Source organism: Kurthia senegalensis (assembly GCF_000285595.1).
GTDB classification, from domain to species: domain Bacteria; phylum Bacillota; class Bacilli; order Bacillales_A; family Planococcaceae; genus Kurthia; species Kurthia senegalensis.
In genome coordinates this window covers 28,167-84,198 of the sequence record NZ_HE611066.1, presented here as the reverse complement: position 1 = coordinate 84,198, position 56,032 = coordinate 28,167, and the positions used below count along the sequence as shown (strand labels likewise).

Below are 56,032 nucleotides of genomic sequence, written 5' to 3'. Positions count from 1 at the left end.
GCGATTGTGAAATGGCTACTGGAAAGTGGAATGGATATCGATGAAGAATCCTTCCCTTATAAAGATACAGCCATCGTATCAGCTGCAGAAAAAGGACATTATGAGATGGTGCGCTATTTATTACAACAGGGGGCAACGATAAATTTTGAGTCCCCTCATCCCTATAAGGATGTCCTATTCAGTGCCATTCTTTCTGGAAATAAAGAGGTCGTTCAACTATTAATCGACCATGGTGTGGACACAACAATTCGTTATTTTGAACGAAAAGATGCTGAGCTGATGGCGAAAGAACAAAATCAAACGGAAATTTTAGCGCTCATTCAGGCCCATAATGCGACTTTACCAGACGATCATGTGCCGCGTACAACGCCTAAGGAAGTCTACGATGAAGAGGAAGACTATGAAGATGAGGAAGACTATGAAGATGAATACGAAGAACCATCTAGTCATGCGGTCATTCGTGCGGCTTTCGAAGAGATGTACGGTCCGATTCAAACGACCTATTATCAAAACTTCCCGTCTGAGGTACCCATTCAGACTCATATTATTGCCCCATCAACCAAACATCCGTATTATGTTTTATTTACAACAGGGATGAGTGACCGCGCGGTTGGCTATAACCTGTTATATGTGGAAAATATGATGAAAGTGCCGGCAGATTGGCTCGACGGGGATGTAGACTGGACAGACCGAGAAAAAATATGGCCGATTAATTGGTTAGTTAAATTAGCGTGTATTCCGCATGATGAAAGCGTTCAGCCGAATCGAGGGGTCATCGTCCCCAATAAAGGGGATTTAGCAGACCCGTACGGCATTGAAACCCATTTAAGTTGTATGTTAATTTCAGCGCCTACCGATTCAGATATTCAACACTTGCAAGTAGAAGGCGAAGACATCCGCATCGATGAACTGATACCGGTATATAAAGCCGAATGGCAGTATGCGGAAGCAAATGGTTATGCAGCCTTACAGGAAAAATTAGCAGCTTCAAAAGTACAGGAAGTCATTGATTTTCAACGACCTGCCGTTGTGGAGAAGCCGGTAGACGATGGGCAGCCTAATTCAAAAGTGGTGGCAAAGATAAAGAAAGCAGTAATAAATGCGGATAAAGTACGGGAGAATTTCGAAAAAGAGTATGGGCCGATTGCCATTCAAATGTCAAATTTATTAGAAGTAGAAAATCCGACGCTTACGATTACAGGAAACATTATTTATCCAACGAAAAAACATCCATATTATGTTGTTTTCACATTAGGTGTTAGTAATCATCTCCCGCCAAATGTGACGCACAATAGATCGTATGAAATGATGATGAAATTGCCTTTAGACTGGGTCGCTTCTGAAGAAGAATGGACACTTCCTGAAAAAAACTGGCCTCTACGCATGATGGCGGAATTTGGATATAGCGTACGTGAAAACATGCAGGATATTTATCGTTATACAACGTTTCCTATTGAAGGGAACGCATTAAAGATTTTATCGAATCACACAAAAATGACCCATTTATTAGCAAGAGAACCAAATGAACTTTCTATTTCTGGTACAGTTGTAGAAAAAGTTTTAATTGTAGCACATCAACTTATCCCCATTTATGAATCTGAAATGGATTATGCGGAAGGGGTTTATGCAGCTGATGTACTACGGTTGTTAGAAAAACAACAGGCAGATCATGTATTAGTGGTGAATCGACCACCGTCTATTTAAAAAAGAGGCGAAGAAAATTACGTTTCTTTTTGTATTAGTAGAGCAATTACATAGAGAAGATAAAAGGGGATTTAGAACGATGATATTCAATCAATTTGACTGGTCCGAAGTAAAAGAACCCGCAACACCGCAAGAAATTAAACAAGCAGAAGAAGAATTACAAGTGAAACTGCCAGCAGATTTCCTTGATGAAGCAATCCCTTATTTTGGCGCCTATTTGGAGCAAAATGTTACGTGGGATGGACTTTCTTTTTCACAGTTATTAACGATTCCTTCAAAGGATGCACCTTATATAGCAACATTTAAAGTAGCGAAAGATAATTATGTAGAACAAGGAAGAATGCCAACAGAATTAGTCCCTTTTGCTGCAACACCTGGTGGTGACTATTTCTGTTTTGATTACGTAGACGGTCCTGAAAATCCAACCGTGGCCTATTGGACGCATGACGGTTCCGATTCGATTGAAAATTTAATGGAGGATGACGGCCTGACGGAAGAGGAGGCTGTTGCTCATTTACGTGAGCACTCAACAAGCTATTTAGCGGCAAACTTTACAGAGTTTGCGAAAGATTTAATTACTTATGAGGAATATGAAGCACTCGAAAAGGCCGAATCAGAGGCAAGAAGAAAAGCTGAAGAAGAGAGAAAGGCGGCTTATGCGGCGTTACTTCGTACGAGTGAGCCAGGTTTTGAAAAGCTTCTTCCAGAACCGGTAGAGTATGAAGATGGGCATCCTGTTTTTGAGGGGAATAATTTATACTTTACCGCAACACTGCCCGAAGAACTCTATTTAGGCGAAAGCGATGTGCAGCTCGAAGAATGTTTCCGTCAACTCAAGGAAGCACTCGAAACAGGAGCGATACCTGCCTCCCGCTTTACACCGATGCAGCTACAGGATTTAGCGGCGGGTGCGCCGAAGCTAAAAGGTTTAGTTTGGCATCATCACAAAGAACCGGGGAAAATGCAGTTAGTCAATGCCTATGCGCATCTAGTAGTACACACTGGAGGTCGTTCGACGTGGGCACATGATCCTGACCCAACCAAATATAGGGTGGATCGCTCAGACATTGAGCAAACAGGCATTTATCGAACGGAGGAAAAAGATGCCTTAGAAGGCCTACGTGAGGTTGAACGTCAGTTAGAGGTCCGCTTTCCTAAGGATTTTATTCAATTCTTCCGTACAATCAACGGGGGCCGTTTTGAGCACCAACATTTTTTAAGTGTCGGCATCGAACTCTTTGTGGGCGATTTACTATCCTTTAATCCAGCAAGCGCGGATTATGTATTGGACTATGTGAAACGGATGGGCGACCATATGCCGGCGCCATTTGTGCCGTTTGCCTGTGATCCTTTTGGGAACCTATTTGGTCTTATTTATGCAAGGGAAAGTAAAAATGCTTTACCGGTAGGTGTGGCTTATTGGTTGCATGAAGGGGCATCGCCATTTAAACCATTAGCTGTACGATTAGGGAAAAGCTATGATGAGACAGCAAAAATTGTCTTTGAAAAACACACACGGTTGTGTTCTATCACCTTTACCTCGTTTGTAGAAAAACTTTATTAACAAAAAGACACGGAGAAATAAGTGTTTTTTTTGTGTATAATGTGGATAAATAACAAATAAATACCATTTCTTTCGTGAGAAAAACAAATTGGGGGCCTACATATGCAAGAAAATAAAACAGAAGAAAATTTAACCGTAAAAGTAAATAAAGCCATTAGAAATGGAGACCTAGCAACATTACAACAACTATACAATCAAAATGAAGAGATCTTTCATGCCTATACACCGGTTGGAACGGTTTTACATTTAGCAGCTGAGTATAATCAATCAGCTATTGTGAAATGGCTCATAGAAATGGGCATGGACATTGATATAGAAGATAAAAATTATGGCCATACACCGATAAGAAATGCAATATCAGAAGGGCATGTAGATTTGTTTAAAGAAATGTTCCAATTAGGTGCCAAGATTTATTTTGAAAATCCAAAACATCCTCACCAAGACCCATTATTCGGGGCTATTCTGGCAGGAAGTAAAGAGATGGCGCAATTATTAATCGACCATGGCGCAGATACGACGATTCTATATTTTGAACGAAAAGATGCCGAGTTGATGGCGAAAGAACAAAATCAAACGGAAATTTTAGCGCTCATTCAGGCCCATAATGCGACTTTACCAGACGATCATGTACCTCGTACAACGCCTAAAGAAGTCTACGATGAAGAGGAAGACTATGAAGATGAGGAAGAGGATTATGAAGAGGAAGAAGAATACGAAGAACCATCTAGTCATGCGGTCATTCGTGCGGCGTTCGAAGAGATGTACGGTCCGATTCAAACGACCTATTATCAAAACTTCCCGTCTGAGGTACCGATTCAGGCGCATATTATTGCCCCATCAACCAAACATCCGTATTATGTTTTATTTACAACAGGGATGAGTGATCGTGCCGTTGGGTATAACCTGTTATATGTGGAAAATATGATGAAAGTGCCGGCAGGTTGGCTCGACGGGGATGTAGACTGGACAGACCGAGAAAAAATATGGCCGATTAATTGGTTAGTTAAATTAGCGTGTATTCCGCATGATGAAAGCGTTCAGCCGAATCGAGGGGTCATCGTTCCGAATAAAGGGGAGTTAGTTCACCCGTATGGCATTGAAACCCATTTAAGTTGTATGTTGATTTCGACCCCTACTGATTCAGACATCCAACGCCTGTCTATAGAAGGCGAAGACATTCGCATCGATGAACTGGTACCGATATATAAAGCGGAGTGGCAGTATGCGGAAGCAAATGGCTATGCTGCTTTACAAGAAAAATTAACAGCGGCACAAGTACAGGAAGTGATTGATTTTCAACGTCCTTCCGTTGTGGATATGTCCGCAAGCGAAGTACCATCTAAACCAATTAAAAAACTTAAGAAACTGTCTAATTCGGAAACAATACGTCAGACATTTGAAAAAGAATATGGACCAATTGCGTTACAATTTACCGGTTTATTAGAAGAAAGCGACCCGGCTATTCAAATTAGTGGAAATATCATTTATCCAACGAAAAAACATCCGTATTATGTTGTTTGCACACTTGGTGTTAGTAATGATTTATCTATAAAAGAGCCCCATACACATGTTATCAGGGTAAACGAAATGATGATGAAACTACCACTTAATTGGGTCGCTTCTGAAGAGGAATGGACACTTCCTGAGAAAAATTGGCCGCTGCGTCTAATGGCGGAATATGGGTATCATGTTCGAAAAAATGAATTGAAAGTTAAGTCCTATACAACATTCCCAGTAGAAGGACAAGTAGCAGCAATTCTTTCCGAATATACAGAAATGGACCATCTTTTAGCTAGGAAGCCGAGGGAAAAGGATGTTTCTGGTGAAGTGAATGAAATGTTTTTTATCTCAATTAATCAACTCATTCCGATTTATGAATCAGAAATGAATTATGCGGAAGGGATTTATGGTGTGGATTTGATTCACTGCTTAGAAAAACAACAGGCAGATAATGTATTAGTTGTGAATCGACCACCATCTATTTAAAGAAGACACGGAGAAACCCGTGTTTTTTTGTGTATAATGGAGATAAATGACAAATATCTATTGAAAATAAAGAGGGACACAATGAAAAATAATCATAATAACGATTCAGAATTAGTTATTACAAAACAAATTTATGCCGCCATAATAGAAGGTAATGTAGAGGAAGTTAAAACACTAATTAAAGGAAATCCAGCGCACCTTTATGAAGACGTGGTTACAGGTAGCTGGTTACATTTGGCAGTGAGAGAAAATCAATTAGAAATAGTAAAATGGTTAATAGATTTTGGATTAGATGTTAATGTGGCAAATAAAAATCGTGGAGGCACAGCATTATCGATTGCTGCTCAAGAAGGACATTATGAGATGGTCAAGTATCTTCTTAAACGTGGGGCTAATGTGAATTTTGAACCGCCTCATCCCTATAAGGATGTCCTATTCAGTGCCATTCTTTCTGGAAATAAAGAGGTTGTCCAACTATTAATCGATCATGGTGTGGATACGACAATTCGCTATTTTGAACGAAAAGATGCCGAGTTGATGGCGAAAGAACAAAATCAAACGGAAATTTTAGCGCTCATTCAGGCCCATAATGCGACCTTACCAGAGGATCATGTGCCGCGTACAACGCCTAAAGAAGAAGACGAGGGTGATGGCTATGAAGAGGAGGACCAATATGAAGAGGAAAAACCGGCAAGTCATGCGGTCATTCGTGCAGCGTTTGAAGAGGTGTATGGTCCTGTTCAAATGACCTATCGTGAAAGATTTCCTTCGGAAGTGCCAATTGAAGCGCATATTATTGCCCCGTCAACAGCCTATCCCTACTATGTATTATTTACAACGGGTATGAGTGATAAAGCACTAGGTTACAATTTGTTATATGTGGAAAATATGATGAAAGTGCCGGCAAATTGGCTTGACGGCGGGGCAGATTGGTCAGATAAAGAAAAAATATGGCCACTTAATTGGTTGGTCGAATTAGCGAACATCCCTCATAATGAAAACGTTCACCCCGAACGTGGGGTCATCGTCCCTAATAAAGGTGAGTTAGTTCACCCATATGGCATTGAAACCCATTTAAGTTGTATGTTGATTTCGACCCCTACTGTTTTGGACATCCAACGTCTGCCTATAGAAGGGAAAGAAATTCGTATCGATGAACTGATACCGGTATATAAAGCCGAATGGCAGTATGCGGAAGCAAATGGCTATGCCGCCTTACAGGAAAAGTTAACAGCGGCACAAGTACAGGAAGTGATTGATTTTCAACGTCCTTCCGTTGTGGATATGTCCGCAAGTGAGGTACCATCTAAACCAATTAAAAAACTTAAGAAACTGTCTAATTCGGAAACAATACGTCAAACATTTGAAAAAGAATATGGACCAATTGCGTTACAATTTACCGATTTATTAGAAGAAAGCGACCCGGCTATTCAAATTAGTGGGAATATCATTTATCCAACGAAAAAACATCCGTATTATGTTTTAGTGACATTAGGTGTGAGTAACGGTATCTCCCTTCTTATAACGAACAATGATGCATATGAAATGTTAATGAAATTACCACTTGATTGGGTCGCTTCTGAGGAGGAATGGACACTTCCTGAGAAAAATTGGCCGTTACGTTTAATGATGGAGTTTGGATATCATGTTCGGAAAAATATCATTGAAATTGATAGCTATTCAACGTTCCCAGTAGAAGGGAAAACAGCAACAATTCTTTCCGAATATACAGAAATGGACCATCTTTTAGCTAGAGGTTTGAAGGAATCTAGTATTTCTGCCACTTGGACTGGAGATTGTTTAGTAGGAATAAGACATCTTATTCCGATTTATAAATCAGAAATGGATTATGCAGAAGGTATTTATGGAGCTGATTTACTACGATTGTTAGAAAAACAACAGGCAGATAATGTATTAGTTGTGAATCGACCACCATCTATTTAAAGAAGACACGGAGAAATCCGTGTTTTTTTGTGTATAATGGAGATAAATGACAAATATCTATTGAAAATAAAGAGGGACACAATGAAAAATAATAATAACGATTCAGAATTAGTTATTACAAAACAAATTTATGCCGCCATAATAGAAGGTAATGCAGAGGAAGTTAAAACACTAATTAAAGAAAATCCAGCGCATCTTTATGAAGATGTGGTTACAGGTAGCTGGTTACATTTGGCAGTGAGAGAAAATCAATTAGAAATAGTAAAATGGTTAATAGATTTTGGATTAGATGTTAATGTGGCAAATAAAAATCGTGGAGGCACAGCATTATCGATTGCTGCTCAAGAAGGACATTATGAGATGGTCAAGTATCTTCTTAAACGTGGGGCTAATGTGAATTTTGAACCGCCTCATCCCTATAAGGATGTCCTATTCAGTGCCATTCTTTCTGGAAGTAAAGAGGTTGTCCAACTATTAATCGACCATGGTGTGGACACAACAATTCGCTATTTTGAACGAAAAGATGCCGAGTTGATGGCGAAAGAACAAAATCAAACGGAGATTCTGGCGCTCATTCAGGCCCATAATGCGACTTTGCCAGACGATCATGTGCCGCGTACAACGCCTAAAGAGGAAGACGAGGATGATGGCTATGAAGAGGAGGACCAATATGTAGAGGAACCCGAGGAGCCGGCAAGTCATGACGTAATTCGAGCGGCTTTTGAAGAAGTGTATGGACCCATTCAAACGACCTATCGTCACAAATACCCTTCTCAATTGTTTGTACAAGTGCACATCATTGCGCCATCAACTGCCTATCCTTATTATGTTTTATTTACAACGGGCATGAGTGACTATGCCATTGGGTACAACCTGTTATATGTGGAAAATATGATGAAAGTGCCGGCAGATTGGCTTGACGGCGAGGCAGACTGGTCAGATAAAGATAAAAAATGGCCTATTAATTGGTTGATTAAATTAGCAAATATCCCACATGCTGAAAAAAACCAACCTGAGCGAGGGGACATCGTCTCTAATAACGACGGCTTAGCTACCGTCTATGACATCGAAACCCATTTAAGCGGTATGTTGATTTCGGCTCCTACTGATTCGGACATCCAACGTCTGCCTATAGAAGGGAAAGAGATTCGCATCGATGAACTGGTGCCGGTATACAAAGCCGAATGGCAGTATGCAGAAGTAAATGGAAATGAAGCATTACAGGAAAAACTAGCTGCGGCACAAGTACAGGAAGTGATTGATTTTCAACGTCCTGCGGTTGTGGATATGTCCGCAAGTGAGGGACCATCTAAATCAATTAAAAAACCTAAAAAAACTGTCTAATTCGGAAACAATACGCCAACGATTTGAAACAGAGTATGGACCGATTGCATTTCAAATTACGGACTTAACCGTAGAAAGTAATCCTTCCATTCCAATTAGTGGAAATATCATTTATCCAACAAAGAAACATCCGTATTATGTTGTTTTCACGCTCGGTGTCAGCGATAATGTGTCTACAAAAGAGTCCACTACTTATTCGACTAAAGTAGTGGAAATGATGATGAAACTACCACTTAATTGGGTCGCTTCTGAAGAGGAATGGACACTTCCTGAAAAAAATTGGCCACTCCGTCTAATGGCAGAACTAGGGTATCACGTTCGGAAAAATTCATTGAAACTAGATGTGTATACAACATTTCCGGTAGAAGGGGAAATAGCGGCAATTCTTTCTGAGTATACAAACATGACGCATCTTTTAGCCAGACCTCCAATAGAAAATGATGTTTCTGCTGCATCGAATGAAAGATTCTTTATTGTCACTAATCAGCTTATACCAATTTATGAATCAGAGATGGATTATGCGGAAGGGATTTATGGTGTGGATCTTATTGATTACTTAGAAAAACAACAGGCAGATAATGTATTAGTTGTGAATCGACCACCATCTGTCTAAAAAAGACACGGAAAAATACATATTTTTTGTATATAATGGAGATAAATGACAAATACATACAAAAAAAGAAGATGGAAAGGATTTTTAGATAATGATATTCAATCAATTTGACTGGTCAGAAATAAAAGAACCTGCAACACCGCAAGAAATTAAACAAGCAGAAGAGGAACTACAAGTGAAACTGCCAGCAGATTTCCTTGATGAAGCAATCCCTTATTTTGGCGCCTATTTGGAGCAAAATGTTACGTGGGATGGACTTTCTTTTTCACAGTTATTAACGATTCCTTCAAAGGATGCACCTTATATAGCAACATTTAAAGTAGCGAAAGATAATTATGTAGAACAAGGACGTATGCCAGAGGAATTAGTGCCTTTCGCCGCAACACCTGGTGGCGATTATTTCTGTTTTGATTACGTGGAAGGACCTGAAAATCCAACCGTGGCCTATTGGACGCATGACGGTTCCGATTCGATTGAAAATTTAATGGAGGGTGACGGCCTGACGGAAGAGGAGGCTATTGCCCATTTACGTGAGCACTCAACAAGCTATTTAGCAGAAACCTTCACAGAGTTTGCGAAAGATTTAATTACCTACGAGGAATATGAAGCGCTCGAAAAGGCCGAATCAGAGGCAAGAAGAAAAGCTGAAGAAGAGAGAAAAGCGGCTTATGCGGCGTTACTTCGTACGAGTGAGCCAGGTTTTGAAAAACTTCTGCCCGAAGAACCGGTAGAGTATGAGAATCAGCACCCTGCCTTTAAGGGGAATAATTTATACTTTACCGCAACACTACCCGAAGAACTCTATTTAGGCGAAAGCGATGTACAGCTCGAAGAATGTTTTCGTCAACTCAAGGAAGCACTCGAAACAGGAGCGATACCTGCTTCCCGCTTTACACCGATGCAGCTACAGGATTTAGCGGCGGGTGCACCGAAGCTAAAAGGTTTAGTTTGGCATCATCATAAAGAACCTGGGAAAATGCAGTTAGTCAATGCCTATGCGCATTTAATAAGACACACAGGAGGCCGTTCGACGTGGGCGCATGATCCTAACCCGACCACATATACGATTGATCACTCAGGTATTGAGCAAACAGGCATTTATCGAACGGAAGAAAAAGATGCCTTAGAAGGTCTGCGCGAGGTTGAACGCCAATTAGAAGTCCGCTTCCCGAAAGATTTTATCCAATTCTTCCGTACAATCAACGGAGGCCGTTTTGATCACCAACACTTTTTAAGTGTCGGCATTGAACTCTTTGTAGGGGATTTACTATCCTTTAATCCAGCAAGTGCGGATTATGTGTTGGACTATGTGAAACGGATGGGCGATCGTATGCCGGCGCCATTTGTGCCGTTTGCTTGTGATCCCTTTGGCAATTTATTTGGTTTCATTTATCCAACTGGAAGTAAAAATAGCTTGCCAGTAGGTGTTACTTATTGGTTGCACGAAGGGGCATCGCCATTTAAACCATTAGCCGTGCGATTAGGGAAGAGCTATGAAGAAACAGCAAAAATTGTCTTTGAAAAACAAACACGTTTCTGTGCTTTTACCTTTACTGCATTTGTGGAACAACTTTATTAACAAATTCCGTCTATCAATTACATTTTAACTTTTGCTGTTTTATTTCCATTGTTAAAAAAATCGCGCTACTTTAGAAATTAAAGTAGCGCGATTTTAAGTTATTATTCAATTGAGTAAATAGTTTTTATGGAGTTCGTGTTGTTTTCGTAGAAATTGTCTCCAACTCTGCAATATGGCTTCTTAGTTGATGGATTGTACTAGAAGACTTAAGCAGCTCCAAATAGTTTTAAAATATTAATAATATCGACGATACCAAAGTTTGAACTGCGAAACGGCATTTTTTTGTCTCCCTATTTTACATTACGCATATGCATAATGATGGTACATATATCGGCGTTTGAAACAATCTTTGAGAGTCTAGGAATTTCATTTCTATTCTTCGTGAGAAATTGTATACTAGTTATAATAAAATATTATGGAACTGCAGTTAGGAGGGACCAAAATGGAGTACACGCTATCATTGCCACCATTTCAAATGAAAGATTTTCTCGATATGAACGAAGAAGAAGCGAAACAATTTTTTGATTGGTATGTTTCAGAAATACCGAATCGCATGCACATGCTTTACGAAGTAGCGAATCACCAAGTGTCGCTAGATTATACGAGAGGCTCTTTAATGCCACTTTTCCAATGGTATTTGGACCAGATTGAATTACATGAACTGTCAGAGTCGGACATTGCACTTATATTAGACAGTATTCGAGATGTTTCTGAAACAATATTTGATGAAGAAAAAGAATTACTGCTTGAAAATCCATATGAGGTTTCTGCTGATAATATTGATTTAGCTATGGACATTGCTATTTATTATGCGCAAACAATCATTCATCATTTTCCCGAAGTAAGATGGACGTATTTTACGTCGCCTCGCAATCATAGCGATTTGAATGAGCCTGTCTTATATTATAAATTTGGAGAAATTGAATATTTACGAAATCCGCGTCAATTGTTGCTCGTTCTACTTGAGGATATTAAAGATCAAAGTATCGAAGAGACGACATTGATGGAAATATTTGATATCGATTCCAAAGTAATTGAAAATATTTAATTAGCATAAAAAAGGCTGGAGTAGTAATAAGTTTCAGTCTTTTTTTCACGCATACATACAAAAAGAGTAGCATCTCGTTTCAGATGCTACTCTTTTTTATTGGCTATATTTTAAAGTAAAACGACACTTTTCATAACGAATAAGTAAACGCTGATCACGATGACGAACCCAATTAGTGTTGTGGCATAGACAGGTATTTTGCGAATTAAGAATGACATTAAGAATACACAAATGGCAACTGTTGCAAGAGATAAAAATCCGACAGCAGCACCAGAAAAGGCAAAGCTTAATATCGTGTCTCCTCCAACAGAAATACCTCCGTGAAGCCATTCAAAAACAGGCGAAATCATAGAATCTGTTAATTCATGGATAGGCGGTTGTTGCTGTGTGAAAATAGCTGTCACAATTAAAATACAAATTAAGAAAATACTTTCAGCACGTACCCAAGGGAATGGGTTGAATATATAATCTCTCTTAAGTAAAAATCGACCGATCACACTGTTGGCGAACGCTAAAAAGACAATTGGAATTAAGAAGAGATGTTTAATAAATAACCCTTGACCGTATGAAGTAATCCAAGAAGCGACATAACCGGGGATCAGAACGCCCATTAGTAATAAACCACTAATCATAATGACGAATAAACAAACGGCTGCTAAAATCGTAAACCATTTTAAGAAAGCGAGCCAATTTTTATCATTTTTTGAGAAGAAACTAACGACAAACAAAGTGCCGACCCAAGCAGACATAGCGAGTGTATGAATGAAGTCGTTAATAATTCCCGTTGTAAATTGGATAGAAGCTGTGTGCCTTGACCATGCCAGTGTTGCGATAATCAATGTCAAAATGAGTATGCTATAACGAGGGAAATTCCCTTTCGCTATGACTAAAATGAGCATGACTGAAAAGGCAACTGTCGCAATCCATGAAAGTCCAACTGTCGTCGATGTGATTGTTAGCATCGATGCTTGCCAAAAACCGAGGCGATTTTCTAAATGAATGATGACATCGAAGACTGGTATGAAAGCAGCGATGGGCAATAAGATTGCTGCAATGAGTAACGCTTTTTTCGGAACAGCTATGTCAGGACGAGCAGATGTGGGAACGCTTTTTAAAATAAAAGTTCCCATTAAAAACATTAAACAGACGTATAAAATAGCTTGTGAAAAGGCGAGCATTATTTTTTCCTAAATAGGAAGAACATGCCGGCAGCAATCAAAATAATAATCCCACCGAATACGCTAATCAACATGCCCGTTGAAGGACTTGTTACGTCTTCACTAGTGTCTTTCTTTGGCGTTTCTTTTACTTGTTCTTGTTTTTCAGTTTGTTTCTCTGCTGTTTTTTCTTCTGTCGTCGTTTTCACTTCTTCTGGTGCATTAACGGTGAAGCTATAATTACCTTCTAATGGATGTCCGTCTCCACTAATAACGTCCCAATCGACGGTATATTCATTATTTTCTAGCGGTTCTTCAAAAGTCGCCGTTAATTTTTCTTTGTTAATATCGATTTTTTCGATGGCTACTTTCTTTCCATCTTTTTCAGTAACTTCTATTGAACTACCTTTTTCAATTTTCCCTGCAAAAGATAAAGAAATCTCATCGAGTTGTGTCGTCACCGTTTCGCCGTCTTTCGGTGATGAGCTACTCATTTCAGAGTGTGCAAAAGCAGGTGTTCCCATTGTAGTTAACAAAGCTGCGAGTGCAGCAGCAGAAATAAAACGTTTCATAATAACTAATCGACTCCTTTAATGACTATATAATCCACTATCTATTGTACAAGAAAAGTATGATTAAGTTGTGAAGAATATTTCACATATTGCGTTCAAAATAAAAAAATAAATTATCTTTCAAAAAAAGGTTTATTTATATAAATACGGGGAACGATATAAGTAATAATGATGCAATCGCGTTTGTGCAAGACAAAGATTTTCAATTTTTGTTCGTAAGAAATACTAGCGCAAGTCGAGACTGTACTCAAATCTCGAGTTTAGAACGATTCACACAAGTTGCGGGACTTAACCACCACGTATATTTGTGTAAGCTTTTCAAGAAACATGAAAAAAGATTGACGCAACAAGATTTATTTAAAGATGTTTAATTTTTATTGCATCATTAGATGATTCACGAGAGCCGGCGCATTTGTCGGCTCTTTTTATTTTTTATATAGAAAAAATATTTCACAAAAGGGGTTGTGTAAAGAAAAAATAATTCATATAATAGATGTAATGAAAGTGCTTACAATTTTCAAAATAAATATGGAGGTGTAGTAATGGACATCTATCTACTTATCATTACGATCTTGTCGATTGCTTTAGTTGTCGTTGGTGTTTCGGTATTCAAGTGGCATGCATTTATTAGTTTACTAATGGCAAGTTTATTTTTAGCAATTTTTTCAGGTATGAATTTCACAAAAATCGTCGGTGCTTATGAGACAGGGGTAGGCGGCCAGTTAGGTCACTTAGTCGGTATTTTAGCTTTAGGTACTATTTTAGGTAAATTATTAGCAGAATCTGGCGCAGGTCTTCAAATCGCTAACTTCTTCATTAAAGTATTCGGTGAGAAAAAATTACCGTGGGCGATGTTTGCATCAGGTTTCATTATCGGTATTCCGGTATTCTTCGAAGTCGGTATTTTAATTTTATTACCATTAATTATTTCAATCCAACAATCTACGAAGAAAAACATTTTACTTATTGGTTTACCAGCAATTGCCGGTTTATCAATCGTTCATGGACTAGTACCTCCACATCCAGGTGCAGTAACAGCAATCCAAATTTATGGAGCTGACTTAGGACAAGTATTAATTTATTCATTAATTATCGCGGTTCCTTCTGGTATTATTGGTGGTCCACTATTTGCAAAATGGGTTGCAAAACGTGTGAAACCTGAAGGCGAGCCAGAATTATTACACGCTTCAAATGAAAAATTTGAAGATGATGCGCCCGTTATTACAACACCGAGCGTATTCGTTTCATTCTTCGCCATCTTATTACCCGTTCTTTTAATGGTTTTAGGAACACTAGCAAAACAAATTACGAAAAATGTAACAGGCCAAGAAGTATTAACGTTTATCGGTTCTCCATTAATTGCGTTACTAATCGGTGTATTTTACGCAACATACGTACTCGGTTATATGCGTGGACGTAGCCGTAAAACAATCAAAAAATTTGTGGAAGAATGTTTATTACCAGTCGGTTCAATTGCATTAATCGTTGGTGCAGGTTCAGGCTTCAAACAAATTTTAATCGATTCAGGTGTTGGTACGATGATCGGGGATATGGCACAAAATATGTCACTATCACCGTTAATCCTTGCATTCTTCATTGCAGGTTTAATTCGTGTCGCAACGGGTTCAGCAACCGTTGCTTTAACGACAGCAGCAGGTATTATTGCGCCAATCGTTGAAACAATGAGTGGTGTTAACCTTGAGTTACTCGTAATCGTAACAGGTGCAGGTTCATTAATGTTCTCTCACGTCAACGATGCAGGTTTCTGGATGGTTAAAGAATATTTAGGCTTATCTATTAAAGAAACATTTAAAACGTGGACAGCATTGGAAACAATTTTATCATTCACTGCCTTCGCTTTCGCTTTAATTTTAAATGCATTTTTATAATCAATAGAAAGAAGGCTGCCCAATATGTATTGGACAGCCCTCTGCTGTTTTTACATTATGTTCGCGTTTTTGCAATCGCTTTTCGTAAGTGATCGAGCGCGTCTTGACTAGAATCTTTATGTTTGATCATCACATTGACGAACAATGCATCAATAAGGCTTAGTTGTGCAATACGTGACGAGAGTGCTTCTGAACGGTATTCCGTTTCTTCAGAAGTCGTCAACAACGTAATCGTTGAGCGTTGTCCGATTGGTGATTTTGGAAAAGCCGTAATCGCAATAGATTGAGCGCCCGATTCTTCAGCCGTCTTTAAAATATTGAGTGTGTCACGGTTTGAACCAGAATGAGAAATGAGGATGGCGACGTCACGCTTTGTCATTTGAGAAGCAGCCATCAGTTGGAAGTGGGAGTCAATGAAAGCGAAACATTTGGCACCCGTTCTCATAAATTTATGGTAAGCATCCATTGCGATGACAGCGGATCCGCCTGTACCGAAGAAGTAAATATTTTCGGCTTCACATAACAGGTCAACTGCCGCTTCCATATCACGTGCTTTTACGAGTGATATTGTGTTTTCTAACGTTTGAATGTTTGACTTAAAGATTTTAGTTGTCACGGTATGTGCATCATCATCTTCATTGATTTCATCATAAATAGGTGGTGCAGGTTTCGTAATATCAGCGGCAAGTGAGATTTTCATTTCTTGGAATCCACCGAAGCCAATCCGTTTACAAAAACGGAAGACTGTCGCATCTGCAATTTGTAATTCACTTGCAATTTCACTGATTGTCGCATGAATAATTTTCTTTGGATTTTCTAAAACATAATCTGCAATCAGCTTTTCTTTTTCGCTAAGACGAGAATAGTTTGATTGGATTGTTCTCATAGTAGATTGGGGCATAAATGAGACTCCTTTAGTTTGAATTGTTAAGTATAGTATAACATTTTCGGCGTAAGAACGAAGATGACAACCCACAAAAGAAAGTAGGAATTAAAATGGAAATTGGTTTAATCGGATTAGGAAAAATGGGCTTTAACTTAGGTTTGAATTTATTAAAACACAATCACGGTGTAAATGCATTCGATATTAATGCAGACGCTGTAGCAAACTTTAACACACAAGGTGGTAAAGCTTTCACATCAATCGAAGAAGTAATCAATGCATTACCAAAACCACGTGTCGTATGGTTAATGGTTCCAGCAGGTGATATTACGAAAGCAACTGTTGCACAAGTTGCACCTTTACTGGAAGCAGGCGATATTTTAATCGATGGTGGGAACTCTCACTACAAAGAATCAACTCGCTTCGCAGCAGAATTAAAAGAACAAGGCATTCACTTCATGGACGTTGGTACAAGCGGCGGTACAGAAGGCGCATTAAACGGTGCGTGCATGATGATCGGTGGCGACGAAGAAGCATTCAGCCACATCCAACCATTCATCCAAGACATTTGTGTTGAAAATGGTTACGTATACGCTGGTAAAGCGGGTAGCGGTCACTTCTTAAAAATGATTCATAACGGAATCGAATACGGTATGATGCAATCAATCGCTGAAGGTTTCGAAGTATTAGAGAAGAGCCCATTCGATTTCAATTACGAACAAGTAGCACAAGTATGGAATAATGGTTCAGTTATTCGTTCTTGGTTAATGGAATTAACACAAAACGCTTTCTCTAAAGATGCTAATCTTGACGGAATCCGTGGTGTAATGAACTCTTCTGGTGAAGGTAAATGGACAGTAGAAACAGCTCTTGAATTACAAGCGCCAGTTCCTGTAACAACATTAGCTTTAATGATGCGTTACCGTTCTCAAGAAGACGATACATTCACTGGTAAAGTCGTTGCTGCATTACGTAACGAATTTGGTGGACACGTAGTCGTTAAAAAATAATTGCATATAATGAAGAAATAGACGTGGATAAAACGCTCGTCTAATAAAAAGAGTCGCCATGATTAATATCTGGCGACTCTTTTTGAATAAGTAGAGAAAAAAATTGAGATCAAATTAGTATGAGTGCATGAAAGAAATGATACGCGTCTGTAAAATGATTTCTAGTGACATAGGGTCTTAAGCAACTAATCTAAACCGTTGCTGCATGAATTCCTTTTTTTGATCATGTGCATAGCCTCTATCCTTGCAATAATTCGTTTGGCCGCTCGTAGGGACTTCAATCCAAGCATCCGGCGCATCCGTTTTTTTATAAAGCGATGATCCCGCTCTACGATATTGTTAAGATATTTAATTTACCTTAGTTGGATTCCTTCCGATATTCCCTTTTGAATCAACGGACAATATGAGATCATCTTTCTCGAATACACTATTTAAAGAGGTAGTTCAACAAGAATTTGACGGCGACTCCTAGTGGAAAAGCATGAGCTGAAGACTCTGGAGTGAGCTTACGAGCGAGATGGCTTCAGCTATGCCACAGGAAAGCATCCGTCTAATTCTGTTAAAATTTTGTATGAAAAGATGAAAAAAGCCGTCGTGGATTTGAAACCACGACGGCTTTTCTTATTTAACTGTGTAAGACAGTCAACAACGATTATTTTTTAACCCATTTATTTTGGAAGTCGACGATTGAACCGTACTCTTCATTAAACATACGAGATAGACGAATGAAAATCGGTGTTAACTCATTGTAGATTTTTGTATTTTCAGCGATTGGTTCATGGTGATGTGTACCACCGACCCATTCAGAAACAATTGAGAAATCTTCAATTTCACCAATCGCATAGCGACCTAATACAATGGCACCTAAGCAAGAACTTTCGTAGCTTTCAGGAACTGTTACCGGTTGGTTGAAAATATCAGCCATCATTTGACGCCACAGTTCTGATTTTGCGAAACCGCCTGTTGCTTGGATTTTTTGTGGAATACCGATTAATTCTTCAAGCGCAAGAAGAACGGTATATAAGTTGAAAATGACACCTTCTAATACGGCACGAATCATATGCTCACGTTTATGATGTAAGCCTAAGCCGAAAAATGAACCGCGAGCATTCGCATTCCAAAGTGGCGCACGTTCACCAGCTAAGTATGGGTGGAATAGTAAACCTTCCGCACCAGGCATGACGCGTTCAGCAATTTTCGTTAGCACTTCGTAAGGATCTATACCTAAACGTTTTGCTGTTTCGACTTCTGAAGAAGCTAATTCATCACGTACCCAGCGGAATGTCATACCCCCGTTGTTAACAGGCCCGCCAATTACCCAATGTTTGTCCGTTAAGACGTAACAGAAAATACGACCTTTTGGATCAGTAATTGGTTTGTCAGAGACGGTACGAATCGCACCACTCGTACCAATTGTTACAGCAACGACACCTGGGTCAATCGCATTGACACCAAGATTAGAAAGTACGCCATCATTTGCGCCGATTACGAAACGAATATCTTTCGGCAAGCCGATTTTTTCAGCCATGCTCGGTAAAATATTTGTGACGATCGTTGTCGTCGGAGCTAATGCACTTAATTGATCTTTACGAATACCTGCTACTGCAAGTGCTTCGTCATCCCAGTCAGTCGTTTTTAAATTGAATAAACCGGTTGCAGAAGCAATGGAGTGGTCTACGATATATTGATTGAATAGTTTATAAAATACATATTCTTTAATACCGATAAATTTCTTCGTTGCATTGAAAATTTCAGGTTTTTCATGACGTAACCACGTAATTTTGCTTAGTGGTGACATCGGGTGGATCGGCGTACCTGTACGCATGTAAATCTCTTGTCCATTCCAGTCATTTTTAATTTTTTCTGCGTATTTTGTTGCGCGACTATCAGCCCAAGTAATGCTATTTGTTAGTGGATTATTTTGTGCATCCATGGCGATTAAGCTATGCATAGCTGCACTGAAAGAAACAAATTGTAAACTTGAAACATCATAATTATTTAAATTGATTACGTTCTTTAACGTTTTCACTACGGCTTTAAAAATTTCCTCTGGATCTTGTTCTGCCACAGATGGCGTTGGACTCAATAAAGGGTAGCCAAAGCTTGCATCATTTAATACTTTTCCGTTTTCATCAAATAATAAAGCTTTCGTACAAGTCGTACCAATATCAACACCTATATAGGTTTTCATACAATTCACTCCTAAAAATATTTCACAATTAAAATCAAAAAAAGAAATAATTTTTCATATATATCTATTCTACTCAATTTAAGCAAATTATGAAAGTGTTTTCATTCGTAAAAACATACATTTTTATACAACTTTCTGTGTTCTATTACATAAATTGCCTAATGTTCAACACATTAAACGTCCGATTTGAAAAGAATAAGTCCAATATTAATACAAAAAAATGAGAAGAAATACGATTTTTTTTCATTTTTTATAAAAAATGACCATTTCATTACTTTATGACTATATTAAAAATATAAATTTATAATTTTAGTGTGATATGAGACTAAAGAACAATAAGATATAATGAAAACTATTGACTTTTAAGGAGGTTTAATAAAAAAGATGCATAAACGAATAGCACCCATTTTATCGATCGTATTAATTTTGAATATGATCTTTAGTTTTTCTAGTTTGCAATTCCAAGCTAGTGCTGCAGAAGACACGTTAAGCGACTTAACAAACTTTGAATTAACTTTCCAAGATAAAGATTATCAACCTAAAGATAAAGTTACTTCGATTACGGATATTATTAAAGCTAGCTATGACTTTGATTTTGGGAATCTAGATGCGGATCGTACGATTACATTTGATTTACCAGAACAAGTTCAAACGATTACAACCTACAAAGATGAAGAAATTTACGAAGGTACGAAAAAAGTAGGGAAATTTACGTTATCGAAAGATGGCAAAGTTACATTAACTGCTTATAAAGGTAAAACGTAAAAATTCATTTTGAAGCAGAATCAACAATGAAACCTGGAGCACCAATTGAAGAAGGTACAACAGAAATTGTGTACGGTTCACAAGCCGCAGATTTAGTCGTTGATTTTGAAAAAGGTGCTGAAATCACGAAACAAGCGAAAGCATCTCAAGACGGTGAAACATTTACGTGGACGATTGATGTCAATACGTCTTTATCAAAATTAACGAATGCTATGGTGACAGATGCCATTCCAGCTGGATTAAAAGTGACGGATGTGCAAGTCAACGAATTAGTAATGAAATTAAATGCAGCAGGTTCATTAAATAGTGAACTCGGTGCGAAAGTAACACCCGATGTGACGACTGCGGATCATAACGTAACTGTTGCACTGGGTAACACATCAAAAGCGTACCGTATCGTCATTACGACAGCACGCGAAAACAAAACGATCGCCGCTACATATACGAACGTTGCAAAACTTTCATCAAACGAGCAATCATACGATTCAAATAAAGCAACAGCTACGTACAAAGCAACAGTTGATGTAGCGAAAAAAGGTAAGATGAATGAAGCCGGAAATCAAGTAGCCTATGATGTTACGTTTGATACAAAAGGCAATACATTACCTGTAGGTAGTACGATTGTGGATAGTTTAGGTACGAACACAATTTATGATAAAACATTTAAATTTAATGCATTAAGCAATCAAGATTTCTCTATTTATAAAGTGACAGATGGTATAGAAACACTTGTACCATCTTCAGATTATGAAGTCGTTGTTGCGAACGGTGCGAAAAAAATTGATTCAACGATTAAATTTAAGAAAGAAATTGAAGGTAAATACGTTGTGAAATACAATGTAGGTTTCTCACCGAATGCGAATCAAATTATGACGGTCGCAAACGGGGTCAAATTTACGAACAATGCAACATTGAAAGTTCCTGTAGATGGTACACTCCAAGATTTCGGGAAAACATCTCATGCAGTAGACTTTACGAGCAAAATCGCAAACACTTACAAATCATTACGCGAAACGAACTATGAAACGAAAACAAATAAATACGTCATCGTCGTGACAGTACCAGAAGACGGTCACCAATATTCAGTGAAAGATATGGTTCCGACAGATGGTAGTTTATATGATTTCAAGTTAGAAAGTATCGTATCATCAAAAGATAAAAACTATGAAAATTCATCAGCAATTAAACAAGATGGTTCAACAATTAATTTTGACTTATTTAAAGGAGATGCAACAACACCAGCTGGTACGTATACAATTACGTATACGATGAAATTTGATGCAGATAAGAGTAAATCAAAAAATATTAGTAACAACTACTTAGTTTATAAAGATGGTGTACAAAATATAGAATTACTTGGTGTTGGTCATAATTTATCAAGTAATAAACTCGCCGTAAATAATGGTTTTAAAACAGGGACGCTTCGTTACAATAGCGAAGGGAACTACGAAGGTAAAGATTACCAAGTAGGAATCAACTACAATTTACACGATTTAACAGGCGCCATTGTTACGGATACGTTAAAAGGTAGTCAAACGTATGTAAAAGATTCATTTAAACTTTACAAATGGACGATTGCTAAAGAAGCAAATAACACAGCAAATATTACTGAAATAACAGACGTTAATTGGGAAGAGGCACTCGTATTTAGTAACGAGCTGCATAAATTCACGATTGATATGGATAAATTATTACCAGAAGGCGCTAGTAAAACAGGGGCTTACCAAATTGCTTACCAATCTAAATTTGATGACCAAATTACTTCATCAGATTTAGGTAATGGCATTCAAACAACATATGCAAAATCAGCTTCTGATGGCATGGTTGAGAATGGCAAAGTGGTAACGGATACGAGCACCGTTCCTTACGCAGGTAACTACGTAACGAAATCAAGTGCTCAAGAAGGACGTCTAGCACACTGGAACGTTCAAATTAACGGAACACAATCTAAATTATCAGATGTAAAAATCAAAGATGAATTGTCAACAGGACATAGCATCATTGATACGAGCTTCAAATTATACAAAGCACAAGTGAAAGACGGCAAGTTACAAACAGTTGGCGAACCACTTGAATTAAACAAAGATTATACAGTAGACGTTAAAAACAACGGCTTTACACTCGCATTTGCGAAAGCAATTGATTCTGCTTACGTATTAACATACGATTCATACATTACAGCAAAATCAGGTCAAGCAATTACGAATAAAGTAAGCATTGATTCTGCTGATCCAATGAGCACGAACACATCTACTTCTTCTTCTATTAAAGTATCAAATGCTGGCGGTAGTGGTTCTAGCGGTGCTGACATCGAAACAGGTTCACTTGAAGTGAAAAAAGTCGATGCAACAGATGACGACAACGTACTTGTCGGTGCAACATTTGAACTTTCTTACACAGATAAAGAAGCGAACGTAACAATTAAACAATTAGCGACAACAGATGAAAAAGGGATTGCTACATTTAAAGATATTCCTTATTCAAAATATGTCACAGATGCAGGCATTACAATTAAAGAAACTGCTGCACCAGAAGGTTATGTATTAAACGATCAAGCAATTAAAGTGGATGTTTCAAAAGCGACACAAACAGTCACGATTGAAAATACACCGAAAACATTACCAATCGGCAGCATTCAAATTCAAAAAGTCGCAAAAGATCATGCTGATCAAGCATTAGCAGGCGCAACATTTGCATTACAAACAACAGACGGTAAAGCCGTTACAGATGCAGAAGGAAATGAATTAACGGCGACTACGAATGCAGAAGGTCGTGCAGTTATTCAAGACGTTCCTTTCGGCAACTACGTATTAGTAGAAACAAAAGCACCAAAAGGATATGAGTTACCAACTGGAGATGCTGCGAAAACAGCTGTTTCTGTGAAAAAAGATAAAACGACAAACACGTATATGGGCGTTGTTAAGATTGAAAACACACAAAAACCACTTGGGGAAGTAACGATTACGAAACAAGATGCAGACTCTGAAAAAGTGTTAGCAGGCGCGACATTCCACATTACGAATGAAGATGGATTCGATGCGACAGCAACGACAGATGAAGCAGGTTTACTTCACTTCACTTCATTAGTTGAAGGTGACTATACAGTTCAAGAAACTGCTGCACCAGAAGGCTATGTATTGAATGACAAACCATTTACAGTCACAGTAGAAGCGGGTCAAACGACTTCAAAAGTGATTAAAAATAATAAACAAACCGGTATGTTAATCGTGAAGAAAGTCGATGGACACAATAGTGATGCATTAGCGAATGCGACATTTAAAATTGTTGGTCCAAATGATGAAGTGTATACAGAAGTATCGAATGCAAAAGGTGAAATCACTTTAGCAAACGCACCAATCGGTACGTATACAATTCAAGAAATTGTTGCACCAGAAGGCTATGAATTAAATAGTAAAGTGTTTACAGTAGAAGTTACAACGGACAGCACGACAACACAAGTTGTAACGAACCAAAAAGAAACACCAAAAACCGGTACGTTAAAACTCCATAAAATCGATGGTGAAACGAATGAGCCACTTGCAGGCGCAGAGTTCACGATCACAGGTAAAGACTTTAAAAAAGTCGCTACTTCAGATGAAAATGGATTAATTGACGTAACAGAACTGCCAATTGGTACGTATACAATTGAAGAAACAAAAGCACCAGAAGGTTATTATTTAGCAAAACAATCATTCCAAGCAGTCATTACACCAGCAGGTATTTATGAGCAAACGGTTTTAAATACGAAGAAACCAGTCGTAGTAGAAGCACCTAAAGTTGGGAATCTTCTTATTCATAAAACAGATGCAGCAACTGAACAATCATTAGCTGGTGCAGAGTTCAAAATTACAGGTCCGAACGGTTATGAAGTAACGAAAGTAACGAATAACGCCGGATATATCGAATTAACAGACTTACCAATTGGCGATTACACTGTTCAAGAAACAAAAGCGCCAGCAGGTTATGATTTAAATGATACAGAAGAAGCGGTAACGATTAATGATCAAACGACATTTACATTAACGGTTCAAAATGAAAAAACAATTCCTCAAGTAGGATCACTTCTGATTCATAAAGTAAGCGATACAGAAGAATCTCTTGCAGGTGCAGAATTCAAAATTACAGGTCCGAACGATTATGAAGTAACGAAAGTAACGAATAACGCCGGCTACATCGAATTAACAGACTTACCAGCAGGCGAATATGTCGTGAAAGAAACGAAGGCGCCAGCAGGTTACGTTTTAACAGATGTAGAATATACAGTGAACGTAACGGTACAAGGTACATTCACACAAACAATCGTCAATGCGAAAGAGCAACCAAAAGTTGGTCAATTAACATTGAAAAAAGTCGATGCAACGACAGAAGAAGCATTAAAAGATGCGACATTTACAGTTGTTGGACCAAATGACTTTAAACAAGAAGTAACGACAAATGCGAACGGAATGATCACATTAAAAGATTTAGTTCCTGGAACATACACAATTCAAGAAACGAAAGCACCAAATGGCTACGTACTTGAAACAACATCATATGATGTAGACGTCGTTGCGAATGAAACAGTAAATCAAACGATTAAAAACGAGAAACAAACAGCGACAGTGACATTGAAAAAAGTTGATGCGATTACGAATGATGCATTGAAAGGTGCAGTATTTAACTTATTCGCAAAAGATGGCACACTCGTGAAACAAAATCTTGTAACGGATCAAAATGGTGAGATTGTTGTAGAAAAATTACAAAATGGTCATTATCAATTTGTTGAAGTAAAAGCGCCAAATGGGTATACATTAGATGATGCGCCACTTAGCTTCACAATGGAAGGTAGCGATGTTAGCGTTGAATTCGGTAATACGAAAGTGAACGAATCCACACCACCGACACCAGATCAACCAAAAGAAGATGATTCAACATCAGTAACACCGGACAAACCGAAAGAAGACGGTTCAACAACGGGAACACCGGACAAACCGAAAGAAAATAGTTCGACAACGACTGGTACGAATAAACCGTCAGAAAGCACAACGACGACAACACCGACTAGTCCATCAACACCAAACGAACAAATTGTTACAACGAATAACGATTCAACGAACAAAGGTGCAACATTACCACAAACAGGTGATAATACATCAATGTTTACTTGGATTGGCGTAATCATTCTTATTGCTGCACTTGTAATCTTTGCCGTAGCACGTAGAAAACGTAAATAAAATCATTTGAATTTTTCGTCCTTCCTCTTAATGAGTGAAGGGCGTTTTTTATTGGAAAAATCGTAGTCAAATAAAAAAAGCTGTCGTGATTAACGTTTGAAACAACATAAAAAAGACACTTCCAAAGGTATAAAATCTTTGGAAGTGTTTTTTTGATAAATAAAGTGAAACGACCGTTCACCGATTCAGTACCGGAAAAAGATCGTTCAACCTCACTTTCGTAGGTTAGTTCCTCACGACAGTTCTTTATACGTATTGTTCTTTATTTTGGAGACGCTTCTAAAGGGTGTCTTAAATCCTAAACAAGCTTATGACATCCGAACAGACTTGTTCTTCAGCATAGTTATAATTTATTTAAAAATTGTAACAGTGCTTCGTTGAATTCATCTGCATGCGTAGCTGTTAGACCGTGCGGAGCATTAGCGATTAATTGTAATTCGGCATTTTTAATTTGTTCGTGTGCTAATTTACCACTCACTTCGAAAGGCACAATATTGTCGGCATCTCCGTGAATAACGAGCGTTGGAATATCGAATTTTTTTAAATCTTCACGGAAATCTGTCCGTCCGAATGCAGCGATACAATCAATGGTTCCTTTCGGAGACGCGAATGAAGCAATTTCAACACTGTAACGTCTAAATGCTTCACTAACGAGCCCTTGTGTTTCACCTGCAGCATAAAAGTTTTTCGAGAATTCTTCTAAAAAGGCAATACGGTCTTTACGTATGCCTTCTTGCATACCGATGACATCGGCATCTTCCATCCCACCTTCTGGGTGGTCCGTATTTTTAAATAAATACGGGGTTACAGCTCCTGCAAGAACAGCTCCAGAAAGACGTGATGTTCCATATTGTCCAATGTATCGAGCAACTTCACCACCACCCATTGAAAATCCAACGAGTGTCACATCGTGCAAATCTAAATAGTTAATCAAAATGTTTAAGTCGGCAGCAAACGTATTGTATTCATAGCCATTCCAAACTTTAGATGATTCTCCGAAACCTCGACGATCATACGTAATGACACGATATCCCGCTTCCACTAAAGCGGGTACTTGGGCTTCCCAAGAACGTCCACTTAATGGCCAACCGTGTATGAGGACAATCGGTTTTCCTTCGCCAACATCTTCAAAATATAATTGAATGGGTGCGCCGTTTTCAGTACCTACAGTAATCTTACTCAATGAAATCCCTCCCGTTGTATGAATCAATAAGTGATGAATGTAAGCATTACGTTACAAACGTCTTATTTCCTCAATTATAAGACGTATACGACTTTATTTTCAAATTATTCGAACAATAAAAAAGAAATTACTTATGGGGAGTAATTTCTCTTTTTTCGTTTATATGGGTGGAATTGTTTATGACGGAAAATGTGTATTAGTTACGAACGGCTTCATTCATACCGACCCAGTTCAATGCTTGGATTGCTCGATCGTAATAGTCGACATTCGTTCCTAAATAGTTTTCATAAAAGCGTGAGCGTTTAACGAAGAGATGGCAATCAATTTCTTCGGTAAAACCGATTCCTCCATGAATTTGGATATTTTGTGCAGCAATTTCGATAAATGCTTCTGTAGCAAAGATTCGAGCACTATATACGGCTTCACTGCAATCTTCCGAATGCGTCTCAATTGCCCAGTTTGCATAGTAAGAAAGGGAGCGTGCTGTTTCAAGTTGTAGCTTCATATCAGCAAGGCGATGTTTAATCGCTTGGTAGCGCCCAATCGGTTGTCCGAACTGTTCACGGATGTTAGCATACTCACTTGCAGTGTGTACGATTTGCTCCATTGCACCGACAATAACAGATGAAAGGGAAGCGTTATACGTCAATAAACTTTCTGTTAAAACAGCGAATCCATCTTCATTTAGAGCGATTAGTTGCTCAGCTTCTACGACAACTTGTGATAATGTAACTTCACTTAATTTCCGCGTTTCATCAAAGTTTTCTTGTGCTCGAACGGTCACACCTTGTGCATCGAGGGGAACGAGTGCAAGCGTGACACGTTGTTCGTTTCGGAATGGGATGAGCATATGTGTCGCAAGTTCACAATCCGGCACTTGTGTTTTAATACCATTTAAAAGGAGTGCACCGTTATGGGCGGTAGCCGCAAGTTGAATTCCTTTTTCCGCATAACTATTGCCTGGTTCTAACCAAGCGACTGTTGCACGAATTTCTTGATTCGCAATTTTTGTTAAATACGTTTGTTTTTGGTCTTCTGTGCCGTATTTTTTTAGAAGGGGAACGACGATTGCACTCGTCTCTAAATAAACACCGGGCATTAAGACGCGACCGTATTCTTCAAAAATAGGTACGAGATCAAGCTGACCAAGTCCCATGCCATCAAAGTCTTCGGGAATGTTTAATTGTGTACAGCCAAGCTCATCTAAACCAGCAATCACTTTTTTCGTATTTACTACTTCCTGCGCAATATAATCGCGAGCAATTTTCGTTTGTTCGTGATCGACTAAATATTTACGTACAAATTTACGGAATAACTCTTGATCTTCACTTAATGAAAAGTCCATTTCATTCGCCTCCTCGTATTATCTTCCTGCGTCTTTTGGTAAGCCTAAAATACGTTCCGCAATCGTATTGCGTTGGATTTCGCTCGTACCGCCACCAATTGTTTGACCGAATGAGTATAAGTAATTTGTTTGCCAGTAGTTGCTACCGCTTACGGCATCTTCTTTCCAAAGCAAACCGTTATGTCCTTGAAGTGAAATGGCTTCAGAGAACAACTCTTTCGTTACTTCACTGACGAATAATTTATCCATCGAACCTTCTACGCCGGGATGACCGACTTTTAATTGCTTCGTTAAGTTACGGTAGTAGTTAAGTAGGGATCCACGTTGTTTCATGTACAACTGGAATAAGCGTTTACGCACATCTGCTTTGGCGATGAGCGGTTCACCATCTTCTGTCGTATTTTGCATGAGGGATACGAGTTCGCTGAATTGTTGTTCAAGCGAGAACACTTGAGCTCCAATTCCTGTACGTTCGTGCATTAGAAGTGCAATCGTTACACGCCAACCATCGTCTAATTGACCGATGATTTCGGTATCGTATGCAACGGCATCATTTAAATACACTTCGTTAAAATCATGTTCACCGTTCATTTGAATAATTGGACGAACTTCAACACCGGGTTGATTCATATCGAGTAGGAAACACGTAATACCGTGATGTTTCTTTTCGCCTTTACTCGTACGTGCGACTAAGAAGCATCGGTCTGCAAAGTGAGCAAAACTCGTCCAAATTTTTTGACCATTGATGATCCACTTGTCACCTTGTTTTACAGCCGTCGTTTGAACAGCTGCTAAATCAGAACCTGCATTCGGTTCCGAGTATCCTTGACACCATACTTCTTCACCCGATAAAATTTTCGGAATGTATTTTTGCTGTTGTTCCGTCGTTCCAATTTGCATTAACGTAGGACCGACCATATGAAGACCGACATAGTTCACAAGAGGTGGCGCTTTTACGCGAACCATTTCTTGGTGATAAATAATTTCTTCCATTAATGTCGCATCACGACCACCGTGCTTTTCAGGCCATGCAATGGCTGCCCAACGTGAATCAGATAATGTTTTTTGCCAAGCGCGTAGGAAAACACCTAGTTCTTCTTCATCTTCTGGTAGTTGTTGACTCTCTAACCAACCTTCAGGTAAGTTTTGTTCTAACCAACTGCGTAGTTCTTGACGAAAAGCTTCTTCTTTCACTGTATAAGAGAAATCCATTATTCCACCTGCTTTCTATGCTAATTCCCATTGAGGGATTGCGCGTTCATCATTTATTTTTTCCCATACCATTTTGACAGATGTTCCGATGTCTACTTGGTCTGGTGTCGCATTTAAAATATTGGCAATAATTTTCACTTCGGGGATATGTGCAAGTTCAACGACTGCAATTACTAAAGGCAAATCTTCTTCAAATCCGGGTAAAAATGGGCGATAAGATACGACGTATGAGTAAACAGTTCCTTCTATAGAAGAGCCTTGGTTTTCCCATACGACATTTTCGCTCCCACAGTGTGCACAAGCGGGACCAGGAGGATGTGCATAATGACCACAGTCTGTACATTTTTGTAAGTTTAATTCATGTTGATCAGCAGCATCCCAATAAGGTGCATTATCAATCGTTTTTAACGGAATTGGTTTAGCGTATTGAACTTTTGTTTCTTCAGTCATTAGAAATCTCCTCCTATTTGCGAATAATCATAGCGCCAGCTAAGTCTGGGCCAGCCCATCCTGTACAAATTCCAATCTCATGGTTTTTCACTTGTCGGTCGGTTCCTTCGTATTCACCGCGAACTTGACGAACAATTTCTAACACGTTATTCATACCGTGTGTATAGCCTTCTGATAGCATCCCACCAGCCGTATTCGTAGGGAGTTTACCACCCATTTTCAAATTACCAGCTGCAACGAAATCACCGACTTCTCCTTTAGGAGCCAGTCCATATGCTTCAAGCTGGCGTAGCACGACCCAGCTGAAACAGTCATAAATAGAAGCGACGTTAATATCTGCTGGCGTTACACCAGCTGCTTCGTACAATGGCTTCGCAACGTAATCTGAAGCGACTTCATCGACATTTTTCCAGTAATGGGCATGCGATACAGATTGACGTGCAGCCATTCCCATAATGATTGCCGGTGTTGATTTACAATCTTTTGCACGTTCAGCAGATGTCACGATAATGGCATTTGCTTCGTCTGATTCTAAGCAAAAATCATGTTTCGTGAAAGGTGAGCTCAAGTGCGCTGTTTGTAAATAATCTTCCATTGTTAACGGCTTTCCGTAGAAGAAAGCATTTGGGTTACGCTGTGCATGCTCATAAAAACTTGTACAAACGTGACCAAGATGTTCTTGTGTTAAGCCATTCATTTTCATATGGCGTGTCGCAAATAAACCGAACCATTGAGAAGGGCTTGCGGCACCGTAAGGGATAATGAAGCTTCCGCCTTCGAAAGCAGATTGTAGAAGATCGCTACTCCAACCGCCACCACCCATGCGGACACCCGAGCGACCATTCATCGAACGGTAAATTAAGACGGTCTTCGCTTGACCTGTCTCGATTAATCCAATCGCATCTGCGATTAAAAGTTCTGTACTACTACCGCCACCCATAATTTCTTTTACATACTGTGGGCGAACGCCAAGGTATGTTGCAACTTGGTGAGGGGAGCAAGAATCATGCTCTGAATAGCTCATGAAACAGTCGATATCTTTCGCCTCAAGACCGGCATCTGCTAGTGCTGCGCGAGATGCTTGTAGCGCAAGATGAAGCGGAGTCGTACCTGAATTTTTTGAACGTTTACTTTCGCCAACACCTACGATGGCATATTTATCTCGAATTGCATTCATATACAAACACTCCTTTAAAATTGTAAAATCGCTTCGCCAGAACCGACGATTTCTTCGGGACCTTTTTCGGCATATAACGTTAAGATTGCATGATGTTTGCCATCTTTTTCAAATAGTTCTTTAATGACACCGCGACATGTAATCGTATCTTTTGCGAAAGTCATTGCACCGAAACGCATTCGGAAATCTTGAACAATCGCAATATCTCCTGCGAGATGTTCGACATATTCGGCAAGGAAGCCCATGATCAACATGCCATGTGCGACTACGCCTGAAAGACCGATTTTTTGTGCGAATGAGTCGTCGGTATGCAATGGATTAAAATCACCAGAAGCACCAGCGTACTTTACGAGCTGCACTTTTGAAACAGGTGCTTTCGTATAAGCGGGAAGTACTTGGCCGATTGATAGTGTTGCTTGTTCTAACATAGGGAATCCTCCTTAAGTAGCTAATGGGCGATAAATAATGTTCGTTCTGCTCGTAACGACGTGGGCACCTTCTGCATCATGCATGACCGTATCCATTACGATGAACTCCATTGAGCCATTTTTTCCTGCTTTTTCGTATACGTCTGTTACTTGTTGCGTACAGTGGAGAATATCGCCGGGGCGAATCATTCTCGTATAAATGAATTGCTGTTCGCCGTGCAACATTCGTCTGTAGTCTAAATCTAATTGAAGCGCTTCCCCTTCATCGGGCATAACCGCGATCGGGAAAGTAAGCGGTGCGATACACGTTCCATGAATCGTCTTTTTCGCATAGCTTTCATCTGTATACAGGGGGTTCGCGTCACCAATTGCTTGTGCGAACTGACGAATATGACGTGCATCTACTTGAAATGTATAAGGTGTGCCGGTTAAACCGACTAAATGACCAAGTTCCATAAATTAACCTCCCGTCGTTTGACGCGTTGAACTTTTTTCTTTGACGACAAGCATGGCATCTGCTGCAATAATCCCTTTTTCGTACACCATCAACGGATTAATGTCGAGTTCTTGAATGTCGTCTTTATAATCCATAATGAGTTTCGAAACTTTCAACATGACATCGATAATGGCCTCTGTGTCGAGCGGTGATTTGCCACGAGAACCGTGTAAGATTGCTTTGCCTCGTAATTCTTCAATCGCTTCTAGTACGTCTAGTCGAGAAAGAGGAGCTACTTTGAATGCAACATCTTGGAACACTTCGACGAAAATACCGCCGAGTCCCGCCATAATAACAGGGCCGAATGTCGGATCTGTATGTGCACCAATAATAACTTCTACACCTTCTGCTAACATTTGTTGTACAGAAACACCTGCAATGCGTGCATCTGGTTTATAGTTTTTCGCATTTTGAAGTACTTCTTCATAAGCTTGTCGTACTTCTTCAGGATTCGTTAAATTTAAGCGAATCGCATCCGCTTCTGTTTTATGTGGAATATCTTTCGAATCGATTTTTAATACGACTGGATAGCCGATATATTCTGCATATTTTTCCGCTTCTTCCACTGAGTTTGCGATAAAGCGTGTCGTCGTTGGAATACCATATCGTGTTAACACTTCACTTGCTTCCGCTTCACTTAATGTTGAGCCGGGTACGAGTAAATCATCTAGCGGCTGCGTCGGGAATACGGCCTCTTCAGCGGGAAGCGTACGTTGCCATTTTTGATAATGCTCACTATGTTGTACGAGCATCGTTAACGCACGAACAGGATTCAAACTACCCGGTACGACAGGAATGCCATTTTCTACAAGGGTTTGCGTCGCTCTTGGATACGTAAATTCATTCAATGGGAACGGGAAGAGTGCGACAAATTTATCACTATTTTGTACGATGTCGATAAACTCACGAAGTTGTTCAGAATTTTCATCCCATGCGTAAGGGAAGTCTGTAAAAATAATGTTGTCGACTTCTGGATCTTCGACTAAAGCTTTCATCGGCGTTAAATAAAATTCAGGGTTCGATACCGAAGCGGCTGCTGTTAAGTCAATTGGATTCGTTACACTCGCATAACTCGGTAAATCTTGTTGAATTTTTTGTTGTGTCGCTTCACTTAATTCTAAAATGTTTAAGCCGAAGCTTTCACAACGGTCGGCTTCGTTAATACCGCGACCACCTGAAGACGTAATGATGACCGTATTTTTACCTTTTGGCATTCTTTCAGGATCAAATAGTTTAGCGAAGGCGATAATATCATCAAAGTCCGTCGCACGAAGAATGCCGTATTGTTTGAAGAAAGCATCATAAATTTTATCCGAGCCAGCAAGTGAGCCTGTATGAGAAGCGGCTGCACGACTACCAGCTGAACTTTTACCTGTTTTCATAAAGAGCATCGGTTTATTTTTCTCTAACGCTTGTAACGCTAGATTTTTTAATTTTTCAGGATTTTTAGCGCCTTCTAAGTAGCCACTAATTACGTTCGTTTGTGGATCATGCACCATGTATTCAACGAAATCTTCTAAGTTGGATTCCATTTCGTTGCCTGTACTGACGAAATAGTTAAAGTTGACGCCTTGCTGTGCAGCTGCCATATACGTAAGTACACCGAATGCGCCACTTTGTGATACGTAGCCAACACCTTTTTTGCCGTTCAGTGGAACAGATAAAAATGAAGGTGAGAACGTACCAATCATGCCGTTACTCGTATTAACTAAACCAACGCAGTTTGGACCAACGATACGAATACCGTATTCTTTAGCAAGTTGACCAAGTTCTTCTTGTAGCAATTCGCCTTCTTCTCCAGCTTCTGAAAAACCAGAGGCGAAAATGATCGCTGATTTAACACCTTTTTCTGCACAAGCGTGTAAGCCTTCTCGAATTTGGTCTAGCCCTAAACAGAAAATAACGAGATCTACTTCACTAGGAACGTCAGCGAGTGTTGGATAACTTGTTCGACCTACGATTTCTTTCGCAGTAGGGTGAATCGGGAAAATATCACCTGCAAATTTCCCGTCTATTAATGCTTGCAACTGTAAGTAACCAATTTTGTGTGGCTTCTCTGATGCCCCTAAAATAGCAACTGATTTTGGGTTAAACAATGGCTCTAACGATTCGTAATTGAATTTGTTTGTCATGCCTTTCCCTCCATTTCTTTAAAACAGATGCATAATCTGTATGTTCAGTATAAGTGCTTCCACATTTGTGGAAGAAAATTAACAAAACCTAAACTTATAAACTAATAACATAGTTAATAGAAGAAATAGCATGTTAAAACGTAGCAAGGGCAACGATTTGAAAATAAATAAAAAATTTTATGTACAGTGTAACCACGACATATCGTTTAAGTAGTCACGACCACAAATGATGTAAGCGCTTTCTAGTAGAAAATAAAAGAAGCGGGGGTCCATATAGACCTCCGCTTCCGTTATTTTTGCTCCATCCAAGCAATCAGTGTCTTCTTCAACTTACTAGACGGTGTTGCTTGCTGTCTTTCTAATTTACTTACGTATGCGGCTGAGATGTTTAATTGCTCACCTGCTTGAAGTAACGTTAAGTTTCTCATTTTTCGAATAGATGCTAACTGACGAGCGAAGTGTTCTTTTTCTTTCGCCGTCATCGGTGTCGTTTTTTCAAAATAGATTGATACGTTTCTAAAATTGCGCTAGGTGGCTCGATAACGACGGATGTACTGACCCAGTAGCGTCCCCAATGCTTACCAGTCGCTAAATTTTCATCCCAATTCGTGTAATGCCAATCTGCGATAATGCCATCTTCTTGCAATTGATCGAGCGCTTTTTCGAATCGTTCTTTCGTTCGAGATGGCGTCCTCTCTTGCAATGATTCTCCGAGTGCATCGAGTAAGGTTTGGATTTTATTTGGCTGCAAATACGTCCCTTGTGAAGCTTGCGTTCGCCAGCGCCAACTTAAATAGCGCGTTAATTGCTTTTCCCAGCGATGACGATATGCATGATATTTCAATGCGTGTAAATGGAGGAGTGCGAGCTGTCGATGTGTACCAGTTAAGAAAGGCACGAACAGTTGACCAATTCGACAATAAATCGGCTCATCGTAACGCATTTTTTTAAATTGGCATGCTTCACCATCTTTCGTTTCGAATGCCAAAATACGTTCACCCTTCACTTTTCCTTCAAGGGAGACGGTTATGCTTTGCAATGTGTGCAATGCATGAAACATTTGTTCTTTTTGTTTACGATCGTAGCCACCTCGACGACCAACACCGCTTAGCTTCGGCTTTAAGTCTCGCATCATTAATAAATCGGTAATATGAATTTCAATAAAATCATGCGGATTTTTCGTGCGATGTAAAAAAAGAGCACATAGACTATCGAGTGTATCGACATCGTTAATCGATAATTGCTCAAAAATATGTGCTGCTTCCTGTTCATCGAGTGAAAGAGGAATGATTTCAATACGACCAGCCGTTTTCCCTTTCGTAAACGTACGAGTCGGCCATTGCTCGAATGTAAAGTTCTTTTGGTAAATAGATTCACGAATAATTTGATAGACGATGTTATTCATCACATACATATGACCGGGAACAGTCGTTAATTGGCCAAATTCTTTTATGCCGAGTGGTTTGATGGTGACTGGATCGTCTTGTATGTATGATTGTAAATCGGCATCTAGTAAGTCAATTACCTTTTCGAGCCATTTATTAACATAGCGCTCAACGTAATGTACAATTTTTTGAACGAATTGAGGCATATTGGAAACGTTTTCAGAAAGGAATTGAAAAAAGAGTGTATTTAACTGTGTAGGTTGCAAGGATTTGACGTGCTGAATACCGTAGTTCACAATAATTTCTTCTAAAACAAATTCTAAAATGAGTTGGCGATACCAACTGTTGAATTCATCCCACGTTTCACGTTGACCGATAAATGTTTTTTCAAGGAGCAGTTTTTTCGTCACGTGCAAAGATTTGTCGAGAAGTGTTTGTTTCGACAATAAAGCGATCGCTGCATCACCTTTTTGTTCCACAACATAAAAAATAATAGATTGTGCCATTTTTTCGACGATTCGGTTACGGGCACGCATGCGGAGTTGCATAAACAATGCCTCATTTTCTTTGTAGGAAGCGTCGCTTAGCACAAATATTTGAGACGTATGGAATACCGCTTCATTGTCTAAGTAAATAACGGTATCTTGCTCACGGTATTGATCGAATAATGCCGTGTAATTGTTCGGTTGTTGATTTGTTTCAAACATAAATACTAAATAAAAAGGGTCAATTACTTTTTGAAGCTGCTTAATTTCTTGTTGTAAAATCGCATATGGATTTTGACTCCAGACGTTGTCATTTTCATGCATATTGATCACCTCATCCCACTTACTATATTCGCTGAAAAGGTGAAAAAAACCTCCTAAAGAACGAAAAAAACGAATTTTAGAGAAAATTATTTTACCCTTTTCTACCAATGGTTTGACAATTGTTTCCTCCTTTCTTGTAAAAGTTTAGACTTGTTAAATTTTGTATACCCCGATATAATTCAGCTTACAAATTCTGAAGGAGTGATTTGATGACAACGGTAACGACAGAAAGAATTCAAGAAATCTTCACGAAACAAGTAAATCATCAGTGGGAAATGAGAAAAACGACGGCGGCAGAAAGAAGTGCCAAATTGCTTCGTTTGAAAGACGTGTTACTACAAAACTTAGAGGCACTTGTAGCGGCTAACTTAGAAGACCGTTTACATCCTAAAATGACCGCGGAACACCAAGTGTATCCCATCATCGAAGTTATTGATTATGTCGTTGAAAACTTAGAAGAGTGGATGAAACCGGAACTTGTTGCGAAACCGAAAGACGGTAAAGCAGCGTATATTTTACACGAATCACTCGGTACGGTGTGCGTGTTCGGTACGTGGAATTCACCGATGTCTGTTACACTACACCCACTTGTGGAAGCGCTTGCAGCGGGGAACTGTGTCGTCATTAAACCGAGTGAGTTTAATCCGGCATACAATGTCGTACTCCAAAAAATTATCGAGGACGTATTTGAGGAACAAGAAGTGGCACTCGTACAAGGGGAAGCGGACGTTTCAGAAGCATTACTGAAACTACCGTTCAATCATTTCTTCTTCACAGGAAGCCCACGCGTCGGGAAAATTGTTATGAGAGAAGCGGCGAATCACTTGTCTTCTGTTACGTTAGAACTTGGTGGGAAATCACCGGTCATTCTTGATGAGGGATATGATATGGCACTTGCTGCGCAATCACTCGTATTCGGAAAAATATTAATGGGCGGTCAATTTTGTATTTGCCCAGACTATATTTTCGTCCACGACCAAGATGCCGAAACTTTTGCAGGAGCATACAAACAAGTGACACAAGGTATGCTGTATGACGAAGGTCAATTACGTACAGCAGAGCGTAGCCATGTTGTAAATGTACAACATTTCAATCGCTTAAAAGGTCTCGTAGACGATGCATTGCAAAAAGGTGCTACATTACTAAGTGGCGGTACATTTGATGAGGACAACTTATTAATCGAACCGACATTACTTGGCGATGTAACGGAAGAAATGACGATTGCACACGAAGAAATCTTCGGTCCTGTTACGTACATTAAGACGTATCAAAAGCTAGACGAAGTGACGTCGTATATCCAACAACGTCCGAAACCACTTGCTTTGTACATTTTTAGTCAGGAAGAAGCCGTACAACAGCAGCTACTAACGGAAACATCGTCAGGTGGTGTGACGATCAATGGCATTATTCAACACAACACGTATCTTGAATTGCCATTTGGTGGTGTCAATAACTCAGGACATGGAAGCTTCCACGGCATTCATGGCTTCAAAGCATTATCACATGCGCGTGCTGTTTTTGAAGTAATGTAGTGAATCGATTTAAAAGGAATAGCCTTTGCTATTCCTTTTTTTGATTGTTACAAAACGAAAACCCGCCAATCTAATATAAATAGATTGGCGGGTTTTTATGAAAATAGGTTAAGCGACTCTTTTCACTTTACGACCGTGTAAGAAATAATACATAACGATTGTAATGACGACAAGAACAGCCATGATTTCGTACATACCACGGTATCCAACGCTCGGTAGGATTGAACCAATGAAAATAGGACCTACACCGATACCGGCATCCATCGCAATATAGAATGTTGATGTCGCAAGGCCGATACGGTGATGCGGTGCTAAGTTCACGACAGCGACTTGGCTACAAGAAATCATATTCCCGAAGCCTAATGCGATCAAGGCACTGGCGATTAAAAGCATCGCACTACCGTATGACTGGCTTAAACAAAATAGTCCGATTGTGAATAAAATAAGAGTTGGGTAAATAATAATATTTTCACCACGACGGTCTAATAATTTCCCTGTCAGTGGACGTGAACCGAGTAAAAATACGGCATAAACGATAAAGAAAACACTCGCTGCTAAGCCGGCTGTTGTTTCAGATGCATTGAATTGTTCGATGGCATAAAGTGTCATCGTAGTCATTAGTAAGTAGAACGTTAAAAAGATTAAAAATGCCGTTAGCGTAATAATAATAAAATCCTTCGTCCAAAGTTTGGCTCTGGTGGTCATGCTAGTTTAAGTCAACTCCATTAATGTTATTCATTATTTTTTGTAAGGTGCGGAATGTTGCCTCCAGATCTTCTTCAGAAATGTCGTGAAACATATTTTTTTCAAACGTGCGCTTCGCCTGTTGAATTTCTTTTTGGATCGACGTAGCGTGTTTGCTTAACACAATACGACGCTCGCGACTATCGTTAGAAGGAGCATGTTCAACGAAATCATTTTTCTCCAAGTGCTTCACGGCGCGCGTCACCGATGATTTTTCAATGCTTAAATATTTGGCAATCTCAACAAGGGACACGGAACCTTCTGTTTTCAATAAATATTCGGTAACAGCGAGCTGTGCTTGTGTCAGCTGAAATGAATCCATGCGATGATTTAAATCTTTCGTCATCGTACGAGACGTTTGAAATAATTGATGAACTAAATCGTTTAATGGGACCAAATGATCTTCCTCCTTAAAAATTAGTTGCATATGCAACTATATAGAACGACGTTTAGAAAGCCAATAAGCGTTTTACAGTTGCGCAACAAATCGTTGCTCGAATAATGTACACTATTTCGTTTATTTGTTTATAAATATACAAGTTTACAAAATGCATAAAAAAACACTTCCTCTACGCTGAGGAAGTGTTTTCGTCATGAAGAGATGACGTATTTTTTCGTAATTGTAAATGTAATGAAGAAGTAAATAAAATAAATGGGGAGTGTCGTTGAGACAATAGTCATTGAAAGAATCGAGTTGTTTAACACTTTTTTCATTAAGCTTGCTAAAATGCGGCTTTCATTTTTTGTAAGCGTCACTGACTTTCCATGATAGTGGACGCTTAAATTCACCAAATTCAATGTCAGCTCCCGAACGACCTTCGTATTATTCAATTTCCGCGCAAGTAGCCAATCAATACGCGCTAATAAAATCGTCGAATTGTACGGTTTATGAATATAATCATCTGCCCCAACACGAAACCCAATTAACTCATCCTCCGCCGAGTCTCTTGCTGTCAAAAAGATAATCGGAACATCCGATGTTTCGCGTAGTTTATTTGCAATCTCAAAGCCACTTTCACCAGGTAAATTCACATCTAATAAAGCTAAGTCACATGGCAATTCCTACACTGGCTCGTATCCATGAATTTTCAATAGAAACTGCAGCTCATTCAAAATCGGCTTATCATCTTCTATTAAGGAGATTTTTTAAAAAAAAGGATGTGACTAACATGGGGCAGCATACATTTAATAAAGATGACCTCGCTGAAAATTTGAAGAACCTTCGGACATACTGTAGGTTTAAAACATTGGAAGTGGCAGACTTTTTAAATTTAACGTCATCTGCATACGGTTACTATGAAACAGGAAGATCCACAACCTTTTTAGAAAAACTCATAAAGCTTGCTATACTGTATGGAGTAGCTGTTGAGGATTTGATGCGGAAACCTAGTGAACTCATGGAGAATATTGTGCGAGAGTTGAATTTGACGGAGGAGCAATTGTTACTTTTTAAGCTTATCTTGAATAATTAAAATTCCACCTAACAAAAGTAGAAGTTTCTACTTTTGTTAGGTGGAAAAATTTATTTAAAAGAATTAGATTGCTTTAATCAATCATTTTAAGTAGGTTTTAAAGTCAATTATAGTGCGTGATTTAAGATATTTTATGAAGTGACAAAATTCAACCGCAGTAACAGATTCAAAGCATTTACTTGTAAATTACATAAATAAAATAATGATATTAATTGGGTAATAGATTACCTTTCCTTTTTAAAAAACAATGAAAAGGATATGAATCTATGGACTTTTCAGTTAAATCAAATATGGAATGGTGTTCATCCATATTTTCAAGCAGATACTTATGTAGGCATTATGCAATTTTCCAATGAAAAATTAGTGCTTTCAAACAAGTGCATTCAAAATGATCATACATTAGTTTCTATAGATTATATTAATAAGTATAAAAATTCCATTTACAATGCTAAAATAGAATTTAATATTTCATCTTCCTACCAAAAATACATAGTTATAAAATTTTTAGAAATTTAGTTTTTGGAGGTTATCTAGTCGTAAATCAAAGCGAATTGGAGGAGATACGAGTGTAAATTTAACTACCTTTTAAATTTTTTACAAAAGAAAGGGTAGTGAAGATGAAAAAATCGTTTCATTTTTTATGGATTAGTCAATTATTTGCAAACTTAGGTGATGTTTTTTATATAGTAGGGTTAATTTCTATTTTATATCAGGCAAGTGAATCGCCATTTTATATGGCATTATTGCCTTTTTTAAACATGGCGGGTCGCATGATTAGTAGTAGTCTGACCCCTCTACTAGTTAATCAGTATCGTTTAAAGTCGTTACTTGTTATTTCTCAGGGTCTTAAGACAGCGTTACTATTGATTTTAGCAGTTGGTTCACTTTATACACTGTCAGTATACTTTATGTTTATCATCATTTTTGCTGTAGCATTTTTAGATGGGTTTGCACAACCTGCTAGTAATGCGCTTATTCCTCGAATCGTCGATAAACCACAACTTCTACGTGCGAATAGTATTCTCTCAATGATTAATGAATCGACGAAGCTTGGAGGGTGGGCACTTGGTGGAATACTTGTTGCAGCAACGAATGGAGAAATCATTATTTGGATTACATTCATACTTTTTATACTCTCTACAGTGTGTTTATTATTTATACTTGATCCTACGCCGTTTGAAAGAACAACGAATATTCCTAAAAAACAACAGTTAACAGAAGGATTTCGGATGATTTGGCATAATTCTTCTTTCCGTACAATTCATGTCATGATTGTTTTTGAATCTATCGCAGGTGTTGTATGGGTTGCGGCAATTATGTATCTTTTCGTTGCGGATGTACTGCAAGTATCCGAAGCATGGTGGGGTTATATTAATACGACATTCTTTGTAGGATTATTAATTGGTGGATTTATTTGTACTACATTTCAAAAAGTGCTTGAAAAAAAGCTGAAAAGTATGGTGTTGTTTTCTTCAATGGGTGTTGCTGTTGTCATGTTAGCGTTTGGATTGAATCAAGTGGCACTATTAGCACTACTTTTAAGTCTACTTTTTGGCGTGTTTGAACAGATAAAAGGTATTCTGCTTGGGACATGGCTCCAATTAAAAGCAACAGATGAACAACTTATAAAAATATATAGTGCGCAAGGTGTGTTAAATTCTCTACTATTTGGCTTATCAACATTATTTTCAGGGGCATTAGCAAATATTTTTTCTGTACAATGGCTTTTCATAGGATCAGGGGTCTTATTGCTTCTGTCTGCAATTTATTTTAGTTTGGTACAAAAAAGATTTGCTTAATTAAGTGAAATACATCAACAAATACCTATAAAATGTAATACTTTTGAAAAAGTGGTGATTCAAGTGGAAAAGCTATTAATACAATTACAAAAATTAGGCGTTCATTCTATCAAAAACAATAAGTCAATCATGTTAGAAGTTTTAAAATATAATAAAAGCCATGTAATGGAAATCGATAGGTTGTTAAATGAACTAATAAATGAAATGCAAAATAGTACGTGGAATAAAATTCTACTAGAATGTCCAAGGCAATTATTAAATAATTTAAGATATACGAAAACAAACATGAACATTACAGGGGAACGAGTAGTTTATACAATGGAACTGCTAGACTCTGACGATTTTTCTGTACCGAAATTTGAAGTATGGCCAATCAACCAAGAGAATTCGATTCGATTATTGTCTGAAGTGTTGCAAGTTACGTTGAACCATGCAGAAGTCTTTTTGCAGCAAATGAAAGAAGAACTGCCAGATCAAGCAGAAAAAATGTTTACCGTATACAAAGTGAATACTATTCCAGTGGGTATTGTGTTACCCCATATAGAACCATTGACAAACAACGAAGGCAGACTATTTTGGATAGGCATTCATCCTAATTATTTAGGAAAAGGGTTTGGGAAAGATTTGCATGCAATCGGATTGTATCGATTAAAAAAGGATTTTCATGCGGAGTGTTATGTAGGTATTACACAAATTGATAACTGTGCGATGCGGAAAATTATGCAAAGTAATGGCTGTGTAGAAAGTGAGCATATTTTAGCCTCTTTAGAGTATGTTCACGATAGTACGCTTAAAAAAAGTGATTGTATGGATATCTAAATTAATTATAATCAGTGTTTTTGAAAATAAAAGGTTGACAATATTTAGAAAGTTCGTTAAGTTTATATCTAATTTCAATTTTAAAAAGCAATGACAAGGATATGAATCGTTTAAGAGAAGGTCAAAAGAGAGGGAAATCACCGGCTGAAAGTTTCCTGATTGGACTATTCGATTTACTCCCTTTGAGCTGTGCTAGGAAACTAGCAACGTGTACAGGCGTTATCTGTATCAATGAGCTACTGGTCACTTAACAGTAGGAATTTGGGTGGAACCACGGGTATACAAGCATGTATTCGTCCCTTTACGGGATGAGTATATGCTTTTTTTATTTACCAAAAAAACGAAAAGGAGAGGTAGTATGTCAAATCAAGAAGTAACAATTCAATTTCCAAATGGCGAAGAGAAGCGCTTTGTCAAAGGTGTTACGCTAACCGAAATTGCCAAGTCAATTAGTCCAAGCTTAGCGAAAAAATCAATTGCGGGAAGTGTAAATACGACGACAACCGATTTGACACGACCAATTCTCGTGGACGCTGAAATTTCGCTGTATGATGCTTCATCAAAAGAAGGCTTAGAGGTACTTCGCCACTCGGCAGCCCACCTACTTGCACAGGCGGTCAAACGTTTATATACTGATGCAAAATTCGGGGTTGGGCCGGTGATTGAAAATGGCTTTTATTACGATATCGAAATGAATCATACACTTGTACCAGAAGATTTGCAGGCAATTGAACGAGAAATGAAGAAAATTGCGAGTGAAAACCATTTAGTTGTGCGAAAGGAAGTAACGCGCGAAGAAGCAGCACAAATTTTTGCACAGGACCATTTAAAGCTCGAACTACTTGAAGCCATTCCAGAGGGTGAGCTTGTCACAGTTTACGAGCAGGGTGAGTTTGTCGACTTATGTAGAGGACCACATGTACCATCGACGAATAAATTACAACACTTTAAGCTAATGAATATTTCAGGTGCTTACTGGCGTGGTGATAGCAATAATCAAATGTTGCAACGCATTTATGGTGTAGCCTTTGCAACAAAAGAGGATTTGCAGGATTATTTCGTATTCCTTGAAGAAGCTGAAAAGCGTAATCACCGTAAGCTTGGAAAAGAGCTAGAGCTGTTCATGTTCTCAGAGGAAGCGCCAGGCATGCCGTTTTATTTAGCAAATGGTCAAATTATTCGTAATGAACTGGAAAGCTTTTTACGACATTTACAAACAGCGTATGACTACAAAGAAGTGCGTACACCATTGATGATGAATCAACGTCTGTGGGAGCAATCAGGACACTGGCAGCATTACAAAGAAAACATGTACTTCACACAAGTAGATGAACAAAAGTTTGCGTTAAAGCCGATGAACTGCCCAGGACATATGCTCATTTATAAAAACGACTTACATTCATATCGTGACCTGCCAATTCGTATGGCTGAGTTCGGTCAAGTGCATCGTCATGAGTTTAGTGGGGCATTAAATGGCTTGTTACGTGTACGTACATTTTGTCAGGATGACGCCCATATTTTCGTCACACCTGCGCAAATTGAGGATGAAATTACATTAGCTTTGCAAATTATTGACCATGTATATAAGGTCTTTGGCTTTGAATATGACATTGAGCTATCAACTCGTCCAGAGGATTATATGGGTGAACTCGCATTATGGGATCAGGCAGAGCAAGCACTTGAAAATGTATTAAATCGTTTAGGTTTCCCTTATAAGATTAATGAAGGTGACGGCGCGTTTTATGGTCCGAAAATTGATATTCATATTAAGGATGCAATTAAACGTAGCCACCAATGTGCAACTGTGCAATTAGATTTCCAGCTACCAGAGAAATTTGATTTAACATATATCAACGAAGACAATGAAAAAGTACGTCCTGTTGTCATTCACCGAGCTGTATTTGGTTCGATTGATCGTTTCTTAGGCATTTTAATTGAGCATTTTGGTGGTGTTTTCCCGTTATGGCTTGCACCAAAACAAGTGCAACTCATTGGTGTTTCCACTGTGCATCAAGATTATGTGAATGAAGTAAAAGAGGCTTTGCGTAAGGAAGGTATTCGCGTCGTAGTAGATGAACGAAATGAAAAATTAGGGCGAAAAATCCGAGATGCCCAGCTGCAAAAGGTCCCATATATCCTTGTGCTAGGGGATGAGGAAGTCAATACGCAATCGGTGTCTGTTCGAACTTTTGGACAAGACGGATTAGAAAAAATAGCTATTGCTACATTTATTCAACAAATTAAACAAGAAATTAATCAGAAAAAACTGCCGACATCAATTAATCTATAAGTATTACCTGAATTGTTTAGTATCGCTTCTTAAAATAAAATGATATAGATGAAAAACAGCTCATTCCTATGCTAATTGGAATGAGCTGTTTGCTTAGACGATACCACATTATTTTCTCGTCCTGATAGAACAATATTTGTTGATGGTGTACCGTAAGGCATGGCCGCATCAATAAATTCCTCTAATTTTTCAATGGATGATGTAGCAATTTTCACGATATAACTAATTTCGCCAGCAACACGATAACATGACAATACATCTGGATGGCTATAACAAAACTCTGCAAGCTTTTTACAATTGGAGGATTTAAACAACACGATTGCTACGATGCTACGATCAAGCTGAGATAAATCAAATTCAGTGCGATAGCCTTTAATAACGTGCTGTTCTTCAAGTTTTTTAATACGTTCAGCTACTGCTGGAGCCGATAAATGTACATGTCCAGCCAATTCTTTCGTCGTCATTTTTGCATTCTTTTCAATCTGCTGTAAAATTTGATAATCAATTGAATCCATTTCTTCGCCTTCTTCTAAAAAGTAAATAAAGGAATTTTCCGTTGAATAAAAAGGATTATTAGATAAATACCTTTTTTAAAATATATAGAAAAGTGCTTCATTCGTCTACACTTTATGTAAAGAAATTAGGAGGTAGTGGAAATGAAAAAAATACTGTTGTTGTTAGCGAATGGATTTGAAGCATATGAGGCGAGCGCATTTACCGATGTACTTGGTTGGAATCAGCTTGAAGGAGATGGTTCAACAGTTGTTGTGACAGCTGGTTTACATAAGGAGTTAAAGGCTACTTGGAATTTCTGTGTGACACCGGAAAAATTATTGATGGATGTAAATTTAGATGAATTTGATGCGCTTGCGATTCCAGGAGGCTTTGAAGAGGCAGACTTTTATGACGATGCCTTTAGTGAACAATTTGGAATGGTGATTCGTCATTTTAATGACCAACATAAGCCGATTGCATCGATTTGTGTTGCGGCACTTGCAGTTGCTCATAGTGGTGTATTAAAAGAGCGACGCGCAACAACATACAATCACCCTACAAGTAAGCGCCTCGCACAACTTGCAACATATGGTATAAACATTAGTAAAGAGCGTATTGTAGTGGATGATAATATTATTACGTCAGCTAATCCAAGTACAGCGATGGAAGTCGCTTTTACATTATTAGAAATGTTAACTTCACCGTATAATACGGCAAAAGTGAAAGATTTGATGGGTTATTGAATATTATTTATCTATTAAGTAAATCAATACGTAAAAGTGAACAACCATTGAAAACTAGTCATTATAGGGCTCAATGGTTGTTTTATTTATTTTACCTCTGAAAAAATAAAATTTGTTTTCGTAGAAGCAAGCGGTAATAATTGATCAATAAACTGCTCAGCATCTTCAAAGTTCGCAAAATGTGCTTTTACGATAAAGCAAGCATCGCCGGCAATGCGATAGCAAAAATCGATATTTTGTAAAACTGTAATATGCTCCTTAAATTCTGTGTAGCGATTATTTTTGATTGTCGCTTCAATAATAGCTGCGATTGGATAGCCAATATTTTTATGATAGGACACAGTCATTTATTAATGAAGTAGATAATGTTTATATTTTTATTGACGAAGTAATATTTGATGATGATGGAGCTGGAGAAATTGCGGATATAGTCACTATAAAAGTAAATGAAAAAGCTAGAAAAATTCAATTTCATTTTTATCATTGTAAATATTCTAGTGAAGCTCAACCGGGGGCACGTGTATCAGATTTGTATGAAGTTTGTGGACAAACAGAGAAATCTATTATGTGGAATGATAATGCGATTGAACTCATTCAAAGGATGATTGAAAGGGAGAAAGTCAGAGTAAAAGATTATAGTGATACAAGGTTTGAAAAAGGCGATTTAGAAACATTATATACAGTAAAAAAGATGGTTAGATCGGGATTTGAAACAAATTTAGAGATTTCAATTGTTCAACCAGGGGTTTCCGTTTCAAAAATGACTAGTTCGATGAAGCAAGTGATATTAGCAACAGACACTTATTTAAAAGAGATATATGGAATTCCATTATCTTGTTATTTTAGTCATTAATAAACGCTGATCTTGTGAAGGGTGTGTAGTAATGTTTAACCCATTTAAAACTAAGCCCTATAATATTGATTTATTCTTTGAAAAATTAGAGAAAAAGCAATATGAAAGTATCAATCAAGAGGAATTCAAAGAGATTGTAATGGAAATCAACAATATATTCAATGGTAGTGATGATTCAATTGAACAGTTGAGCAAACAGGAATTAATCCAGCGATTGGATCATTTATCAAGGGGGATGGCTCATTGCCATTTAAATAAGCAAACTAAGCATTATATCTTCAGCAATTTATATAAACTAAAAGAAGGCATTAGTTCAGAATCTCGGCGAAGCTTATTTATTGATAATTTGATGGTAATTGAAGATGAACTGAGCATTGAGAGTATCTATGTGGAATTTCGTTTTGGCAGTATAAATGAGCGACCTTATTTATTAATGAAACATTCTTACGGTAATAATAGCATCATGAACTTAACAGAAAAAGTACTATCAACAATTGAATATGAATACTTGAAACTAAAGTATTCAAGACCAAATTTGCCAATCAACTTCAGTTTTCTTCTCTGGAATATCTTGAACTTGAACTCGCCATTATGTTCATTGGTTTAATCATATTCGTATTCATGGAATATTAGGGTATTTAACGCCAATGGCATTCAAATTACAGCTCTCATAATTTTTGTCCAATTTACTGTTGCCATTCCACAGTTATTTGAACAACATATGTAAATATTTTAAGGATACTTAAAAGTGAAAAAAATGAGTTTTAAGAATAAGATAGATAGAAGGAATTAATTAAGTACCAAGCATTATGGTGTTTGGTACTTTTATTTTATCTAAATATTCTAACAACTAACCCCTATCCTCATCGAATTATGTCATAATGTAATAAGGTAAACTAGATGATTATTCAGAGGGAAGAGGAGTGGTAGTATGGTAGTGTTTCCGAAGCCGGATGTGGAGCAGTTTTTACGTACGTTTTCTGTGCGTGATTTTGCGGTGAGTCCGGATGAGTCGCAGCTTGTTTTTAGTACGAATTTGAGTGGGAAATCCAATGTGTGGGCGATGAACTTTCCAAGTCATTTCCCTGTACAGCTGACGTTTAATGATCAAGATTGTGCGGGATTGATGTATGAGCCGAATGGGCAGTTTATTTTAGCGGGTTTTGACGAAGATGGGGATGAGAATACGCAATATTATGCGTTTCCACCTCAAGGGGGCACGCTTGCGAATGTCGTGTATGAAGCGGGGACACGTAATATGAGCCCACATCTTTCAAAGGACGGGGCACGTTTGTATTATAGTTCTTCTAAAGGCAACCCACAATTTATGAATACGTATGTACAGCAAATAGAAACGGGTGAGCAGCATCTACTACTAGAGGGGAAAGAGGCATTGACGGCGATTGAAGCGGTGAGTCCGAATGAAGAGACGCTACTTTATGTGAAGTTTTATGCGAATACGTACTCTCTTTTATATGCGAAGCAAGGGGATACGCATATTCGAATGACGCCTGATACAGATGAGCAGCATACCGTAGATAGTCCTGTATTTGTAGGGGAAGAACTCGTCTATTTCTTAACGAATTATGATGCGGACTTTACTTATTTAGCGTCATTTGATTTACGTACGAAAGCCTTTCAAAAAGTGAAGGCACTCGAAAAACAAAACTTCAACGTATTAAAATATGATGAAGTGAATGATTGTTTGTATATTGTATCGGAGCAAGGTGTAGAGGAGCGGCTATACACGTTTGACCTCAAGACGGAAGAACTGCTTTCGATGCCGGCACCGTGTAGCATTTTCCTTAAACTCGTTGTAGCGAAGACAGGAACACTTTATGCGTTAGGTGGTAGTGCGACGAAAGCGTTTAACATTTTCAAGTTAGAAGATGGTCAATGGGTTCGCCTAACGAATTATCAAGTACCGGGAATTGCGGAAGAAGCGTTAGTAGAACCGGACGTTGTGACGTATGAGTCATTCGATGGTTTACCGATTGAAGCATTATTTTTCAAAGCGAAAGAAGAAAATGCGAACGGTAAAATTATTTTTTGGCCACACGGAGGACCACAAGCATCTGAACAAAAATTTTTCCGTGCGGCTTTCCAATTTTTCTTATACAATGGCTATCATATTTTTGCGCCAAACTTCCGTGGTTCTACAGGGTACGGACTTGCTTTTTCGAAAATGGTGGAAGGGGACTGGGGACATGGACCGCGTCTTGATAATGTAGCGGGATTGGATTGGCTCATTGCGGAAGGGTATGCGAATAAAGGAGACATTTTCTTAATGGGTGGCAGCTACGGCGGCTATATGGCACTTCTTCTACACGGTCGCCATGCCGACTATTTCAAAGCGGTCGTCGATATTTTTGGTCCGTGTGATTTATTTTCGTTCTATCATTCTGTACCAGAAGATTGGAAACCGATTATGAATCAATGGGTAGGCGATCCGGTGAAAGATCGTGATAAATTTATCGAAGATTCACCGATTACGCACATTGCGGGTATGACGAAGCCAATGTTTGTCGTACAAGGAGCAAATGATCCACGCGTCGTCCAAGCGGAGTCCGATAAAATCGTTGCCTCATTAAAAGAAAAAGGCCGCGATGTTTCTTATTTACTTCTACCAGACGAAGGACATGGCTTCTCGAAAAAAGAAAACGAAATTGCCGTATATCGTCAAATTTTAGCATTCTTTAACCGGTTTCAATAATGAAATACTAAGCAAATCAAAAGAGCCTTCATGATTTCAAAATTATGAAGGCTCTTTTCGCATTACGACTTATTTTAATGAGATAAAGGCATATATAACGAAGAATAACACCATCATCACTAAAATAAAGAAGTTAGAAATAAATGTCGCTTGAATAAAGATCATCGCGATGAAACAAGCTAATAGTAACCCAAGAATGACAAAGTGGATTTTTTGCAGTTTCGTATGCGTATAGCGATACGCTTGGAAGACGACGATTGTCGCAACGACATACGTTGCCATCGAAACAAAAATGAACGTTAAAATAAACGGTATGTCCATTTTTTCTTCAAATAATAAACGAATTGAAATCGTTAGCATACTAATCGCAATCAAAATGAATAAATGACCGTAAATAATCAATTGACCGGTTGATTTAATCGCTTTGTTGACTTTGATGTCCAAGTTGTCAAAGTATTGCCAACCCATTGAAATAATTAAGATGAAGAACAGGGCACCGTATAAAATATTATGCCAGTCTCCAGGGTGTGGTTGGATAATAATGATTGTGCCGACAAGCATCTCACCGAATAAAATCGTCGTAAATTGGCTAAAACGCTCAATTAAATGTTCTGTATCAACAGGGCTATTTTTCAAATGCTTACGCCCGAATAGCGGTATGATAATATCGACCGCAATCCCTGCGTATAAAATAACGTAGCGCCACGTATCGTCGAAAAAGATTGAGCAGAAAGAAATGATAATACCAACCCAAAAATATTTTCCTAAATACGAGGCAACGTCTTTTTTCGCACCCGTTTCAAGTTTTGCGGCTAACATGTATTGAAGGGCTGTTAATACACGAAGACCTAAGTACCCGATAACGAATGGTAAGAAGTATGAGTCGAAGTCTGTTGATAAACTCGCAATCATCACGAGGGCAAAGATCATTTGCAAAATCATAAACAACCGATGATGTAAGCCATCTTCACCGAAGCGGTTCGTAAATAACGTTTGACCGACCCAGCTCCACCAAATTGGAATAAAGATTAAAATGAATTTAAAAATATACGTGAACGGAATTTCGCCATCCTCTACATGAATTAGTACCCCTGTAACGGTTGCGATCGCAGCAACGAATAATAAATCCGAGAACAGTTCTAACCATGTTACTTTTTTGCTTTCCATAAAACGCCTCCTAGCTTATTCAAATAGTATAGAGGTTTGAAAAGATACTGTAAATAAAGAAAGACAGCGTGCAAAGCTGCACGCTGTCTTTCTATTATATGAGATGGTAATTAGAATTTGATTTTGTATGTTACCGGTTTTTTATATTTAATCTCTTGTCCGGCAACAGTAGCACCGTACAATTTATATCCACGTACATAAGCTGTGCCACCTTTTTTATTTTTATTTAATTTATAAGAGAAATTTTTATATTTGTAGCCAATTGGGAAAGAGACACCTGTTTGAACACTTGATGCTTTAACTTTTTTAACAATTCCTTTACTATTACGTGTTACTTTAACAGTAGAAGTGATTTTTGAAACACCTGTATGTTCAACATATTTATATGATTTTGTTGTAGTTTTCGCTTTCGCTTTCGCCTGAGCCGTAATTGTTTGAGCCGTATTATTAGATTGCAAAGGTGCTGTCGCAAGTAATGATGTACTTAATGCGATTGTTGAAAGTGCTGCTACTAATTGTTTTTTCATGTTGAAAACCCCTTTTGGAATAATTTATTTTTTACAAAATGTATATTAACACATTAAAAAGCATTTTTATTAATACATATTTAAAAAATACCATTTATACTATAAAATACTTTTTTGTATTGATTTTTAGTACCTAGTATAAGATTATTCAATATATTCATATTGAATAATTATTCCTAAATAGTCAAAATAACGTATTTTTATAACTTTTTAATAGAAAATAATTATAAAAAATGAATACATAGGTGAGATACTGATTTTTTTTGAATAAAATTAGTATCTGTTATCATATGAAAAAAATTAGAGAATATGTGATCTTATTATTTTTTTATGCAATGCGAAGAATTTTTTGTTTCCAAATTTTCTTATTATTTTATGTAAGGTTTTACATGGTCGATTGTTTTAAATATGGCTGAAATATTAGAATGCCTTTTATTTATTCTAAAACAATAAGAAATCAAGCATCTCTATATTGCTTCCTCTTTTTACATTATAAAAACGGGGAGATTTACAATGCCTTTTTATTATTTACAATATTTGCTTTTTCGCGTAATGTCGTATTATCGGAATTAGCGAAAAATACATTATATCTATAATTTTAATTACATGAAAATAAAAAGATAACCTTATAAAACTTAGTTAACTTATCATTATTTATATGGTTTACTTAAGTTATCTTTTAAACCTAAGCAAATACTTGTCGTTTCAAGGTGTAAGAATACATACTAATTATTCTAATAGACAGCGTAAGTGCGTTTTCGAGATGTTTTTGCTATACGGTATATTTTTTCGAGTGATTGTTTGAAAAAACATGTTTTTCGCTAAACAGGGAATGAATGACTAAAAGGAGGTTGGCATATGTCTGTCTATAAACAATTACTGGGTGAAGATTTTAATAAACTTCACCCAATGCTACAGCATCGTTACGATACAGTTCCAGGTGAAGCTTTTCGCGCTAAGGGAATTATGAAAACTATTAAACACGGTAGTCCCCTTTTATTTCCTTTTTATCAAGCCGCGCCACTCATGGACTTTTTGTTTCCGGAGCAAGGGACTGATATACCTTTCGATATGATTCATTCATGCATAGATCAAGGTGAAAAAACTTATGATATTGAATGGTCACGCAATTTTTATTTTCCTGAGAAAAAGCGTACGTTCAATTCAACGACACGTATCGATTTAAAAACAAAACATGCATATGATTTGCTTGGGAAACCTGCAATGATGCACTCTAATTTATTATTAGATGTCACAAAAGAAGGACGTCTTATTACACGTACGAATGCGCAGCACTTATTTGGCATTATCCCCCTACCTTCTTTCTTTAAAGGAAAGGCAATTGTAGAAGATGGATTTGACGATGCACGAGGTGTTTATACGGTCCATGCGACGGTTTATAATGATATTTTGGGTACAATTATGATGTATGCGGGTGAATTTCAAGAATTAACTACATGAATTTAGCTAGATGTTTTAGTTGAAATGATGGAAGAATTTTAAACACAAAAAAACACGGATTTCTCCGTGTCTTTTTGTGTTAATAGAGTAGTTCTACAAAATCGTTAAAGGTAAAGGCACAAAAACGTGTTTGTTTTTCAAAAACAATTTTTGCTACCTCGTCATGACTTTTCCCTAATCGTACAGCTAATGGTTTAAATGGCGATGCCCCTTCGTGCAACCAATAAACCACACCTACTGGTAAAGTATTTTTACTTTCTCTTGTATAAATAAGACCAAATAGGTTCCCAAAGGGGTCACAGGCAAACGGCACAAATGGCGCCGGCATACGGTCACCCATCCGTTTGACATAGTCCAATACATAATCCGCACTTGCTGGATTAAAGGACAGTAAATCCCCTACAAAAAGCTCAATACCCCCACTTAAAAAATGTTGGTGCTCAAAACGACCCCCATTGATTGTGCGGAAGAATTGAATAAAATCTTTTGGAAATCGAACTTCTAACTGACGTTCAACCTCACGCAGACCCTCTAAAGCATCTTTTTCCTCCGTCCGGTAAATACCTGTTTGCTCAATGTCTGAGCGATCCACCCTATATTTGGTTGGGTCAGGATCATACGCCCATGTCGAGCGGCCTCCAATATGTCTTACTAAATGCGCATAGGCATTGACTAACTGCATTTTCCCCGGTTCTTCATGATGATGCCAAACTAAACCTTTTAGCTTCGGCGCACCCGCCGCTAAATCTTGTAGCTGCATCGGTGTAAAGCGGGAAGCAGATAGTGCTCCTGTTTCCAGTGCTTCCTTGAGTTGACGGAAACATTCTTCGAGCTGCACATCGCTTTCGCCTAAATAGAGTTCTTCGGGCAGTGTTGCGGTAAAGTATAAATTATTTCCCTCAAAAACAGGATAACCATCCTCATACTCTACTCGCTCTGGAAGAAGTTTTTCAAAACCTGGCTCACTCGTACGAAGTAACGCCGCATAAGCCGCCTTTCGTTCTGCTTCTGCTTTTTGTCGCGCCTCTGATTCGGCCTTTTCGAGCGCTTCATATTCCTCGTAGCTAATTAAATCTTTTGCAAACTCTGTAAAGTTTGCCGCTAAATAGCTTGTTGAGTGCTCACGTAAATGAGCAACAGCCTCCTCTTCTGTCAGGCCGTCATCCTCCATTAAATTTTCAATCGAATCGGAACCGTCATGCGTCCAATGGGCCACGGTTGGATTTTCAGGACCGTCTACGTAATCAAAACAGAAATAATCGCCACCAGGTGTTGCAGCAAAAGGCACTAATTCCTCTGGCATACGTCCTTGTTCTACAAATGTTTCTTTCGCCGTTGATAACGTATCTAGCGCAAAATTATTCAGAGTAATCGTCAATAACTGACCAAAAGAAAGACCTTGCCAACTAATATCCTCATCTAAGTAGGCGCCAAAATAAGGCGTCGCCTCTTCGAGAAAATCTAATGGTAGTTTCACTTGCAATTTCTCTTCCATTTTTTTATTTCTTGCGGTGTTGCAGGTTCTTTTACTTCGGACCAGTCAAATTGATTGAATATCATCATCTAAAAATCCTTTCCATCTTCTTTTTTTGGTATGTATTTGTCATTTATCTCCATTATATACAAAAAACATGTATTTTTCCGTGTCTTTTTTAGACAGATGGTGGTCGATTTTGTACGAATATATGCTCAGCATGCTGCTTTTCTAAGCAGTGAATCAAATCTAGACCATAAATTCCTTCGGCATAATCCATCTCTGACTCATAAATCGGGATAAGTTGATGAAGTATAACCAAAAATTCTTCATTTACAGTGGTAGAAACGAACCGTTCACTCGGTCCTCTTGATAGTAAATGCGTCATTTTTGTGTATTCGAAAAGGATTTCTTTTGTTTTCCCTTCTACAGGAAATGTTGTATTCCCATCATATTTTAAGAAGTTTTTATGCACATGATATCCAAATTCCGCCATCATACGTAAAGGCCAGTTTTTTTCTGGAAGTGTCCATTCTTCTTCAGAAGCGACCCAATTAAGTGGTAGTTTCATCATCATTTCATACGCTTCATTGTGTGTCACATTAGGAGGAATATTATTACTAACACCCAGTGTGAAAACAACATAATATGGATGTTTTTTCGTTGGATAAATGATATTTCCACTAATTTGGATCAACGGGTCATTTTCTACCGTCAAGTCTGTCAGTTGGAGCGCAATCGGTCCATATTCTTTTTCAAATTGTTGACGAACTTTCTCTGAATTAGAAACTGTTCTAATTGGTTTAGGCTGTCCATCTTCTACTGGCTTCTCCACAACGGCAGGTCGTTGAAAATCAATCACTTCCTGTACTTTTGAAGCTGCTAATTTTTCTTGTAAAGCCGTATAGCCATTTGCTTCCGCATACTGCCATTCGGCTTTATATACCGGTACCAGTTCATCGATGCGAATGTCTTCGCCTTCTACTTGCAAGTGTTGAATATCCGAATCGGTAGGCGCTGAAATCAACATACAACTTAAATGGGTTTCAATGCCGTACGGGTCTGCTAAATCCCCTTTATTCGGGACGATGACCCCTCGATTCGGCTGAACGCTTTCATCATGCGGAATACATGCTAATTTAACTAACCAATTAATCGGCCATATTTTTTCTCGGTCTGTCCAGTCTACATCCCCGTCGAGCCAATCTGCCGGCACTTTCATCATATTTTCCACATATAACAAATCATACCCAACGGCACGATCACTCATCCCTGTTGTAAATAAAACATAATACGGATGTTTGATTGATGGGGCGATAATATGCGCTTGAATCGGGACTTCAGACGGGAAGTTTTGATAATAGGTCGTTTGAATGGGTCCATACATCTCTTCGAACGCCGCACGAATGACCGCATGACTAGATGGTTCTTCGTATTCTTCTTCATAATCCTCGTCCTCATCATAGTCTTCCTCTTCATCGTAGACTTCCTTAGGCGTTGTACGCGGTACATGATCGTCTGGTAAAGTCGCATTATGGGCCTGAATGAGCGCTAAAATTTCCGTTTGATTTTGTTCTTTCGCCATCACCTCGGCATCTTTTCGTTCAAAATATAGAATCGTCGTGTCTGCGCCATGGTCGATTAATAGTTGAACGACTTCTTTGTTTCCAGATCGAATAGCACCGAATAATACATCCTTATAAGGATGAGGCGGCTCAAAATTTAGCGTTGCCCCCTGTTGTAATAAATAGCGCACCATCTCATAATGTCCTTCTGCCGCAGCTGATTTTATCGCTGTATATTTATAAGGAAAAGCTTGTTCATCGATATCCATTCCACTTTCTAGAAGCCATTTCACAATCGC

The 56,032-nt window shown here is 38.3% G+C and carries 45 protein-coding genes and 2 pseudogenes; 23 read left to right on the top strand and 24 right to left on the bottom strand.

Features of this window, described 5'->3' with window-relative positions:
* From KSHG_RS16450 to KSHG_RS07760, 8 genes are all read left to right on the top strand, one after another.
* Window positions 1-1,704 (top strand): suppressor of fused domain protein (locus KSHG_RS16450; protein ID WP_010304371.1); only part of this gene is annotated, 1,704 nt, incomplete at its 5' end.
* Window positions 1,705-1,783: 79 nt separating this feature from the next.
* A complete protein-coding gene (locus KSHG_RS17465) occupies window positions 1,784-3,268 on the top strand; it encodes an SMI1/KNR4 family protein (protein ID WP_010304368.1) in 1,485 nt (494 codons plus the stop codon).
* Between the two features lie 102 nt (window positions 3,269-3,370).
* Window positions 3,371-5,254, top strand: a complete 1,884-nt coding sequence (locus KSHG_RS07785; RefSeq protein WP_010304366.1) for a suppressor of fused domain protein — start codon at window positions 3,371-3,373, stop codon at window positions 5,252-5,254.
* A gap of 81 nt (window positions 5,255-5,335) precedes the next feature.
* Window positions 5,336-7,198 carry an ankyrin repeat domain-containing protein gene (locus KSHG_RS07780; protein WP_010304363.1) on the top strand — a complete coding sequence of 621 codons (1,863 nt, stop codon included), beginning with the start codon at window positions 5,336-5,338 and terminating at the stop codon, window positions 7,196-7,198.
* Between the two features lie 81 nt (window positions 7,199-7,279).
* Window positions 7,280-8,542: an ankyrin repeat domain-containing protein gene (locus KSHG_RS07775; RefSeq protein ID WP_010304360.1), complete on the top strand. Its 1,263-nt coding sequence runs from the start codon at window positions 7,280-7,282 to the stop codon at window positions 8,540-8,542.
* The gene (locus tag KSHG_RS18755; RefSeq protein ID WP_010304357.1) at window positions 8,496-9,155 is read left to right on the top strand and encodes a suppressor of fused domain protein; all 660 of its coding nucleotides are present in this window, start codon (window positions 8,496-8,498) and stop codon (window positions 9,153-9,155) included. The genes KSHG_RS07775 and KSHG_RS18755 overlap by 47 nt, the downstream gene beginning before the upstream one ends.
* A 91-nt stretch (window positions 9,156-9,246) precedes the next feature.
* Entirely contained in the window at window positions 9,247-10,734 is a 1,488-nt protein-coding gene (locus KSHG_RS17460) for an SMI1/KNR4 family protein (RefSeq protein WP_010304354.1), read from the top strand.
* 442 nt (window positions 10,735-11,176) lie between these two features.
* On the top strand, window positions 11,177-11,782 hold the full coding sequence (locus tag KSHG_RS07760) for a hypothetical protein (RefSeq protein ID WP_010304351.1): 606 nt from the start codon (window positions 11,177-11,179) through the stop codon (window positions 11,780-11,782).
* A 110-nt stretch (window positions 11,783-11,892) separates the two neighbouring features.
* On the opposite strand, the gene KSHG_RS07755 is transcribed toward KSHG_RS07760, so the two are convergent.
* Entirely contained in the window at window positions 11,893-12,960 is a 1,068-nt protein-coding gene (locus KSHG_RS07755) for a copper resistance D family protein (RefSeq protein WP_010304348.1), read from the bottom strand.
* Window positions 12,960-13,511, bottom strand: a complete 552-nt coding sequence (locus KSHG_RS07750; RefSeq protein ID WP_010304345.1) for a copper resistance CopC family protein — start codon at window positions 13,509-13,511, stop codon at window positions 12,960-12,962. Before KSHG_RS07750 ends, KSHG_RS07755 begins: the two co-directional genes overlap by 1 nt.
* A gap of 542 nt (window positions 13,512-14,053) precedes the next feature.
* Here KSHG_RS07750 and KSHG_RS07745 point away from each other — a divergent pair.
* A complete protein-coding gene (locus KSHG_RS07745; protein WP_010304342.1) occupies window positions 14,054-15,400 on the top strand; it encodes a GntP family permease in 1,347 nt (448 codons plus the stop codon).
* A 55-nt stretch (window positions 15,401-15,455) separates the two neighbouring features.
* Here KSHG_RS07745 and KSHG_RS07740 read toward each other — a convergent pair whose 3' ends face one another.
* The gene (locus KSHG_RS07740) at window positions 15,456-16,301 is read right to left on the bottom strand and encodes a MurR/RpiR family transcriptional regulator (protein ID WP_010304340.1); all 846 of its coding nucleotides are present in this window, start codon (window positions 16,299-16,301) and stop codon (window positions 15,456-15,458) included.
* Between the two features lie 95 nt (window positions 16,302-16,396).
* Between KSHG_RS07740 and gnd the strand changes: the two genes are divergently transcribed.
* Entirely contained in the window at window positions 16,397-17,293 is an 897-nt protein-coding gene (gene gnd, locus KSHG_RS07735; protein WP_010304337.1) for a phosphogluconate dehydrogenase (NAD(+)-dependent, decarboxylating), read from the top strand.
* 185 nt (window positions 17,294-17,478) lie between these two features.
* On the opposite strand, the pseudogene KSHG_RS18000 reads toward gnd, so the two are convergent.
* Window positions 17,479-17,670 (bottom strand): annotated as a pseudogene (locus KSHG_RS18000) (DDE-type integrase/transposase/recombinase); the annotation flags it as partial.
* Between the two features lie 275 nt (window positions 17,671-17,945).
* The gene (gene gntK / locus KSHG_RS07730; RefSeq protein WP_010304334.1) at window positions 17,946-19,484 is read right to left on the bottom strand and encodes a gluconokinase; all 1,539 of its coding nucleotides are present in this window, start codon (window positions 19,482-19,484) and stop codon (window positions 17,946-17,948) included.
* A 384-nt stretch (window positions 19,485-19,868) separates the two neighbouring features.
* Here gntK and KSHG_RS07725 point away from each other — a divergent pair, with 384 nt between their 5' ends.
* Both KSHG_RS07725 and KSHG_RS07720 read left to right on the top strand, forming a co-directional pair.
* The gene (locus tag KSHG_RS07725; protein WP_010304331.1) at window positions 19,869-20,249 is read left to right on the top strand and encodes a hypothetical protein; all 381 of its coding nucleotides are present in this window, start codon (window positions 19,869-19,871) and stop codon (window positions 20,247-20,249) included.
* A 26-nt stretch (window positions 20,250-20,275) separates the two neighbouring features.
* Window positions 20,276-25,462, top strand: coding sequence for a SpaA isopeptide-forming pilin-related protein (locus tag KSHG_RS07720; protein ID WP_010304327.1), 5,187 nt, complete (start codon window positions 20,276-20,278; stop codon window positions 25,460-25,462).
* 343 nt (window positions 25,463-25,805) lie between these two features.
* Here the strand turns inward: KSHG_RS07720 and KSHG_RS07715 are convergent, their stop codons facing one another.
* The 10 genes from KSHG_RS07715 to KSHG_RS07670 form a co-directional block, all read right to left on the bottom strand.
* Window positions 25,806-26,645: an alpha/beta fold hydrolase gene (locus KSHG_RS07715; RefSeq protein WP_010304325.1), complete on the bottom strand. Its 840-nt coding sequence runs from the start codon at window positions 26,643-26,645 to the stop codon at window positions 25,806-25,808.
* 196 nt (window positions 26,646-26,841) lie between these two features.
* Entirely contained in the window at window positions 26,842-27,990 is a 1,149-nt protein-coding gene (locus tag KSHG_RS07710) for an acyl-CoA dehydrogenase family protein (protein WP_010304323.1), read from the bottom strand.
* 18 nt (window positions 27,991-28,008) lie between these two features.
* Window positions 28,009-29,202 (bottom strand): acyl-CoA dehydrogenase family protein, encoded by a 1,194-nt coding sequence (locus tag KSHG_RS07705; protein ID WP_010304321.1) that lies wholly within the window; start codon window positions 29,200-29,202, stop codon window positions 28,009-28,011.
* A 15-nt stretch (window positions 29,203-29,217) separates the two neighbouring features.
* A complete protein-coding gene (locus tag KSHG_RS07700) occupies window positions 29,218-29,652 on the bottom strand; it encodes a Zn-ribbon domain-containing OB-fold protein (RefSeq protein WP_010304319.1) in 435 nt (144 codons plus the stop codon).
* Window positions 29,653-29,665: 13 nt separating this feature from the next.
* Window positions 29,666-30,829 carry a thiolase C-terminal domain-containing protein gene (locus tag KSHG_RS07695; RefSeq protein WP_010304317.1) on the bottom strand — a complete coding sequence of 388 codons (1,164 nt, stop codon included), beginning with the start codon at window positions 30,827-30,829 and terminating at the stop codon, window positions 29,666-29,668.
* Window positions 30,830-30,843: 14 nt separating this feature from the next.
* Window positions 30,844-31,257, bottom strand: a complete 414-nt coding sequence (locus tag KSHG_RS07690; RefSeq protein WP_010304315.1) for a MaoC/PaaZ C-terminal domain-containing protein — start codon at window positions 31,255-31,257, stop codon at window positions 30,844-30,846.
* A 12-nt stretch (window positions 31,258-31,269) separates the two neighbouring features.
* A complete protein-coding gene (locus KSHG_RS07685) occupies window positions 31,270-31,713 on the bottom strand; it encodes a MaoC family dehydratase N-terminal domain-containing protein (protein ID WP_010304312.1) in 444 nt (147 codons plus the stop codon).
* Between the two features lie 3 nt (window positions 31,714-31,716).
* Window positions 31,717-33,885, bottom strand: a complete 2,169-nt coding sequence (locus KSHG_RS07680) for an acetate--CoA ligase family protein (protein WP_010304308.1) — start codon at window positions 33,883-33,885, stop codon at window positions 31,717-31,719.
* Window positions 33,886-34,175: 290 nt separating this feature from the next.
* Entirely contained in the window at window positions 34,176-34,367 is a 192-nt protein-coding gene (locus KSHG_RS07675) for a helix-turn-helix domain-containing protein (protein WP_010304304.1), read from the bottom strand.
* The gene (locus tag KSHG_RS07670; RefSeq protein ID WP_010304301.1) at window positions 34,364-36,079 is read right to left on the bottom strand and encodes a hypothetical protein; all 1,716 of its coding nucleotides are present in this window, start codon (window positions 36,077-36,079) and stop codon (window positions 34,364-34,366) included. Before KSHG_RS07670 ends, KSHG_RS07675 begins: the two co-directional genes overlap by 4 nt.
* A gap of 209 nt (window positions 36,080-36,288) precedes the next feature.
* On the opposite strand from KSHG_RS07670, the gene KSHG_RS07665 reads away from it, so the two are divergent.
* Window positions 36,289-37,611 (top strand): aldehyde dehydrogenase family protein, encoded by a 1,323-nt coding sequence (locus KSHG_RS07665; RefSeq protein ID WP_010304299.1) that lies wholly within the window; start codon window positions 36,289-36,291, stop codon window positions 37,609-37,611.
* 108 nt (window positions 37,612-37,719) lie between these two features.
* On the opposite strand, the gene KSHG_RS16435 is transcribed toward KSHG_RS07665, so the two are convergent.
* The 3 genes from KSHG_RS16435 to KSHG_RS16425 all read right to left on the bottom strand — a co-directional run bounded on the left by KSHG_RS16435 (window position 37,720) and on the right by KSHG_RS16425 (window position 39,414).
* Window positions 37,720-38,316 carry an MFS transporter gene (locus KSHG_RS16435; protein ID WP_010304297.1) on the bottom strand — a complete coding sequence of 199 codons (597 nt, stop codon included), beginning with the start codon at window positions 38,314-38,316 and terminating at the stop codon, window positions 37,720-37,722.
* A 1-nt stretch (window position 38,317) separates the two neighbouring features.
* Window positions 38,318-38,752, bottom strand: coding sequence for a MarR family winged helix-turn-helix transcriptional regulator (locus tag KSHG_RS17455; RefSeq protein ID WP_010304295.1), 435 nt, complete (start codon window positions 38,750-38,752; stop codon window positions 38,318-38,320).
* Between the two features lie 194 nt (window positions 38,753-38,946).
* Window positions 38,947-39,414, bottom strand: coding sequence for a response regulator transcription factor (locus tag KSHG_RS16425; RefSeq protein ID WP_010304293.1), 468 nt, complete (start codon window positions 39,412-39,414; stop codon window positions 38,947-38,949).
* Between KSHG_RS16425 and KSHG_RS17450 the strand changes: the two genes are divergently transcribed.
* From KSHG_RS17450 to thrS, 4 genes are all read left to right on the top strand, one after another.
* Complete coding sequence (locus tag KSHG_RS17450) at window positions 39,408-39,827, top strand: helix-turn-helix domain-containing protein (RefSeq protein ID WP_010304291.1); 420 nt, start codon at window positions 39,408-39,410, stop codon at window positions 39,825-39,827. The genes KSHG_RS16425 and KSHG_RS17450 overlap by 7 nt on opposite strands.
* Before the next feature lie 617 nt (window positions 39,828-40,444).
* Complete coding sequence (locus tag KSHG_RS07635; protein WP_010304287.1) at window positions 40,445-41,626, top strand: MFS transporter; 1,182 nt, start codon at window positions 40,445-40,447, stop codon at window positions 41,624-41,626.
* Window positions 41,627-41,689: 63 nt separating this feature from the next.
* Window positions 41,690-42,445, top strand: a complete 756-nt coding sequence (locus tag KSHG_RS16415) for a GNAT family N-acetyltransferase (protein ID WP_010304285.1) — start codon at window positions 41,690-41,692, stop codon at window positions 42,443-42,445.
* A 358-nt stretch (window positions 42,446-42,803) separates the two neighbouring features.
* Window positions 42,804-44,735: a threonine--tRNA ligase gene (thrS, locus tag KSHG_RS07625; protein ID WP_010304283.1), complete on the top strand. Its 1,932-nt coding sequence runs from the start codon at window positions 42,804-42,806 to the stop codon at window positions 44,733-44,735.
* Window positions 44,736-44,806: 71 nt separating this feature from the next.
* Here the strand turns inward: thrS and KSHG_RS07620 are convergent, their stop codons facing one another.
* Window positions 44,807-45,250, bottom strand: a complete 444-nt coding sequence (locus tag KSHG_RS07620; protein ID WP_010304281.1) for an Lrp/AsnC family transcriptional regulator — start codon at window positions 45,248-45,250, stop codon at window positions 44,807-44,809.
* A 141-nt stretch (window positions 45,251-45,391) separates the two neighbouring features.
* Here KSHG_RS07620 and KSHG_RS07615 point away from each other — a divergent pair, with 141 nt between their 5' ends.
* Window positions 45,392-45,973 carry a DJ-1/PfpI family protein gene (locus KSHG_RS07615; protein WP_010304279.1) on the top strand — a complete coding sequence of 194 codons (582 nt, stop codon included), beginning with the start codon at window positions 45,392-45,394 and terminating at the stop codon, window positions 45,971-45,973.
* An 86-nt stretch (window positions 45,974-46,059) separates the two neighbouring features.
* On the opposite strand, the pseudogene KSHG_RS16410 reads toward KSHG_RS07615, so the two are convergent.
* Window positions 46,060-46,302 (bottom strand): annotated as a pseudogene (locus tag KSHG_RS16410) (Lrp/AsnC family transcriptional regulator); the annotation flags it as partial.
* Between KSHG_RS16410 and KSHG_RS07605 the strand changes: the two are divergent.
* The 4 genes from KSHG_RS07605 to KSHG_RS07595 all read left to right on the top strand — a co-directional run bounded on the left by KSHG_RS07605 (window position 46,284) and on the right by KSHG_RS07595 (window position 49,539).
* Window positions 46,284-46,826 carry a hypothetical protein gene (locus tag KSHG_RS07605; protein ID WP_010304275.1) on the top strand — a complete coding sequence of 181 codons (543 nt, stop codon included), beginning with the start codon at window positions 46,284-46,286 and terminating at the stop codon, window positions 46,824-46,826. The pseudogene KSHG_RS16410 and the gene KSHG_RS07605 sit on opposite strands and share 19 nt — an antisense overlap.
* Before the next feature lie 31 nt (window positions 46,827-46,857).
* Complete coding sequence (locus KSHG_RS19210; protein WP_010304274.1) at window positions 46,858-47,433, top strand: hypothetical protein; 576 nt, start codon at window positions 46,858-46,860, stop codon at window positions 47,431-47,433.
* A 4-nt stretch (window positions 47,434-47,437) separates the two neighbouring features.
* Entirely contained in the window at window positions 47,438-47,500 is a 63-nt protein-coding gene (locus KSHG_RS19205; protein WP_083844878.1) for a hypothetical protein, read from the top strand.
* A 257-nt stretch (window positions 47,501-47,757) separates the two neighbouring features.
* Window positions 47,758-49,539 (top strand): S9 family peptidase, encoded by a 1,782-nt coding sequence (locus KSHG_RS07595; protein WP_010304273.1) that lies wholly within the window; start codon window positions 47,758-47,760, stop codon window positions 49,537-49,539.
* Between the two features lie 69 nt (window positions 49,540-49,608).
* Here the strand turns inward: KSHG_RS07595 and KSHG_RS07590 are convergent, their stop codons facing one another.
* Together KSHG_RS07590 and KSHG_RS07585 are read right to left on the bottom strand one after the other, a co-directional pair.
* Window positions 49,609-50,706: a low temperature requirement protein A gene (locus KSHG_RS07590; protein ID WP_010304271.1), complete on the bottom strand. Its 1,098-nt coding sequence runs from the start codon at window positions 50,704-50,706 to the stop codon at window positions 49,609-49,611.
* Window positions 50,707-50,816: 110 nt separating this feature from the next.
* Entirely contained in the window at window positions 50,817-51,233 is a 417-nt protein-coding gene (locus KSHG_RS07585) for a hypothetical protein (RefSeq protein WP_010304269.1), read from the bottom strand.
* 858 nt (window positions 51,234-52,091) lie between these two features.
* Between KSHG_RS07585 and KSHG_RS07580 the strand changes: the two genes are divergently transcribed.
* Window positions 52,092-52,694, top strand: a complete 603-nt coding sequence (locus KSHG_RS07580) for a DUF4166 domain-containing protein (protein ID WP_010304267.1) — start codon at window positions 52,092-52,094, stop codon at window positions 52,692-52,694.
* 79 nt (window positions 52,695-52,773) lie between these two features.
* Here KSHG_RS07580 and KSHG_RS17445 read toward each other — a convergent pair whose 3' ends face one another.
* Both KSHG_RS17445 and KSHG_RS16400 read right to left on the bottom strand, forming a co-directional pair.
* A complete protein-coding gene (locus KSHG_RS17445) occupies window positions 52,774-54,171 on the bottom strand; it encodes an SMI1/KNR4 family protein (RefSeq protein ID WP_010304265.1) in 1,398 nt (465 codons plus the stop codon).
* A 175-nt stretch (window positions 54,172-54,346) separates the two neighbouring features.
* The coding region (locus KSHG_RS16400) for a suppressor of fused domain protein (protein WP_010304263.1) at window positions 54,347-56,032 on the bottom strand (1,686 nt) is incomplete at its 5' end.

What these genes read in the sequence shown, in the direction of transcription:
- KSHG_RS07690 (WP_010304315.1), bottom strand. Translation starts at nt 31,257, where the DNA reads ATGTTAGAACAAGCAACACTATCAATCGGCCAAGTACTTCCCGCTTAT.
- KSHG_RS17450 (WP_010304291.1), top strand. Translation starts at nt 39,408, where the DNA reads ATGGCAATTCCTACACTGGCTCGTATCCATGAATTTTCAATAGAAACT.
- KSHG_RS07585 (WP_010304269.1), bottom strand. Translation starts at nt 51,233, where the DNA reads ATGAAAAAACAATTAGTAGCAGCACTTTCAACAATCGCATTAAGTACA.
- KSHG_RS07720 (WP_010304327.1), top strand. Translation starts at nt 20,276, where the DNA reads ATGAAACCTGGAGCACCAATTGAAGAAGGTACAACAGAAATTGTGTAC.
- KSHG_RS07580 (WP_010304267.1), top strand. Translation starts at nt 52,092, where the DNA reads ATGTCTGTCTATAAACAATTACTGGGTGAAGATTTTAATAAACTTCAC.
- gntK (WP_010304334.1), bottom strand. Translation starts at nt 19,484, where the DNA reads ATGAAAACCTATATAGGTGTTGATATTGGTACGACTTGTACGAAAGCT.
- KSHG_RS07615 (WP_010304279.1), top strand. Translation starts at nt 45,392, where the DNA reads ATGAAAAAAATACTGTTGTTGTTAGCGAATGGATTTGAAGCATATGAG.
- KSHG_RS07685 (WP_010304312.1), bottom strand. Translation starts at nt 31,713, where the DNA reads ATGGAACTTGGTCATTTAGTCGGTTTAACCGGCACACCTTATACATTT.
- KSHG_RS07595 (WP_010304273.1), top strand. Translation starts at nt 47,758, where the DNA reads ATGGTAGTGTTTCCGAAGCCGGATGTGGAGCAGTTTTTACGTACGTTT.
- KSHG_RS07635 (WP_010304287.1), top strand. Translation starts at nt 40,445, where the DNA reads ATGAAAAAATCGTTTCATTTTTTATGGATTAGTCAATTATTTGCAAAC.
- KSHG_RS07725 (WP_010304331.1), top strand. Translation starts at nt 19,869, where the DNA reads ATGCATAAACGAATAGCACCCATTTTATCGATCGTATTAATTTTGAAT.
- KSHG_RS07590 (WP_010304271.1), bottom strand. Translation starts at nt 50,706, where the DNA reads ATGGAAAGCAAAAAAGTAACATGGTTAGAACTGTTCTCGGATTTATTA.
- KSHG_RS19210 (WP_010304274.1), top strand. Translation starts at nt 46,858, where the DNA reads ATGTTTAACCCATTTAAAACTAAGCCCTATAATATTGATTTATTCTTT.
- KSHG_RS07710 (WP_010304323.1), bottom strand. Translation starts at nt 27,990, where the DNA reads ATGGACTTTTCATTAAGTGAAGATCAAGAGTTATTCCGTAAATTTGTA.
- KSHG_RS07785 (WP_010304366.1), top strand. Translation starts at nt 3,371, where the DNA reads ATGCAAGAAAATAAAACAGAAGAAAATTTAACCGTAAAAGTAAATAAA.
- KSHG_RS07750 (WP_010304345.1), bottom strand. Translation starts at nt 13,511, where the DNA reads ATGAAACGTTTTATTTCTGCTGCTGCACTCGCAGCTTTGTTAACTACA.
- KSHG_RS07760 (WP_010304351.1), top strand. Translation starts at nt 11,177, where the DNA reads ATGGAGTACACGCTATCATTGCCACCATTTCAAATGAAAGATTTTCTC.
- gnd (WP_010304337.1), top strand. Translation starts at nt 16,397, where the DNA reads ATGGAAATTGGTTTAATCGGATTAGGAAAAATGGGCTTTAACTTAGGT.
- KSHG_RS07675 (WP_010304304.1), bottom strand. Translation starts at nt 34,367, where the DNA reads ATGACGGCGAAAGAAAAAGAACACTTCGCTCGTCAGTTAGCATCTATT.
- thrS (WP_010304283.1), top strand. Translation starts at nt 42,804, where the DNA reads ATGTCAAATCAAGAAGTAACAATTCAATTTCCAAATGGCGAAGAGAAG.
- KSHG_RS07705 (WP_010304321.1), bottom strand. Translation starts at nt 29,202, where the DNA reads ATGGATTTCTCTTATACAGTGAAAGAAGAAGCTTTTCGTCAAGAACTA.
- KSHG_RS07775 (WP_010304360.1), top strand. Translation starts at nt 7,280, where the DNA reads ATGAAAAATAATAATAACGATTCAGAATTAGTTATTACAAAACAAATT.
- KSHG_RS07740 (WP_010304340.1), bottom strand. Translation starts at nt 16,301, where the DNA reads ATGCCCCAATCTACTATGAGAACAATCCAATCAAACTATTCTCGTCTT.
- KSHG_RS17460 (WP_010304354.1), top strand. Translation starts at nt 9,247, where the DNA reads ATGATATTCAATCAATTTGACTGGTCAGAAATAAAAGAACCTGCAACA.
- KSHG_RS07780 (WP_010304363.1), top strand. Translation starts at nt 5,336, where the DNA reads ATGAAAAATAATCATAATAACGATTCAGAATTAGTTATTACAAAACAA.
- KSHG_RS07695 (WP_010304317.1), bottom strand. Translation starts at nt 30,829, where the DNA reads ATGAATGCAATTCGAGATAAATATGCCATCGTAGGTGTTGGCGAAAGT.
- KSHG_RS17465 (WP_010304368.1), top strand. Translation starts at nt 1,784, where the DNA reads ATGATATTCAATCAATTTGACTGGTCCGAAGTAAAAGAACCCGCAACA.
- KSHG_RS07700 (WP_010304319.1), bottom strand. Translation starts at nt 29,652, where the DNA reads ATGACTGAAGAAACAAAAGTTCAATACGCTAAACCAATTCCGTTAAAA.
- KSHG_RS07665 (WP_010304299.1), top strand. Translation starts at nt 36,289, where the DNA reads ATGACAACGGTAACGACAGAAAGAATTCAAGAAATCTTCACGAAACAA.
- KSHG_RS07755 (WP_010304348.1), bottom strand. Translation starts at nt 12,960, where the DNA reads ATGCTCGCCTTTTCACAAGCTATTTTATACGTCTGTTTAATGTTTTTA.
- KSHG_RS07670 (WP_010304301.1), bottom strand. Translation starts at nt 36,079, where the DNA reads ATGCATGAAAATGACAACGTCTGGAGTCAAAATCCATATGCGATTTTA.
- KSHG_RS16435 (WP_010304297.1), bottom strand. Translation starts at nt 38,316, where the DNA reads ATGACCACCAGAGCCAAACTTTGGACGAAGGATTTTATTATTATTACG.
- KSHG_RS07620 (WP_010304281.1), bottom strand. Translation starts at nt 45,250, where the DNA reads ATGGATTCAATTGATTATCAAATTTTACAGCAGATTGAAAAGAATGCA.
- KSHG_RS07680 (WP_010304308.1), bottom strand. Translation starts at nt 33,885, where the DNA reads ATGACAAACAAATTCAATTACGAATCGTTAGAGCCATTGTTTAACCCA.
- KSHG_RS07745 (WP_010304342.1), top strand. Translation starts at nt 14,054, where the DNA reads ATGGACATCTATCTACTTATCATTACGATCTTGTCGATTGCTTTAGTT.